This window comes from Pseudomonas sp. GW821-FHT09C10 (assembly GCF_059418085.1).
Map to the genome: position 1 here is coordinate 1 of NZ_JBWKPE010000004.1, position 55713 is coordinate 55713.

The 55713-nt window shown below is 61.1% G+C and carries 53 protein-coding genes (1 of these 53 only partly in view); 17 read left to right on the forward strand and 36 right to left on the reverse strand.

Annotated elements, in window-relative coordinates; all coding sequences use genetic code 11:
* Positions 1-70 precede the first annotated feature (70 nt).
* Both AC07OT_RS09275 and ilvA read right to left on the reverse strand, forming a co-directional pair.
* The gene (locus tag AC07OT_RS09275; protein ID WP_115485548.1) at positions 71-487 is read right to left on the reverse strand and encodes a DUF2269 family protein; all 417 of its coding nucleotides are present in this window, start codon (positions 485-487) and stop codon (positions 71-73) included.
* A 41-nt stretch (positions 488-528) separates the two neighbouring features.
* Entirely contained in the window at positions 529-2043 is a 1515-nt protein-coding gene (gene ilvA / locus AC07OT_RS09280; RefSeq protein ID WP_495107936.1) for a threonine ammonia-lyase, biosynthetic, read from the reverse strand.
* A gap of 136 nt (positions 2044-2179) precedes the next feature.
* On the opposite strand from ilvA, the gene rpiA reads away from it, so the two are divergent.
* Positions 2180-2851, forward strand: a complete 672-nt coding sequence (gene rpiA, locus AC07OT_RS09285; protein ID WP_027608421.1) for a ribose-5-phosphate isomerase RpiA — start codon at positions 2180-2182, stop codon at positions 2849-2851.
* Positions 2852-2869: 18 nt separating this feature from the next.
* Here the strand turns inward: rpiA and AC07OT_RS09290 are convergent, their stop codons facing one another.
* The 4 genes from AC07OT_RS09290 to AC07OT_RS09305 all read right to left on the reverse strand — a co-directional run bounded on the left by AC07OT_RS09290 (position 2870) and on the right by AC07OT_RS09305 (position 7084).
* Positions 2870-3784 carry an SdiA-regulated domain-containing protein gene (locus AC07OT_RS09290; RefSeq protein WP_495107937.1) on the reverse strand — a complete coding sequence of 305 codons (915 nt, stop codon included), beginning with the start codon at positions 3782-3784 and terminating at the stop codon, positions 2870-2872.
* 121 nt (positions 3785-3905) lie between these two features.
* Positions 3906-4832 carry an SdiA-regulated domain-containing protein gene (locus AC07OT_RS09295; RefSeq protein ID WP_495107938.1) on the reverse strand — a complete coding sequence of 309 codons (927 nt, stop codon included), beginning with the start codon at positions 4830-4832 and terminating at the stop codon, positions 3906-3908.
* A gap of 169 nt (positions 4833-5001) precedes the next feature.
* A complete protein-coding gene (locus AC07OT_RS09300; protein ID WP_027608418.1) occupies positions 5002-5667 on the reverse strand; it encodes a fumarylacetoacetate hydrolase family protein in 666 nt (221 codons plus the stop codon).
* A 22-nt stretch (positions 5668-5689) separates the two neighbouring features.
* Entirely contained in the window at positions 5690-7084 is a 1395-nt protein-coding gene (locus tag AC07OT_RS09305; RefSeq protein ID WP_092355745.1) for an FAD-binding oxidoreductase, read from the reverse strand.
* Between the two features lie 205 nt (positions 7085-7289).
* Here AC07OT_RS09305 and serA point away from each other — a divergent pair, with 205 nt between their 5' ends.
* Positions 7290-8519 (forward strand): phosphoglycerate dehydrogenase, encoded by a 1230-nt coding sequence (gene serA / locus AC07OT_RS09310; protein WP_027608416.1) that lies wholly within the window; start codon positions 7290-7292, stop codon positions 8517-8519.
* A 68-nt stretch (positions 8520-8587) separates the two neighbouring features.
* On the opposite strand, the gene AC07OT_RS09315 is transcribed toward serA, so the two are convergent.
* The gene (locus AC07OT_RS09315) at positions 8588-9028 is read right to left on the reverse strand and encodes a DUF4399 domain-containing protein (protein ID WP_027608415.1); all 441 of its coding nucleotides are present in this window, start codon (positions 9026-9028) and stop codon (positions 8588-8590) included.
* Between the two features lie 134 nt (positions 9029-9162).
* Here AC07OT_RS09315 and AC07OT_RS09320 point away from each other — a divergent pair, with 134 nt between their 5' ends.
* The gene (locus AC07OT_RS09320) at positions 9163-9687 is read left to right on the forward strand and encodes a transporter substrate-binding domain-containing protein (protein WP_141156252.1); all 525 of its coding nucleotides are present in this window, start codon (positions 9163-9165) and stop codon (positions 9685-9687) included.
* On the opposite strand, the gene AC07OT_RS09325 is transcribed toward AC07OT_RS09320, so the two are convergent.
* Together AC07OT_RS09325 and AC07OT_RS09330 are read right to left on the reverse strand one after the other, a co-directional pair.
* Positions 9638-10120 (reverse strand): 2-thiouracil desulfurase family protein, encoded by a 483-nt coding sequence (locus AC07OT_RS09325; protein ID WP_027608414.1) that lies wholly within the window; start codon positions 10118-10120, stop codon positions 9638-9640. The genes AC07OT_RS09320 and AC07OT_RS09325 overlap by 50 nt on opposite strands.
* 2 nt (positions 10121-10122) lie before the next feature.
* Positions 10123-10755, reverse strand: coding sequence for a 2OG-Fe(II) oxygenase (locus AC07OT_RS09330; protein WP_065924356.1), 633 nt, complete (start codon positions 10753-10755; stop codon positions 10123-10125).
* 131 nt (positions 10756-10886) lie between these two features.
* Here AC07OT_RS09330 and AC07OT_RS09335 point away from each other — a divergent pair, with 131 nt between their 5' ends.
* Complete coding sequence (locus AC07OT_RS09335) at positions 10887-11639, forward strand: DUF2059 domain-containing protein (RefSeq protein ID WP_495107939.1); 753 nt, start codon at positions 10887-10889, stop codon at positions 11637-11639.
* Between the two features lie 106 nt (positions 11640-11745).
* Here AC07OT_RS09335 and bipL read toward each other — a convergent pair whose 3' ends face one another.
* Entirely contained in the window at positions 11746-12687 is a 942-nt protein-coding gene (bipL, locus tag AC07OT_RS09340; RefSeq protein WP_495107940.1) for a phospholipase BipL, read from the reverse strand.
* A 99-nt stretch (positions 12688-12786) separates the two neighbouring features.
* Here bipL and AC07OT_RS09345 point away from each other — a divergent pair, with 99 nt between their 5' ends.
* The gene (locus AC07OT_RS09345; RefSeq protein ID WP_065938071.1) at positions 12787-13362 is read left to right on the forward strand and encodes a DUF6436 domain-containing protein; all 576 of its coding nucleotides are present in this window, start codon (positions 12787-12789) and stop codon (positions 13360-13362) included.
* Between the two features lie 31 nt (positions 13363-13393).
* A complete protein-coding gene (locus tag AC07OT_RS09350) occupies positions 13394-15748 on the forward strand; it encodes a penicillin acylase family protein (RefSeq protein WP_495107941.1) in 2355 nt (784 codons plus the stop codon).
* Between the two features lie 33 nt (positions 15749-15781).
* On the opposite strand, the gene AC07OT_RS09355 is transcribed toward AC07OT_RS09350, so the two are convergent.
* Positions 15782-16747: a GlxA family transcriptional regulator gene (locus tag AC07OT_RS09355; protein ID WP_495107942.1), complete on the reverse strand. Its 966-nt coding sequence runs from the start codon at positions 16745-16747 to the stop codon at positions 15782-15784.
* Between the two features lie 202 nt (positions 16748-16949).
* Between AC07OT_RS09355 and AC07OT_RS09360 the strand changes: the two genes are divergently transcribed.
* A complete protein-coding gene (locus AC07OT_RS09360) occupies positions 16950-17588 on the forward strand; it encodes an HD domain-containing protein (protein ID WP_495107943.1) in 639 nt (212 codons plus the stop codon).
* A gap of 126 nt (positions 17589-17714) precedes the next feature.
* Here AC07OT_RS09360 and AC07OT_RS09365 read toward each other — a convergent pair whose 3' ends face one another.
* The 7 genes from AC07OT_RS09365 to AC07OT_RS09395 form a co-directional block, all read right to left on the reverse strand.
* On the reverse strand, positions 17715-18599 hold the full coding sequence (locus tag AC07OT_RS09365; protein ID WP_015886412.1) for an ABC transporter permease subunit: 885 nt from the start codon (positions 18597-18599) through the stop codon (positions 17715-17717).
* Positions 18596-19516 (reverse strand): ABC transporter permease subunit, encoded by a 921-nt coding sequence (locus tag AC07OT_RS09370; RefSeq protein WP_027608406.1) that lies wholly within the window; start codon positions 19514-19516, stop codon positions 18596-18598. The genes AC07OT_RS09365 and AC07OT_RS09370 overlap by 4 nt, the downstream gene beginning before the upstream one ends.
* Positions 19513-20655 carry an ABC transporter ATP-binding protein gene (locus AC07OT_RS09375; protein ID WP_027608405.1) on the reverse strand — a complete coding sequence of 381 codons (1143 nt, stop codon included), beginning with the start codon at positions 20653-20655 and terminating at the stop codon, positions 19513-19515. Before AC07OT_RS09375 ends, AC07OT_RS09370 begins: the two co-directional genes overlap by 4 nt.
* A 66-nt stretch (positions 20656-20721) precedes the next feature.
* On the reverse strand, positions 20722-21816 hold the full coding sequence (locus tag AC07OT_RS09380) for a polyamine ABC transporter substrate-binding protein (RefSeq protein WP_027608404.1): 1095 nt from the start codon (positions 21814-21816) through the stop codon (positions 20722-20724).
* Between the two features lie 154 nt (positions 21817-21970).
* Positions 21971-23065 carry a polyamine ABC transporter substrate-binding protein gene (locus AC07OT_RS09385; RefSeq protein WP_065938252.1) on the reverse strand — a complete coding sequence of 365 codons (1095 nt, stop codon included), beginning with the start codon at positions 23063-23065 and terminating at the stop codon, positions 21971-21973.
* Positions 23066-23246: 181 nt separating this feature from the next.
* Positions 23247-24611, reverse strand: a complete 1365-nt coding sequence (locus AC07OT_RS09390) for an aspartate aminotransferase family protein (protein WP_495107944.1) — start codon at positions 24609-24611, stop codon at positions 23247-23249.
* 58 nt (positions 24612-24669) lie between these two features.
* The gene (locus tag AC07OT_RS09395; RefSeq protein ID WP_003176780.1) at positions 24670-26028 is read right to left on the reverse strand and encodes a glutamine synthetase family protein; all 1359 of its coding nucleotides are present in this window, start codon (positions 26026-26028) and stop codon (positions 24670-24672) included.
* Between the two features lie 597 nt (positions 26029-26625).
* Between AC07OT_RS09395 and AC07OT_RS09400 the strand changes: the two genes are divergently transcribed.
* Together AC07OT_RS09400 and AC07OT_RS09405 are read left to right on the forward strand one after the other, a co-directional pair.
* Positions 26626-28002 (forward strand): glutamine synthetase family protein, encoded by a 1377-nt coding sequence (locus AC07OT_RS09400; RefSeq protein ID WP_003213894.1) that lies wholly within the window; start codon positions 26626-26628, stop codon positions 28000-28002.
* A gap of 215 nt (positions 28003-28217) precedes the next feature.
* Positions 28218-28847 (forward strand): TetR/AcrR family transcriptional regulator, encoded by a 630-nt coding sequence (locus tag AC07OT_RS09405; protein ID WP_495107945.1) that lies wholly within the window; start codon positions 28218-28220, stop codon positions 28845-28847.
* A gap of 136 nt (positions 28848-28983) precedes the next feature.
* Here the strand turns inward: AC07OT_RS09405 and AC07OT_RS09410 are convergent, their stop codons facing one another.
* From AC07OT_RS09410 to argE, 10 genes are all read right to left on the reverse strand, one after another.
* On the reverse strand, positions 28984-29199 hold the full coding sequence (locus tag AC07OT_RS09410; RefSeq protein WP_003176783.1) for a TOBE domain-containing protein: 216 nt from the start codon (positions 29197-29199) through the stop codon (positions 28984-28986).
* Positions 29200-29227: 28 nt separating this feature from the next.
* A complete protein-coding gene (ssuB, locus tag AC07OT_RS09415; protein WP_495107946.1) occupies positions 29228-30034 on the reverse strand; it encodes an aliphatic sulfonates ABC transporter ATP-binding protein in 807 nt (268 codons plus the stop codon).
* Positions 30031-30819, reverse strand: a complete 789-nt coding sequence (gene ssuC, locus AC07OT_RS09420; RefSeq protein ID WP_027608399.1) for an aliphatic sulfonate ABC transporter permease SsuC — start codon at positions 30817-30819, stop codon at positions 30031-30033. Before ssuC ends, ssuB begins: the two co-directional genes overlap by 4 nt.
* Positions 30820-30828: 9 nt before the next feature.
* Entirely contained in the window at positions 30829-31977 is a 1149-nt protein-coding gene (gene ssuD / locus AC07OT_RS09425; RefSeq protein WP_027608398.1) for an FMNH2-dependent alkanesulfonate monooxygenase, read from the reverse strand.
* Positions 31978-32002: 25 nt separating this feature from the next.
* Positions 32003-32971 (reverse strand): sulfonate ABC transporter substrate-binding protein, encoded by a 969-nt coding sequence (locus tag AC07OT_RS09430; RefSeq protein WP_495107947.1) that lies wholly within the window; start codon positions 32969-32971, stop codon positions 32003-32005.
* 99 nt (positions 32972-33070) lie between these two features.
* Entirely contained in the window at positions 33071-33664 is a 594-nt protein-coding gene (gene ssuE, locus AC07OT_RS09435; protein WP_027608396.1) for an NADPH-dependent FMN reductase, read from the reverse strand.
* 304 nt (positions 33665-33968) lie between these two features.
* Positions 33969-34607, reverse strand: coding sequence for a peroxiredoxin (locus AC07OT_RS09440; protein ID WP_027608395.1), 639 nt, complete (start codon positions 34605-34607; stop codon positions 33969-33971).
* A 291-nt stretch (positions 34608-34898) separates the two neighbouring features.
* Positions 34899-36305 (reverse strand): OprD family porin, encoded by a 1407-nt coding sequence (locus AC07OT_RS09445; protein ID WP_495107948.1) that lies wholly within the window; start codon positions 36303-36305, stop codon positions 34899-34901.
* A gap of 596 nt (positions 36306-36901) precedes the next feature.
* Positions 36902-38203 (reverse strand): amino-acid N-acetyltransferase, encoded by a 1302-nt coding sequence (gene argA / locus AC07OT_RS09450; protein ID WP_027608393.1) that lies wholly within the window; start codon positions 38201-38203, stop codon positions 36902-36904.
* A gap of 133 nt (positions 38204-38336) precedes the next feature.
* Complete coding sequence (argE, locus tag AC07OT_RS09455; protein WP_495107949.1) at positions 38337-39485, reverse strand: acetylornithine deacetylase; 1149 nt, start codon at positions 39483-39485, stop codon at positions 38337-38339.
* A gap of 158 nt (positions 39486-39643) precedes the next feature.
* Here argE and AC07OT_RS09460 point away from each other — a divergent pair, with 158 nt between their 5' ends.
* The gene (locus tag AC07OT_RS09460) at positions 39644-41011 is read left to right on the forward strand and encodes a CYTH domain-containing protein (RefSeq protein WP_495107950.1); all 1368 of its coding nucleotides are present in this window, start codon (positions 39644-39646) and stop codon (positions 41009-41011) included.
* Positions 41012-41051: 40 nt separating this feature from the next.
* On the opposite strand, the gene AC07OT_RS09465 is transcribed toward AC07OT_RS09460, so the two are convergent.
* Complete coding sequence (locus AC07OT_RS09465; protein ID WP_010207358.1) at positions 41052-41522, reverse strand: Lrp/AsnC family transcriptional regulator; 471 nt, start codon at positions 41520-41522, stop codon at positions 41052-41054.
* Positions 41523-41649: 127 nt separating this feature from the next.
* Between AC07OT_RS09465 and AC07OT_RS09470 the strand changes: the two genes are divergently transcribed.
* The 7 genes from AC07OT_RS09470 to AC07OT_RS09500 all read left to right on the forward strand — a co-directional run bounded on the left by AC07OT_RS09470 (position 41650) and on the right by AC07OT_RS09500 (position 47733).
* Positions 41650-41988, forward strand: a complete 339-nt coding sequence (locus AC07OT_RS09470) for an ACT-like domain-containing protein (protein WP_027608390.1) — start codon at positions 41650-41652, stop codon at positions 41986-41988.
* Positions 41989-42071: 83 nt separating this feature from the next.
* Positions 42072-43751, forward strand: coding sequence for a GspE/PulE family protein (locus tag AC07OT_RS09475; protein ID WP_495107951.1), 1680 nt, complete (start codon positions 42072-42074; stop codon positions 43749-43751).
* Between the two features lie 77 nt (positions 43752-43828).
* Positions 43829-44749 (forward strand): SPFH domain-containing protein, encoded by a 921-nt coding sequence (locus AC07OT_RS09480; protein WP_027608388.1) that lies wholly within the window; start codon positions 43829-43831, stop codon positions 44747-44749.
* A 10-nt stretch (positions 44750-44759) separates the two neighbouring features.
* On the forward strand, positions 44760-45206 hold the full coding sequence (locus AC07OT_RS09485; RefSeq protein ID WP_408013278.1) for an NfeD family protein: 447 nt from the start codon (positions 44760-44762) through the stop codon (positions 45204-45206).
* 69 nt (positions 45207-45275) lie between these two features.
* Positions 45276-45593, forward strand: a complete 318-nt coding sequence (locus AC07OT_RS09490) for a DUF2388 domain-containing protein (protein ID WP_027608386.1) — start codon at positions 45276-45278, stop codon at positions 45591-45593.
* 172 nt (positions 45594-45765) lie between these two features.
* Entirely contained in the window at positions 45766-46431 is a 666-nt protein-coding gene (locus AC07OT_RS09495; RefSeq protein WP_168209002.1) for an outer membrane protein, read from the forward strand.
* 159 nt (positions 46432-46590) lie between these two features.
* Positions 46591-47733 carry a DegT/DnrJ/EryC1/StrS family aminotransferase gene (locus AC07OT_RS09500; protein ID WP_027608384.1) on the forward strand — a complete coding sequence of 381 codons (1143 nt, stop codon included), beginning with the start codon at positions 46591-46593 and terminating at the stop codon, positions 47731-47733.
* A 65-nt stretch (positions 47734-47798) separates the two neighbouring features.
* Here the strand turns inward: AC07OT_RS09500 and gcvH are convergent, their stop codons facing one another.
* From gcvH to pepP, 7 genes are all read right to left on the reverse strand, one after another.
* Entirely contained in the window at positions 47799-48182 is a 384-nt protein-coding gene (gcvH, locus tag AC07OT_RS09505) for a glycine cleavage system protein GcvH (RefSeq protein WP_408013276.1), read from the reverse strand.
* Positions 48183-48234: 52 nt separating this feature from the next.
* The gene (gene gcvT / locus AC07OT_RS09510) at positions 48235-49317 is read right to left on the reverse strand and encodes a glycine cleavage system aminomethyltransferase GcvT (protein WP_495107952.1); all 1083 of its coding nucleotides are present in this window, start codon (positions 49315-49317) and stop codon (positions 48235-48237) included.
* Between the two features lie 156 nt (positions 49318-49473).
* Entirely contained in the window at positions 49474-51090 is a 1617-nt protein-coding gene (locus tag AC07OT_RS09515; RefSeq protein WP_495107953.1) for an ABC transporter permease, read from the reverse strand.
* Positions 51091-51253: 163 nt separating this feature from the next.
* Positions 51254-52258 (reverse strand): extracellular solute-binding protein, encoded by a 1005-nt coding sequence (locus tag AC07OT_RS09520; protein WP_053127831.1) that lies wholly within the window; start codon positions 52256-52258, stop codon positions 51254-51256.
* Between the two features lie 95 nt (positions 52259-52353).
* Positions 52354-53571: a 2-octaprenyl-3-methyl-6-methoxy-1,4-benzoquinol hydroxylase gene (locus AC07OT_RS09525; protein WP_495108096.1), complete on the reverse strand. Its 1218-nt coding sequence runs from the start codon at positions 53569-53571 to the stop codon at positions 52354-52356.
* Positions 53572-53632: 61 nt separating this feature from the next.
* Entirely contained in the window at positions 53633-54820 is a 1188-nt protein-coding gene (gene ubiH, locus AC07OT_RS09530) for a 2-octaprenyl-6-methoxyphenyl hydroxylase (RefSeq protein ID WP_495107954.1), read from the reverse strand.
* A protein-coding gene (gene pepP / locus AC07OT_RS09535; protein WP_108573421.1) for a Xaa-Pro aminopeptidase crosses the window boundary here: on the reverse strand, positions 54817-55713 show its 3' portion. Its footprint extends 426 nt past the window's final position; 897 of the gene's 1323 nt are visible here — the last part of the coding sequence; its start codon lies beyond the right edge, outside the window; it ends in the stop codon at positions 54817-54819. The genes ubiH and pepP overlap by 4 nt, the downstream gene beginning before the upstream one ends.

Genomic DNA, 55713 nt, shown 5'->3' on the forward strand with positions numbered 1-55713 from the left:
GCATTTTTCCTGATGAGACCGGTTGGCAGGTTTTGGGGCTGCTTCGCAGCCCAGCGCGGGGCAAGCCCGCTCACCACAACGGCTTGGCGCCCATGAGCCCGGCAATCGCCACAAACCCCACCAGGCTTACCACCGCCAGCACCAGGGTGAAATTCAGGCTGCCGCCCTCGCCTTTGCGCAGCCGGTTAAGCCGTGCCACCAGCCAGAACCAGGCCAGCGCGGCCACGGTATAGAGGATGCTGGAACCGAGGATCCAGGTCTGCCCCAGCGGCCAGCCGACCAGGTGCACCAGCCACCAGCCGGTAAACGGCATGCTGACCATGCAAACGCCCATCAGTAACCACACGAACGCCCACGGGCGCTGCACGGTCACGGCCGGGCCGGCGCTGCGCTTGCGCCAGGCCAGCAGCGCCAGGCCGAGGCCGCTGAGCAGCAGCAACACCGTGGCGGCGATGTGGATAACTTTGAGGGTGGTCAGGGTTTCCATATGTCGTTTTCCTTAAAGGCCGCCCCAATCAGCGTAGTCGCTCAACCGAGAAACAGTTTGTAGGCCGGGTTATCGCTTTCATCCCAATACGGGTAGCCAATAGCCTCTAGGGCTGCCGGGACCAGGTGACGCTCGCTCGCCGGCACTTGCAGGCCAGCAACCACACGGCCGTCAGCGGCACCGTGGTTGCGATAGTGGAACATCGAGATGTTCCAGCGCCCGCCCAATTTGTTAAGAAAGTTGAACAGCGCCCCCGGACGCTCTGGGAATTCGAAGCGAAACACCACTTCATCACTGACCTGGGCCGCATGCCCGCCGACCATATGGCGGATGTGCAACTTGGCCAGTTCGTTCTCGGTCAGGTCCAGCACCGGGAAACCCTGGCCGGTGAGGCTGGCGATCAGCGCACTGCGCGGGTCGTTTTCCGGGTGGGTCTGCACGCCGACAAAGATGTGCGCTTCGCTGCCGGAGTGGTAGCGGTAGTTGAATTCGGTGATCTGGCGCTTGCCCACCGCCTCGCAGAACGCCTTGAAGCTGCCCGGCTTCTCGGGGATGGTCACGGCGATGATGGCTTCGCGGCCTTCACCCAGCTCGGCGCGCTCGGCCACATGGCGCAGGCGGTCGAAGTTGACGTTGGCGCCGGAGTCGATGGCCACCAGGGTTTGCCCGCTGATGCCACGGGTCTCCACGTATTTCTTGATCCCCGCCACACCCAGCGCGCCGGCCGGCTCGGTGATGGAACGGGTGTCGTCGTAGATGTCCTTGATCGCCGCACAGATTTCATCGGTGCTGACGGTGATCACTTCATCCACATAGTGTTTGCAGATGTCGAAGGTGTGCTGGCCGATCTGCGCCACCGCCACGCCATCGGCAAAAATGCCCACGGTGGGCAGCACCACACGCTCGCCGGCAGCCATGGCAGCTTGCAGGCAGTTGGAGTCGTCCGGTTCGACGCCGATGATCCTGATCTCCGGGCGCAGGTATTTCACGTACGCCGCAATGCCCGCGATCAGCCCGCCGCCGCCCACCGGTACGAAAATCGCGTCCAGGGGCCCCGGGTGCTGGCGCAGGATCTCCATCGCCACGGTGCCCTGCCCGGCTATGGTGTGCGGATCATCGTAGGGGTGAATGTAGACGTAGCCTTTTTCGTCGACCAGTTTCAGCGAGTAGGCCAGGGCTTCCGGGAAGGAATCGCCGTGCAGCACCACTTTGCCGCCACGGGAGCGCACACCTTCGACCTTGATCTCCGGAGTGGTCTTGGGCATCACGATCGTGGCCTTGACCCCCAGCACTTTGGCCGCCAGGGCCAGGCCCTGGGCATGGTTGCCCGCCGAGGCCGTGACCACGCCGCGCGCACGCTCTTCAGCCGTCAATTGAGTCAGCTTGTTGTACGCGCCGCGAATCTTGAACGAGAACACCGGCTGCAGGTCTTCACGCTTGAGCCAGACCTTGTTGCCCAACCGCTCGGAGAGCTGGCGGGCGGTCTGCAACGGGGTTTCTACGGCAACGTCATAGACGCGCGAGGTGAGGATCTTTTTGACGTACTGTTCAAGCATCGGCGGAAATCACTGGGCGGGTTGGGCAGGGCCAAGGAGTCTAACCCAGCGTTTGGCCGGGCGACCACACGAATCCGGAGGTTTTGTTGGGTTATACTCGCGCCCCTCTTTACTCCCCGCCCGTTCCGGAGCCCGCATGACCCAGGATCAACTCAAACAGGCAGTGGCCCAGGCCGCCGTCGATTTAATCCTTCCTAAACTCGACGACAAGAGCATCGTCGGTGTCGGCACCGGCTCCACCGCCAACTGCTTTATCGATGCGCTGGCCCGGCACAAAGGCGCGTTCGACGGCGCCGTGGCCAGCTCCGAAGCCACCGCCGCGCGCCTCAAGGGCCATGGCATTCCGGTGTACGAGCTCAACACCGTGAGCGACCTGGAGTTCTACGTCGACGGCGCCGATGAAAGCGACGAACACCTGAACCTGATCAAGGGCGGCGGTGCAGCCCTGACCCGCGAGAAAATCGTCGCGGCGGTGGCCAAGACCTTTATCTGCATCGCCGACGCCAGCAAGCTGGTACCGGTGCTCGGCGCGTTCCCGCTGCCGGTGGAAGTCATCCCGATGGCCCGCAGCCACGTGGCTCGCGAGCTGGTGAAGCTGGGTGGCGATCCGGTGTACCGCGAAGGCGTGTTGACCGACAACGGCAACATCATCCTCGACGTGTTCAATATGCAGATCACCAACCCAGTGGAGCTTGAGACCCAGATCAACGCCATCGTCGGCGTGGTCACCAACGGCCTGTTCGCGGCGCGTCCGGCGGATGTGCTGCTGCTGGGCACTTCCGAAGGCGTGAAAACCCTTAAAGCCTGATGCAAAACCCAATGTGTCTCAGAGATTGGGTTTCTTGAACACGTAGAACAGGTTCGGCTCGCTGACCAGGTACAACGTACCCTCGTCATCCATGGCGATTCCTTCGGCCTGGGGCACCCGTTTTTTCAGGCCATGGCGCCCATTGAGCAGAGACAGGCTGCTCAATGGGCGACCGTCGATGTCCAGCTCCAACACCAGGAACGACTCATCCGACAGCGCCAGCAGATGGCCGCTGCGCTCGTCGTATTGCAGGCTCGACAGGTCGCGCACAAACAACCCGGCATCGCGCTTGGGGTTGTTGATCACGTGCACCGAGTAGGTTTTTTCCGGTTTGAAATGGGGAAAACCGTGGACCTCGTAGATCAGCATCGGGTCGCGCTCCTTGGCCACGAACAGGCGCTTGCCCACCGAGTCATAGGCCAACCCCTCAAACCCCTTGTTGCCCCCGACATGCAGGCCCAGGGTCATCTGTTCCGCATCGGCGGCGTCAAGGAACTGGGTATCGTCGTCCACATGCACCTTGATCAGCCGCTGCTGGCGTTCGTCGGTGATGACATAGATGTTATCGCTGATAAATTCCACCGCCTCGGCATCACCAAACCCCACCAACGGGATGCGTCGCAGGATCTTGCCCTCAAGGGACAGTTCGATCAGCTCGGCATTTTTATTGGTGACGGTAAACAGGCTCTTGCGTACCGGATCGTAGGTGAGGGCTGAGACATCGTCGTCGAGCCCTTCGATAACCTGGGCCTCAAGGGTCACTCGGTAATCCGCCAGGCCGATGGAGCGCTCGTCCGCCGGCTGACGCCAGGCCTGCCAGTTGAACCAGGCGCGCTCGAACAGGCGAAAGTGCTGCGCAACAGCCCCGGCGCTGACCAGGGCGATCAACGCGAGCATCAAGAGAATGGGTTTGGGGCGGGCAAATCGACGCATCAGGCGGTGCTCAAAGTCAAAAGTGGCGAATGAATATCACGCCTGTCTGAATTTAAACTTAAACGCACCCTGGTGTCTGGCGAATGCCGCTAATAGAGAAATATCCGACGTGATTCGTCTGTTATTTCTGCTTTTCGAAACGATAGAACAGGTTTGGCTCACTGACCATGTAGAGCGTGCCGTCCTCATCCATCGTTACCCCCTCCGCACGGGGGATGGTGCTCTTGAGGCCGTTGAAACCACCGAGCAGGGTCATGAAGCTGACTTGTTCACCCTTCTCATCCAACTCCAGCAACAAATGGGAGTCGGCCGATAACACCAGCAGATGGCCGGTGCGCGGGTCGATGGCCAGGGCCGAAAGGTTGCGCATGTCCAGCTCTTTGCTGGCCAGTTTCTGTTTATCGCCGACCAGGGTCTGGCTGCCGTCGCTTTTCCAGGTGAACAACGCTGGCGGCCGCTCTTCACCCAGCACAAATTGCTGATTGCGCTTGTCCCAGGTAAGCCCCTCGAACGCTTTGTTCTGGTCCTTGGACGGGCCCAGGTCATAGCTCGGGAAGTCGGCCTTGTTCAATTGCTGGGTGGCAGCGTCGATCTTGACGATGGTCAGGTTGTGCTGGCGTTCGTCGACCACGGCCATCAGGCCATTTTCCATCACGGTCACGCCTTCCGGGTTGTCCCAGCCATTGAGCGGCATCTTGCGCAATACGTCGCCTTGCAGGCTCAGCTCGACCAGGAACGGGTTTTTACCCATGACGGAAAACAGGGTTTTGGTCTGCGGGTTATAGGAGACGTCCGAGGCTTCGTCTTTCTCCATGCCCGGCAAAACCTTGGCGTCGATGACAACGTGATAGTCAGGCAACCACACACTTTCGCTGCGTTCGGCGGGCGTTTCAAAGCCCTCCAACAGCCACAGCACGCCGCGATCGTCCCAATGCATGGCCCAGGAAATGCCATACACGATGGCACCCGCCAGAAATAGCCAGGAATACCAGCGCAAGGCAAAGCGAGAGCGCGGCTTGGGTGTGGCGGAAGGCAGGGACACGGCCATGGGGTGCTTTTCCGGAAAGTCAGCGGTGGTGATAGCACAGGATCAATGGACCCGCGCGCAGGAGGCTGAGGATTATCCGGATGGGGTGTGAAAAAAATGCAAAAGCCGATGCACGAGATGGACTCGGACCCAATGTGGAAGGGGGCAAGCCCCCTCACACATCGGGTGCTTATCGAACGCTGCTTTCGAAACGATTCACGCCGGTCAATTCCAACACCAGGTCATCACCCACATTCAACGGGCCCACGCCGGCTGGGGTGCCGGTGAGGATCACATCGCCAGCCTGCAGCGAGAAGCAGCCGGCCATGTACTGGATCATCGGCACGATCGGGTTGAGCATGCTCGCGCTGTTGCCGTCCTGGCGCACTTCGCCATTGATGGTCAGGCGAATGCCAATATCGGTCACGTCCGCGAAGGTGCTGCCGACCACGAACGGCGCAATCACCGCCGCGCCGTCGAAGGACTTGGCGATTTCCCACGGCAGGCCCTTGGCCTTCAGCTCGGATTGTTTGTCGCGCAGGGTCAGATCCAGGGCCGGGGCGAAGCCGGAGATGGCGTCCAGCACTTCTTCACGGCTGGGCTTGTTCGACAGCGGCTTGCCGATCAGCACCGCGATTTCCGCCTCGTAGTGCACCGAACCGCGCTCGGTCGGAATGCTGAAACCGCCTTCCAGCGGGACGACGCAACTGCCCGGCTTGATGAACAGCAACGGCTCGGTCGGCACCGGGTTGTCCAGTTCCTTGGCATGTTCGGCGTAGTTACGCCCAATACACACCACTTTACCGACAGGAAAGTGGATATTGGTGCCGTCGACATACTTGTGCTGGTAGCTCATGAAACGACTCCTTCGGGGGCGGTTAAACAGCGAAGATCTTGCCAGGGTTCATGATCCCGTTCGGGTCGAACACCGCCTTCACTGCTTTCATGTATTCGATCTCAACCGGCGAGCGGCTGTAGGTCAGGTAATCGCGCTTGGTCATGCCCACGCCGTGTTCGGCGGAGATCGAACCGTTGTACTTCTGAACGGTTTCGAACACCCACTTGTTCACCGTGGCGCACTTGGCGAAGAACTCATCCTTGCTCAGGTTTTCCGGCTTGAGGATGTTCAGGTGCAGGTTGCCGTCGCCGATATGGCCAAACCAGACGATTTCGAAGTCCGGGTAGTGTTCACCGACGATCGCATCAATTTCCTTCAAGAACCCTGGTACTTTGGAGACGGTGACCGAAATATCGTTCTTGTACGGCGTCCAGTGGGAAATGGTCTCGGAGATGTACTCGCGCAGTTTCCACAGGTTGTGCAACTGGGTTTCGCTCTGGCTCATCACGCCGTCCAGCACCCAGCCCTGCTCGACGCAGTGCTCGAAGGTCTCCAGCGCGTGGTTGGCAACTTCTTCGGTGGTGGCTTCGAATTCCAGCAGCGCGTAGAACGGGCACTCGGTTTCGAACGGCGCCGGCACATCACCACGGCCGAGGACTTTGGCCAAGGCCTTGTCGGAGAAGAACTCGAAGGCGGTCAGGTCCAGCTTGCCCTGGAAGGCGTGCAGCACCGGCATGATCGAGTCGAAATCGGTGGTGCCGAGCACCATCGCGGTGAGGTTTTTCGGCGCACGGTCCAGGCGCATGGTGGCTTCGACCACAAAGCCCAGGGTGCCTTCGGCGCCGATAAACAGTTGGCGCATGTCGTAGCCGGTGGCGTTCTTGATCAGGTCGCGGTTCAGCTCCAGCACATCGCCCTTGCCGGTGACGACTTTCATGCCGGCCACCCAGTTGCGAGTCATACCGTAGCGAATGACCTTGATCCCGCCGGCATTGGTGCCGATATTGCCGCCGATCTGGCTGGAACCGGACGATGCGAAGTCCACCGGGTAGTACAGGCCATTTTCTTCGGCGACGTTCTGCAATTGCTTGGTCACCACGCCCGGCTGGCACACCGCGGTGCGGTCGGTGAGGTTCACGTCGAGGATCTGGTTCATATAGTCGAACGAGACGACCACTTCGCCATTGGCCGCCACGGCAGCAGCCGACAGGCCGGTGCGACCACCGGATGGCACCAGCGCCACCTTGTGCGCATTGGCCCAACGGACAATGGCCTGTACCTGCTCGGTGGTCTTGGGGAACACGATGGCGGTCGGCGCGGGCGCGAAGTGCTTGGTCCAATCCTTGCCGTAAGCCTCCAGGGAGTCGGCGTCGGTCAGCACTTTGCCGGGCTCAACCAGGGTCTTTAGCTCATCAATCAGGGCAGGATGGGTCATCGACAGAACTCTCGAACAATTCATGGTCATCCTGAGAACGCTTCACGTCGCAGGAATAGGTGTTTAGCGGGGCGCGTATGCTAGCATACCGCCCCCGCAGGACAGAGCCCAAGGGCGTTTCTGCGGTGACGGCTTTCCTGCCGTCCGGGTCAGCTTAAGCGATCCGATTCCCTGCCATTTTTCTCCGGGATACAGGTTTACGCAGATGAGCAAGACTTCTCTCGATAAGAGCAAGATCAAGTTCCTTCTTCTGGAAGGCGTCCACCCATCGGCCGTCGACGTACTGAAGGCCGCCGGGTACTCCAGCATTGAGTACATCACCAGTTCTCTGCCGGAAGCCCAGCTCAAGGAAAAGATCGCCGACGCGCACTTTATCGGCATTCGCTCCCGTACTCAGCTGACCGAAGAGATCTTCGATCACGCCAAGAAACTCGTGGCGGTCGGCTGTTTCTGCATCGGCACCAACCAGGTCGACCTCGACGCAGCGCGCGAGCGCGGCATTGCAGTGTTCAACGCCCCGTACTCCAACACCCGTTCCGTCGCGGAGCTGGTGCTGGCCGAGGCCATCCTGCTGTTGCGCGGTATCCCTGAGAAGAACGCTTCCTGCCACCGTGGCGGCTGGATCAAGAGCGCGGCCAACTCCTTCGAAATCCGGGGCAAGAAGCTGGGTATCGTCGGTTACGGCTCGATCGGCACGCAACTGTCGGTACTGGCCGAAGGCCTCGGCATGCAGGTGTTCTTCTACGACACCCTGACCAAGCTGCCATTGGGCAACGCCACCCAGGTGTCGAGCCTGACCGAGCTGCTGGGCATGTCCGACATCGTCACCCTGCACGTTCCGGAAACCGCAGAGACCCAGTGGATGATCGGCGAGAAGGAAATCCGCGCCATCAAGAAAGGCGGCATCCTGATCAACGCTGCACGGGGCACCGTGGTCGAGCTGGACGCCCTGGCCGACGCGATCAAGGACAAGCACCTGATCGGCGCCGCAATCGACGTGTTCCCGGTGGAGCCACGCTCCAACGACGACATCTTCGAAAGCCCGCTGCGTGGCCTGGACAACGTGATCCTGACCCCGCACATCGGTGGTTCCACTGCTGAAGCCCAGGCCAACATCGGCCTGGAAGTGTCGGAGAAGCTGGTCAAGTACAGCGACAACGGTACCTCGGTCTCGTCCGTCAACTTCCCGGAAGTGGCCCTGCCGGCTCACCCTGGCAAGCACCGCCTGCTGCACATCCACCAGAACATCCCGGGCGTGATGATGGAGATCAACAAGGTCTTCGCGGAAAACGGCATCAACATCTCCGGTCAGTTCCTGCAGACCAACGAGAAGGTCGGCTACGTGGTGATCGACGTCGACGCCGAGTACTCGGACCTGGCGCAAGAGAAGCTGCAGCACATCAACGGCACTATCCGTAGCCGCGTGTTGTTCTAACGCTGCAAACGCTGCATAAAAAAATGGGAGACCCGCAGGGGCCTCCCATTTTTTTGTCTGAACAAATCTTACTTGACGTTAACCGTGATCACTTTCGAGGCTACAGTGGGCTCGAATTGGCGATGCACGTTGTCGCCTGCGACCAGTTGCAGGGTGTGCTTGCCTGGAGCCAGGGTCAGTTCGGTTTCAGTCTGCGCCTTACCGAAGTGAATCGACGTGGCGGTGGCTGGGATGGCCTCATCAGCCTTCAGCGACTGTACATCCTGGTCTACCAGCAGATGATGGTGGCCGGCGTTTGGTACTTGCTTGTCGATCGGCTCAAGATCCAGGCCCTTGACGCCGAATTTGACGGTGAAGGTTTTGTCGACGGTCGCGCCATCCTTGGGCGAGACGATAAACACCTCAGCTCCCTTGGGCGCGGGGGTACGCGGAACATCGGCGGCATTCGCCAACATCGAGGCACCCAGCAGCAGGCTGGCAATGGTTGCACGGGACAATAGGGCTTTCATTCGCTTCTCCAGTTTTTCCATGAAATCTGTAGGGTTCTGACAACTTCGCGACAAATTGCTGTCCAAGGCACTCACCACCATAGCAAAGCGATGCTGAACGGCGCCTCGCACATTCGAATTCTTTAGGAGTGACCATGCGCTTTTCGCCTGGCCTGTTACTGTTGCTGCCCCTGCTGAGCCCCCTGGCTCATGCCGAACTGATCGACGATGTAAACGATCGCGGCGAACTCCGCATCGCCCTTGAAGCCAACACACCACCGTACAATTTCAAGGAAGGCGACAAACTCACCGGCTTTGAAGTCGAGCTGGGTGAATTGCTGGCCAAGGAAATGGACGTGCGCCCTTCGTTTATCACCACCGACGACGCCGACATGCTGCCGGGGGTCTCAACCGGCAAATACGATGTAGCCATCAACCATGTCGCTATGACTGCCGAGCTTAAGGATCAGTTCGATTTCAGCGAGGCTTATCACGACAAGCCTGAGCTGGCGATCCCGTTCCAGAAGGGCAACCCGGCCTTCAAGACCAGCCTGGACGGGGCGCTGAAGCGGGTGAAGGACGATGGCCGATTAAAGGCACTGTCCCATAAGTGGTTAGAGGACCAGGCCCCTACAGGCGCGCCAACGCCAGTGCCGCCGCAGGCAACTCCAGCTCACTGAACACCTGCACGCCATGGCGCTTGAGCAGCGCCGCCGTTACGCCCTCGCCACTGACCTTTACACCGGTGAAAGTGCCGTCATAGGTCAGCAGGTTGCCGCAGGACGGGCTATTGGCCTTGAGAATGGCGATGCGGATGTGATGGCGCTGCACCAACGCCAAGGCTTGCCGAGCGCCGTCGAGGAAGGCGGCGCTGAAGTCTTCGCCCTCGGCCGTCAGCACCTGGGCGCGGCCTTCCCAGACATCGATGCCCTGCCCACCTGGAATCTCGGCGGAGGGCCTGGGCGTCGGCAGACCGCCCGACACTTCCGGGCAGATCGCAACCACGCGCCCTTCAGCCTGCCACGCCGCCAGTTGATCGAACGGGCCGCTGGCCCCACCGTCGTAGCGCACCTTGTGGCCAAGCAGGCAGCGGCTGATCAGAATCTTCTGCATGGTTAGAACGGCTCGTTACCGCGCCGACGGAACCACCCGGTGAGGGACAACCGCTCGCGCGTAGCCGGCATGACTTCGTGGGGCACCTCGCCCGACAGGAACACCACCAGGCATCCACCGCTGGGCACCACGTCGTATTCGACGCCGTCCTTGAGGTACATGCGCAACTGGCCACCGTGCTCGGGCAACCAGGCGTCGTTCAAGTAGATCACCGCCGAGACCATGCGCCGATCATCGTCACGGAACCGGTCCAGGTGCCTGAGGTAAAACGCGCCGGGGGGATACATCGCGAAGTGGCTTTCGAAATCCTCAAGGCCGAGGAACAAACCACGGTTCATCGCCAGGCGCAGCGTGTCCATCAACGCCATATAGCTGTCGCAGACCGCCGCGTCGCCCTCCTCCAGCCACTGGATATGGTCGCCGCGAATACCCTCGCGAATCTCCTGGGCCGGCCCGCGCCCCACTGCCGCCGGGGCCAGTTCACCCTCGGCCGCACGTTTACGGCACTCAGCCGCCAGTTCCAGGGTCAGAGCCTGGGGCAGGAAGCCGTTCTGCTGCGACCAGCCTTTTTCGGCCAGGTCATCGACGATGCGTTGCAGCAGGGGGTGATCAAGGGGTATTTGCATGGCGCGCATAGTATCCATACGCCTGTGAATCCGACAGAGCCGCCGAGCGTCTGAATACACTTTAGTCAGCTGACTGATAGGACTTCTCGACAAATCCTACGCCCGACACGGACAATAGTGGCCGACTGACAGGAGTCCATATGCGTCGTTTGTTTTTTTCCTTGCTGATGTTCTGCGTTTTGCCCGCCTGGGCAGACGGCCATGACCAGTTGTACAAGGTCGCCGGCTGGGCCGAACAACGTGCGCATTTCAATGACGCCCTCAGTGCTGCCCAGCAACGCTACCGTAACAGCCTGCCGCCGGCGGTGTACCAGGCGCTGGTGGACAACAGCAACAAGCGCTTTGCCGCCCAGGCCATGGACCAGCGCGCCGAAGCCCAGTTACGCAAGCACCTGGCGGACCCTGCGCCGGCCCTGGCGTTTTTCCAATCGCCCCTGGGCCGCAAGGTCGTTGCAGCCGAGTTACTGGCCACGCGCCGCGACCAGTTGGCAAAAAACGCCCAAGGCCTGCCGCACATCGAGGCTGACGCCACCCGCAGCCTGATCATCGGCCACCTGGCCCAGGCCCTGCCCGCCCGCGAAGCCGGGGCGGAGGTCAGCCTGGCGATCGCCGGCGTGGCCGCCGACAGCTTGAGCCAGATGATCCCCGGCCTGCTGGGTGGCGGCCAGGCCCAAGGCATGTTGAATGGCCAGCGCGAGCGGCTGATGCAACAGATTGGCAATGACCTGAACAACACTCTGCTGTACGTCTATCGGGATCTGTCCGACCCGGAGCTGGAGCAGTTCGCGACGTTTGCGGAGTCACCGGAAGGTAAGGCGTATTACCAGGCGGCGCTGGCGGCGATTCGCGCAGGTCTGGCAGTCGGCCAGAGCACCTCAAGCCTGGCGCAGTAGAACATGTGGGAGGGGGCTTGCCCCCGATGGCAGTGGGTCAGCTACAGATAAGCTGACTGATACACCGCTATCGGGGGCAAGCCCCCTCCCACATTTTATTACCGTGTTATTTGAGATGGTCCGTCAAATACCGGAAGTACTCTTCGCGAATCTGCGGAATCTCATTCGCCAAGTGATGCCGGCCGCGCGGCAGCATCAACACCTCGGGCTGGTCGAACTTGCTCCGCAGCACCTGCAAGTTGTGCTGCCAATCCACCGTCATGTCTTCCTCACCCTGCACAATCACCGGCCGCCGAGGGCTGCGTGGCGCGGCTTCGATGCGTTTGATCCAGCGCGCCAGGGCGCCTACCCAGGCGGTGGGCAGTTGCCGGGGTTGCAGCGGGTCGGCCTCCAGGAACGGCTTGAACGCCGGGTCGTGAGTGTTCTCGCTGAAGCGCCGGGCGATGCCTTTGACGAACGGGCGCAACAGGTAATAGCTGACCTGCGACCATCCCCACGCACGCGGCCGCACCAGCGGTGAGAGCAGGAAGGTCTTGCCTTGCGCCGGACTGGTAGCGCCATGGTTGAGCAAGTGATCCACCACCACCGCGCCGCCGGTGCTTTGCCCGAACAAGTGCCAGGGCTGCGGCAATTGCAGCGCTTGGGCCTGGCCGAACAGTGCCTGCACCACATCCTGGTACACGGCAAAATCATCGATGCTGGCGCGCGCGCCGCTGGACAAGCCATGGCCCGGCAAATCGCAGGCGATCACCACAAAGCCCTGGTCCAAGGCCCAGTCCACCACGTGGCGATACAGGCCCATATGGTCGTAGAAGCCGTGGAACATAAACATCGTCGCCACCGGCACGGGCGGCCACCACACCTGGGCGACCACCTCGAACCCAGCCACCTCGAAACGCCCCAGCCGACTCACCGTCGGCACTTTGCGTGCACTCAGGTCCAGTCCGTAGAAACGCTGGTAGACCCGCGCTTCGGCTGAAAGCGGTTGCGCATCCACCAGGGGCCGCAGGCTTTCGCGAAGGTGATCAGGGTCAAAGGTCACAGGCATAAAGGGTTCCAGACTTGCGGCGAAGATGAATATCGAACTGCGATATTCATCTGTCAGGACAAGCATGGCAAGCTACGCGACCTGCGAGGATAGATCCGAATGCGACAGCCTTACCGTAACGCCCTGTTCGCCAGCCTGATCCTGATCATCTGCGCCGGCGTGCTGTGGACAGCGTATGACTGGTTCCAGGGCCGCTACCTGCGTGCCTTCAGCGAACACACCGCGGTATTCTCCGGCGACCCTCTGCGCCTGCCCGCCGAACTCAGCGGCCCCGGGCCGATCCGCCTGGTGCATTTCTGGGATCCGGCGTGCCCGTGTAATGTCGGCAACCAGCAGCACCTGGGCGAGTTGATCGAGCAATACGCGCCCCAGGGCGTCGAGTTCTATGCCCTGCAAAAAGCCGGCAGCCACGGCCAGTTGCCCGATAACCTGCGCAAGATGAAAACCCTCACCGCCCTGCCCGGCGCCGACCAGGTGCCGGCCAGCCCGGCCGTGGGCATCTGGGACCGCACCGGCAAGCTCGCGTATTTCGGGCCCTACAGCGAAGGGCTGACGTGTAACGCCAGTAACAGTTTTATCGAGCCGATCCTGAAAGCCCTTGAAGCCGGCCGAGACGTGAACGCCACGCACACCCTGGCGGTGGGCTGCTATTGTTCGTGGTCGAAAGATGAGTAGCCCGCCACCCCACTCTTGGTAAGGAATGTTCATGAAGCGCGTCCTGCAGGTTCTTGCGGTTCTGCTGGTACTGATCGGCCTCGGTGCGGGCTGGTACGTCTACAGCAAGCAACCCACCCGCCAGGGCACGGTTGAACTGGCCAACCTGCAAGGCTCGGTCACCGTGCGCTACGACGACCGTGGCGTGCCGCATATTCGCGCCGAGAACGAGACCGACCTGTATCGCGCCCTGGGCTACGTGCATGCCCAGGACCGCCTGTTCCAGATGGAGATCATGCGCCGCCTGGCCCGTGGCGAGTTGGCCGAGGTACTCGGGCCGAAGCTGCTGGAGACCGACAAGTTGTTCCGCAGCCTGCGCATTCGCGACCGCGCCGCCACCTACGTGGCGCAGCAGGACCATGAGTCGGCGCACTGGAAGGCCCTGCAAGCCTATCTGGACGGGATCAACCAGTATCAGGACAGCCACGCCCGCCCGATGGAGTTCGACGTGCTGGGCATCCCCAGGCGCGCGTTTACCGCCGAGGACACCATCAGCGTCGCCGGGTACATGGCCTACAGCTTTGCCGCTGCGTTTCGTACCGAGCCCTTGCTGACTTACGTCCGCGACCAACTGGGCAGAGACTACCTGAACGTCTTCGACCTCGACTGGCAACCCAAGGGCGCCCTCAACCTGGCCGACAGTGACTGGAAAACCCTCGGCGCCCTCGCCGCCCTGAATGAGCAGGGCCCGGCCGACAACGGCTTGCCGCAGTTCGAGGGCAGCAACGCCTGGGCCATCAGTGGCAGTCGCACCAAGAGCGGCAAACCGCTGCTGGCGGGTGACCCGCATATTCGCTTCTCGGTGCCGTCGGTGTGGTACGAGGCGCAGCTGTCGGCGCCGGGCTTCGAGCTGTATGGCTATCACAACGCGCTGGTACCCGTAGCGTTCCTGGGGCACAACCTGGATTTCGGCTGGAGCCTGACCATGTTCCAGAACGACGACCTCGACCTGATCGCCGAGAAGGTCAACCCGGACAACCCCAACCAGGTCTGGTACCACGGCCAGTGGGTCGACATGACCCGCAGCGAGCAACAGATCGCCGTCAAAGGCCAGGCACCGGTCAGCCTCACCCTGCGCCAGTCGCCCCACGGTCCGATCGTCAATGACGTGCTCGGCGACAGCGGCGGCAAGACGCCGATTGCCATGTGGTGGGCGTTCCTCGACACCCAGAACCCGATCCTCGAAGGTTTCTACCAGCTCAACCGCGCCGACACGTTGGCCAAGGCCCGTACGGCGGCGTCAAAGGTGTCCGCACCGGGGCTGAATATCGTGTGGGCCAATGCCAGGGGCGATATCGGCTGGTGGGCGGCGGCCCAGTTGCCGATTCGCCCGGCAGGTGCCAACCCTGGGTTTATCCTCGACGGCAGCACCGCCGAGGCCGACAAGCTGGGCTTCTACCCCTTCAGCGCCAACCCCCAGGAAGAAAACCCGGCGCGTGGCTATGTGGTCTCGGCCAATGCCCAGCCGGGATCGCCCACCGGCATGCAAATCCCCGGTTATTACAACCTCGCCGACAGGGGCCAGCAGTTGAACGCGCAGTTGAGCGACAAGAGCGTGAAGTGGGATGTGACCAACAGCCAGGCCCTGCAACTGGGCACCACCACCGCCTTCGGCCCGCGCCTGCTGGCGCCGCTGTTGCCGGTGCTGCGCGAAGTGGTCACGGACCCGGCGCAGTTGAAGCTGGTGGAACAGCTGGCCGGCTGGAAGGGTGACTACCCGCTGGATTCCACCAGCGCCACGCTGTTCAACCAGTTCCTGTTCAACCTCGCCGACGCGGCCTTCCACCCGAAGCTGGGTGACGGGATGTTCAAGACCCTGCTCACCACCCGCGTGATCGACGCCGCCCTGCCCCGCCTGGCTGCCGACCCGGCCTCGCCCTGGTGGGACGGCAAGCGCGCCGACACCGTCAAACGGGCCTGGGACAACAGCCTCGCGCACCTCAAGGCCACCTTCGGCGATGACCCGACGCAATGGCAGTGGGGCAAGGCCCATACCCTGACCCACGGCCATCCGCTGGGCTCGCAGAAACCTTTGGACCTGATCGTCAACGTCGGCCCGTTCCCGGCCCCCGGCACCCACGAAGTGCCGAACAACCAGTCGGCCGTCATCGGCCCCGCGCCCTGGCCGGTGACCTACGGCCCGTCCACCCGGCGCCTGATCGACTTTGCCGACGTGGCCCACGCCCTCACCATCAATCCGGTGGGGCAAAGCGGCGTGCCGTTCGACAAGCACTATGGCGACCAGGCCGAGACCTATATCGAAGGGGGTTATGAGCAGGCGCATTTCAGTGATGAGGAAGTCACGGCCAATACCCGCGGCACGCTGAAACTGCTGCCGGCGCGATAGCCCCTTGGAAATCGGTCAACCTGTGGAAGGGGCTTAGACCGGTGCCGCAAAATTGAGCCGGAACTGTTGCGGCGTCACACCCAGCCGGCGGTTGAACACGCTGCGCATGTGCTGGGCATCGCGAAACCCGCATTGATAGGCCACGGTTTTCAGCGGCGCATGCGTGCTTTCGAGCATCACCCGCGCGGCATCCACCCGCGCCCGTTCGACAAACTCCGCTGGCGTAATCCGCGCCTCACGGGCAAACACCCGGGAGAAGTTGCGCGCGCTCATGTTGGCGGCCTTGGCCAGGTCGGCGATGGTCAGGTCGCCCGTCAGGTTCGCCAATACGTATAACTGCACCAACGCCACCGCCGAGGTGGTTTCGGCGTGGGGCGTGAGGAACGGGCTGAACTGCGACTGCCCGCCCGAGCGCTGGGTGAACACCACCAGGCGCTTGGCCACGCTCAACGCCACTTCCGGGCCGTGGTCCTGGGCCAGCAGGTACAGCGACAGATCGATGCCTGCGGTGACGCCCGCCGAGGTGTAGAGATTGCCATCCTGTACGTAGAGGCGGTCGGCTTCGACCTGCGCGCGCGGGCACAAACGCGCCAGGCCTGCCGCATCATTCCAATGGGTCGTGACGGTTTTTCCATCCAGCAACCCGGCGCGCGCCAGCATGAAGGCGCCGTTGCAGATCGAACCAAAGCGCTGCGCCCGGGCGGTTGCGCCACGCAGCCAATCATCGAACGGCGCGCCGAAATCTTCGAAGGGCAATTGCGGGCCGCCGGCAACCAGCAGCAGGTCATAGGCCTGCAGGGCTTCGCTGTAATGCCGGTGGGCTTGCAATGCCAAACCGTTGGAGGCGGCCATGGTGCCATGGGCAAGCCCGATGACCTCGATCCGGTAGTGATCCTGAGGCGGCAGAAATCGGTTGGCTTCGCAGAACACATCCATGGGGCCGCTCACATCCAGTGACTGGACGCCGGGGAAGATCAGGATGGCGACGGTTTTGTGCATGCTCACAGACACCTTTTTCAGCTGAATAAAATGCAAAACCCGTGGGATTTTCCCAGGCTTCGAGAGTGATATCGCCGGCTACACCCTAGCTGATTTTGCCTTGGCACGATGTCGCGGCAGATTGGCCGGGATCGCACCCTCGTGACCATGGCCGCTTAGCGGGCACGCGACCAGACTGGAGGCTTTCCAGAGGAGAACCACCATGACCACCATCGCCGGTATCAAGATCCCGGACAGCGCCCTGGCCAGGGCCACCACCGACTACATCCGCGACATCGAATCCGACCTGCTCTACCACCACTCCCGCCGGGTGTTCCTGTTCGGCGCATTGAGCGGTGAGCGCAAGCAACTGACCTACAACCCGGAACTGCTCTACGTCGGCGCCATGTTCCATGACCTGGGCCTGGTGGCAGGCCATCGCAGTGATGACCAGCGCTTCGAAGTGGACGGCGCCAACGCCGCCGCGGCCTTCCTCAAGCCTTACGGGCTGAGCGACGACGATATCGAACAGGTGTGGCTGTCTATCGCCCTGCACACCACGCCGGGCGTGCCGCAGCACCTGCGCCCGACCGTGGCACTGGTGACCGCCGGTGTGGAAATGGACGTGCTGGGCATGGACTACGCCGCGTTCAGCAGCGTGCAGCGCGAAGCCGTGGTGCATGCGCATCCACGCGGTGAAGGGTTCAAGGAGTGCATCATCTGCGCGTTTGCCGACGGCTTGCGCCATCGCCCGCAGACCACGTTCGGCAACGTGAAGACCGATGTGCTGGTGGATCAGGAACCGGGGTTCAAGCCGATGAATTTTGTCGAGGTGATTCGCAAGTCGCCGTGGGCTGCATAGCCAATCTGGAATGCGGTCAAAACTGTGGGGCTTGCCCCCGATTGCTGAGTGTCAGTCACTGCATCTATTGACTGACCCACCGCCATCGGGAGCAAGCCCCCTCCCACATTTGGACCCTGCAGGCCTTTAGACCGGCGCTGGAGCCCGACGCTTGTCCGGCTGCTGCCAGCCATCGGCGGCGGCTTCTTCAATCGCCTGCTGGATCGCTTTCTTGCGCATCTCTTCGGCACGTCGGCTGAAGAACCACACCAGGAAGGTCACCAGCGACACTGCCAGCAGAATCAGGCTGGCCACGGCGTTGATTTCGGGTTTAACCCCCAGGCGTACCGCCGAGAACACTTCCATCGGCAACGTCGTCGAACCCGGCCCCGAGACGAAGCTGGCCAGTACCAGGTCATCCAGGGACAGTGCGAACGACATCATGCCGCCCGCCGCCAGCGACGGCGCGATCATCGGGATGGTGATCAGGAAGAACACCTTCCACGGCCGCGCCCCCAGGTCCATCGCCGCTTCTTCGATCGACAGGTCCAGCTCACGCAGGCGCGCCGATACCACCACCGCCACATAAGCGGCACAGAACGTGGTGTGGGCGATCCAGATGGTGACGATGCCACGCTCCTGGGGCCAGCCGATCATCTGCGCCATGGCCACGAACAGCAGCAGCAGCGACAGACCGGTGATCACTTCCGGCATCACCAACGGCGCGGTCACCAGGCCGCCGAACAGCGTGCGGCCCTTGAACTGGCTGATGCGCGTGAGCACAAACGCCGCCAACGTACCCAGGGCCACGGCGGCCACCGCCGTGTAGCAGGCGATTTCCAGGGAACGTGCCACCGAGCCCATCAACTGGGTATTGTCCAACAGGCCCACGTACCACTTGATCGACCAACCGCCCCACACCGTCACCAGCTTGGATTCGTTGAACGAGTAGATCACCAGGATCAGCATCGGCAGGTAGATGAACAACAACCCCGCCACCAGCATGAAGCTTGAGAAACTGACGCGCTTCATATCTTGCCCTCCATCTCTTTGGCTTGGCTGCGGTTAAACAGAATGATGGGCACGATCAGGATCGCCAGCATCACCACCGCCAGGGCAGACGCCACCGGCCAGTCACGGTTGTTGAAGAATTCTTGCCACAACACTTTACCGATCATCAGGGTTTCCGGGCCGCCGAGCAGTTCCGGGATCACGAACTCGCCCACCACCGGGATAAACACCAGCATGCAGCCGGCGATGATGCCGTTCTTGGACAGCGGCACGGTGATTTTCCAGAAGCTGTTGAAGGTGCTCGAACCCAGGTCCGATGCGGCTTCCAGCAGGCTCTGGTCATGCTTCACCAGGTTGGCGTACAGCGGCAGGATCATGAACGGCAGGTACGAATAGACCACGCCGATATACACCGCGATGTTGGTGTTGAGGATCTGCAGCGGTTCGTTGATCAACCCCATGGACATCAGGAAGCCATTGAGCAGGCCGTTGTTGCTGAGGATGCCCATCCACGCATACACGCGGATCAGGATCGCGGTCCAGGTCGGCATCATGATCAGCAGCACCAGCACGGTCTGCATCTCTTTGCGCGCGGTGGCAATGGCATAGGCCATCGGGTAGCCGATCAGCAGGCACAGCAGCGTGCTGAAGAACGCCATCTTCAGCGAGCCCAGGTACGCCGCGATGTACAGCTCATCACCTGCCAGCAGACTGTAGTTGGCCAGGTTCAGCACCACCTGCAGCTTCTGCTCGACGTAGGTGTAGATCTCGGTGTACGGCGGAATCGCCACGTCGGCTTCGGCGAAGCTGATTTTCAGGACGATGAAAAACGGCAGGGCGAAAAACAGGAACAGCCACAGGAACGGAATCCCGATGACCACCTGCTTGCCGCTGGGGACGATGCGGTGCAAGCGCCGCTTGAGCTTCTTCATGTTCATGTGCGCAGTACCACGCCGCTATCGTCTTCCCACCACACGTACACCTGGTCACCCCAGGTTGGGCGCTGGCCACGGCGTTCGGCGTTGGCGACGAAGGACTGCACCAGCTTGCCGCTGGGCAGCTCGACGTAGAACACCGAGTGGCCGCCCAGGTAAGCGATGTCGTGCACCTTGCCGCTGGACCAGTTGTGCTCGCAGGTCGGCATTTCGGTGGTGACCAGCAGTTTTTCCGGGCGGATGGCATAGGTCACCGACTTGTCTTCCACCGAGGTGGCGATGCCGTAGCCCACGTAGATGTCGCGGTCCAGGTCCGGGCACTTGAGCACCGCGTGACCTTCGGCGTCATCCACCACCTGGGTGTCGAAGATGTTGACGTTACCGATGAATTCGCACACCAGGCGGCTGGTCGGCGTCTCGTAGATGTCGATCGGGCTGCCGATCTGGGCGATCCAGCCCAGGTGCATGATCGCGATGCGCTCGGCCATGGTCATGGCCTCTTCCTGGTCGTGCGTCACCATCACGCAGGTCACGCCGACGCGCTCGATGATCTCCACCAGTTCCAGCTGCATCTGCGAGCGCAGCTTCTTGTCGAGGGCGCCCATGGGCTCATCGAGCAGCAGCAGTTTCGGGCGCTTGGCCAGTGAGCGGGCCAGCGCCACCCGCTGACGCTGGCCACCGGACAACTGGTGCGGCTTGCGCTTGGCGTACTGGCTCATCTGGACCAGCTTGAGCATTTCAGCCACGCGGGCATCGACTTCGGCCTTGGGGATCTTGTCCTGTTGCAGGCCGAACGCGATGTTCTGCGCCACGGTCATGTGGGGGAACAAGGCGTAGGACTGGAACATCATGTTGATCGGCCGCTCGTAGGGCGGCATATCGGTGATGTCCACGCCGTCGAGGTAAATCCGACCTTCTGTCGGGCGCTCGAAGCCTGCGAGCATGCGCAGCAGGGTGGACTTGCCCGAACCCGAACCGCCGAGCAAGGCGAAGATCTCGCCTTTCTTGATTTCCAGGGACACATCGTCCACGGCAATCGTCTCGTCGAACTTCTTCGTGACCCGGTCGATTTTGACCAGCACCTTTTTCGGTGTCTGGTCGCCCTCGAGGGCTTTCTTATAGGCGCCGGAGGCAACTGCCATTTACGAAACTCCCAAAAAAAAGAGTGCAGTTCGCCCGAGGCGGGCGAACCTTGGATAGTTTGAGCCTTACTTGCCCGTCTTGACCTTGGTCCAGCTACGGGTCATTAAACGTTGCACTTTCGGGGGTAGCTCGAAGTTGACGAATGTCCGGTCGAGAACCGCCTGCGGTGGGTAAACCGCTTCGTCGGTGCGTATCGATTGCTCCATCAGTTTGTCCGCCCCTGGGTTAGGGTTGGCGTAACCGACGGTGTCACTGACCTGGGCGATCACCTCAGATTGCAGTAAATAGTTGATGAAGGCGTGGGCTTCCTTGATGTTGGTGGCGTCCTTGGGGATCGCCAGCACGTCAAACCACAGGTTGCCGCCTTCCTTCGGAATTGCGTAGGCGATGTTCACGCCTTTGCCCGCTTCGCTTGCGCGAGCCTTGGCCTGGAACACATCGCCGGAGAACCCGGCGGCCACGCAGATGTTGCCGTTGGCCAGGTCGGAGATGTATTTGGAAGAATGGAAGTAGGTCACGTAGGGCCGCACTTTGAGCAGCTTTTCCTCGGCCTTCTTGTAGTCTTCAGGGTTGGTGCTGTTAGGGTCCAGGCCCATATAGTTGAGCACCGCCGGCAGCATTTCATCCGCCGAGTCCATGAACGACACACCACAGGTGGCCAGCTTCTTCATGTTTTCCGGTTCGAACAGCACGGCCCAGGAGTCGATCTTGTCGACACCCAGCACTTCCTTCACTTTGTCGACGTTGTAACCGATGCCGTTGGTACCCCACAGGTACGGCACGGCGTACTGGTTGCCCGGGTCGTTCTTCTCCAGGCGCTTGAGCAGCACAGGGTCCAGGTTGGCGTAATGAGTCAGCAGCGACTTATCGAGTTTCTGGAACGCCCCGGCCTTGATCTGCTTGCCGAGGAAGTGGTTGGACGGCACTACCACGTCATAGCCGGTACGCCCGGCCAGTAACTTGCCTTCCAGGGTTTCGTTGGAATCAAACACGTCATACACGGGTTTGATGCCGGTGGCCTTTTCGAAGTTGGCCAGGGTGTCGGGACCGATGTAATCCGACCAGTTATAAATATGCACGGTCGGTGCGGCCTGCACGCTGACAGCCAGCGTGAGACCTGCACCTACCAGCAAGGCTTGGCGAAACAAAGAAATTGGCAAGTGGAGGTCCTCTTAAATAGTTGGGCCCAAAGTTGTTGCCCGGCAACAAAACCGGCGCGCAACTTACCCTCGATAAACCGATCCGGCAAAACTTTCTGTCATTTATTTGTTTCATTAACCACCGCGGGGCGCGCGGTGGTTAATGAAGGCCGGTTTATTTACCGGATTTGATCTTGGTCCAGCTGCGTGTCATTTCACGCTGGGTCGCAGCCGGCAAGTCCGCAATGGCGTAGAGCTTGGCTTGCACATCCGCTGGTGGGTAGATGCCCGGGTCGCTGGTGATGTCTTTGTCGACCAGTGCGGTGGCCTTCTCGTTACCGTTCGGGAAACGCACGCTGTTGGTGATCGAAGCCATGACTTCCGGCTTGAGCAGGTAGTTCATGAACTTATAGGCGGCGTCGACGTTTTCGGCATCTTTAGGGATGGCGACCATGTCGAAGAAGCTACCGGCACCTTCTTTCGGAATGTCGTAGGCCACCTTGACCTTGCCACCGGCTTCAGCCGCGCGGGACTTGGCCTGCTGGATGTCCCCCGAGTAACCCACGGCTACGCAGATGTTGCCGTTGGCCAGGTCGGAGATGTACTTGGACGAGTGGAAGTAGCCAATCGAAGGACGGATTTTCAGGAACAGGTCTTCGGCTTGCTTGAGGTCGGCCTTCTTCTGGCTGTCGGTTGGCAGGCCCAGGTAATGCAGCGCGACCGGCAGCATTTCGGTCGGCGAGTCGAGGAAGCTCACGCCGCAGCTTTTGAGCTTGGCGATGTTTTCCGGCTTGAGCAGCACGTCCCACGAATCGATCTTGTCCACGCCCAGCGCGGCCTTGACCTTGTCCGGGTTGTAGCCGATGCCGATCGAACCCCACATGTACGGGAAAGCGTGCTTGTTGTCCGGGTCGCTGACCGACACGGCTTTAAGCAGGGAGGTGTTCAGGTTGCCGTAGTTGGGCAGCTTGGACTTGTCCAGCTCCTGGTAGACACCGGCCTTGATCTGCTTGGCGAGGAAGTTGTTCGAAGGTACGACGATGTCGTAGCCGGACTTGCCTGCCAGCAACTTGGCTTCGAGTGTCTCGTTGCTGTCAAAAACGTCGTACACCACTTTAATGCCCGACTCTTTTTCAAAGTTGGCGATGGTGTCCGGTGCAATGTAGTCGGACCAGTTGTAGACGTGCAGCACTTTATCGTCGGCCTGGACCGCGCCCGCCATTGCGCCCATCAGGGACAAGGCGAGGAGGGTCTTGCCAGCGTTCTTCAAACCTAATGCCTTCATTTGGTGATGCTCCAATTTTTCTTTTTTGGGCCACGTTCTTTTATGTTCAGCGACCCTTCCAGAGGGCAGCAAAACAGGGCGACAGTCTGGCAAGTTCAGGGGCCGGCTTTCAACCAAAGCCCCTGCATTTATAACTGCCCGGTGCGCTGCGCACTGAGCCTAGCACTTAGCCCTGCAATGCCGCCAAAGTCAGGTCCAGGCACTGACGAGCCTTGGTCACCAGCTCGTCGATTTCAGCCTTGCTGATCACCAGAGGCGGCGAAATGATCATGGTGTCGCCCACGGCGCGCATGATCAGGCCATTCTCGAAGCAGAAGGTTCGGCAGATCATGCCGACACCCCGGCCCTCGTAACGCTTGCGCGTCGCCTTGTCCTGAACCAGCTCAATTGCACCAAGCATGCCGACACCGCGCACTTCACCCACCAACGGGTGATCCGCCAACTCCCGCAGACGTTTCTGCAAATACGGTGCCGTTTCGTCGTGAACGCGGTTAACGATTGTTTCATCGCGCATGATGCGGATGTTTTCCAGGGCCACGGCCGCCGCCACCGGGTGACCGGAGTAGGTGAAGCCGTGGTTGAAATCACCGCCTTCGTTGAGCACGGCCACCACGTCGTCGCGCACGATCAGGCCGCCCATGGGGATGTAGCCCGAGGTCAGGCCCTTGGCGATGGTCATCATGTGGGGCTTGAGGTCGTAGAAATCGCTACCGAACCACTCACCGGTACGGCCGAAACCGCAGATCACTTCGTCGGCCACAAACAGGATGTCGTACTTGGCGAGGATTTCCTTGATGCGCGGCCAGTAGCTGTCCGGCGGCACGATCACACCACCGGCGCCCTGGATCGGCTCGGCAATAAAAGCACCGACATTGTCCACGCCCAGCTCGAGGATCTTCTCTTCCAGTTGGTTGGCGGCCCAGATCCCGAACTCTTCGGGGCTCATGTCGCCGCCTTCGCCGAACCAGTACGGCTGGGCGATATGGACGATGCCCGGGATCGGCAAGTCGCCCTGCTCATGCATATAGGTCATGCCGCCCAGGCTGGCGCCAGCCACGGTGGAGCCGTGGTAGCCATTCTTGCGGCTGATGATGGTTTTCTTGTTCGGCTGGCCCTTGATCGCCCAATAGTGGCGGACCATGCGCAACATGGTGTCGTTGCCTTCGGAGCCGGAACCGGTGAAGAACACGTGGTTCATGCCGGCAGGCGCGATGTCGGCAATCGCCTTGGCCAGCTCCAGCACCGGCGGGTGAGCGGTCTGGAAGAACAGGTTGTAGTACGGCAGTTCTTTCATCTGCCTGGCGGCGGCGTCGGCCAGTTCATCGCGACCGTAACCGATCGCCACGCACCACAGGCCGGCCATGCCGTCGAGGATCTTGTTGCCTTCGCTGTCCCACAGGTACACGCCGTGGGCTTTGGTGATGATCCGTGGGCCTTTCTCTTTCAATTGCTTGAAGTCGCTGAACGGCGCCAGGTGGTGATCACTGCTCAAGGCTTGCCATTCACGGGTTTGCGGGTTGTTGCTGGACATACCAATCTCCTAGACTTTTCAGTGAAGGGCGCACGGGTTGCCCCGTGCGCCCGGCGCATCAGACGGCGAAGAGCAGGAATTCCCGCTCCCACGAACTGATCACGCGCTTGAAGTTTTCATGCTCGGCCCGCTTGACCGCGACGTAGCCTGTGATGAATTTCTGACCCAGGTATTTCTCGATGGTCTTGCTGTTTTCCATGCGTTCCAGGGCGTCTTCGATGGTCAACGGCAGGCGCAGGTTGCGGCGCTCGTAACCACGCCCCACCACCGGGGCGCTCGGGTTATGGCCTTCGACCATGCCGATGTAGCCACACAGCAGGCTGGCGGCAATCGCCAGGTACGGGTTGGCGTCGGCGCCCGGCAGGCGGTTTTCGACGCGACGGTTCTGCGGGCCGGCATCCGGCACGCGCAGGCCGACGGTGCGGTTTTCTTCGCCCCACTCCACGTTCACCGGCGCCGAGGTGTCGGGCAGGAAGCGGCGGAACGAGTTCACGTTGGGGGCAAACAGCGGCAGCAATTCAGGGATGAACTTCTGCAGGCCGCCAATGTGGTTGAGGAACAGTTGGCTCATGGTCCCGTCTTCATTGGAGAAGACGTTCTTGCCGGTGGCGATGTCGATGATGCTCTGGTGCAGGTGCATGGCGCTGCCGGGCTCGCCGGTCATCGGCTTGGCCATGAAGGTGGCCGCCACGTCGTGCTTGAGCGCGGCTTCACGCATGGTGCGCTTGAACACCAGGATCTGGTCGGCCAGGGACAGGGCATCGCCGTGACGGAAGTTGATTTCCATCTGCGCCGTGCCGTCTTCATGGATCAGGGTGTCGAGGTCCAGCTCCTGCAGCTCGCACCAGTCGTAGACGTCTTCGAACAGCGGGTCGAATTCGTTGGCGGCTTCTATAGAGAAGGACTGGCGGCCGGTCTCCGGGCGCCCGGACCGACCGATCGGCGGTTGCAGCGGGAAGTCCGGGTCTTCGCAGCGCTTGGTCAGGTAGAACTCCATCTCCGGCGCCACGATGGGCTGCCAGCCTTTGTCGGCGTAGAGCTTGAGGACTTTCTTGAGCACGTTGCGCGGCGACAGCTCGATCGGGTTGCCTTGCTTGTCGTAGGTGTCGTGGATCACCTGGGCGGTCGGCTCGATGGCCCAGGGCACCAGGAACACCGCGTTCTGGTCGGGGCGGCAGATCATGTCGATGTCTGCCGGGTCGAGCAATTCGTAATAGATGTCGTCTTCGACATAGTCGCCGGTCACGGTCTGCAACAGAACGCTCTCGGGCAGGCGCATGCCTTTTTCGGCGATGAACTTGTTGGTCGGCGAGATCTTGCCCCGGGTGATACCGGTCAGGTCGCCAATCATGCATTCGACTTCTGTGATCTTGTGGTCTTTCAACCAATCGGTGAGCTGGTCGAGGTTGTTACTCATAAATGCCTCTGGGCTGGGTTTCCTGGCATCCATTAAAGGCCAGGCGTTGGTTGACGCAGCATCCGCGTCGTTTTTTCGTTCAGGGTAGGAGCTTACCTGCCATTTGCTGCAGCGTTGCATTCCTCAAGCCAAAGTCGTGCAGAATCATGAGCGGCCGCGCAGAGGGGAGCCGGTAACTGGCAGTCGAGGAGGCAAAAAAGAGAGCGGATGGGCCGTCAAGAATATTGGCCGGTGCGTGGGCATTCACGCGGGACGAACGGACTGCGGACAAAGCCTGGCTGAAGCAGGCTGAGACGCCGATTGGCGGCAGGCGAGACATGAAGCACCCCGGTATTATTGCTGTTATGGGTTTGAATCGAGCTTAGCCTTGTTCATTTTTTTACACAACACCCCCGTAAAAAATACAACACGGCCCGCTCAAGCCTGCGAGTCCCAAGCCGGTCAAACCGAAAAAACCGCCCCAAAAAGCCCCAAAAGTGCGGTCACGGCGCTTTTTTAGGGCAAAAAAGGCCTCGCTTGACTTCGGCATGCCGTTCGGGTTGACTGAAACCAGAAAAGATCAATGATTGATATTTTTAACAACAAAGGTGTTGCATCATGTCGGTACCCCCGCGTGCCGTTCAGCTTAACGAAGCGAACGCGTTCCTTAAGGATCATCCTGAGGTTCTGTACGTAGACCTTCTAATTGCGGATATGAATGGTGTGGTGCGCGGTAAGCGCATCGAACGCACCAGCCTCCACAAGGTTTACGAGAAGGGCATTAACCTGCCTGCCTCTTTATTTGCCCTGGATATCAATGGCTCGACGGTGGAAAGCACCGGCCTGGGCCTGGACATCGGTGATGCTGACCGAATCTGTTATCCGATCCCTGACACCCTGTGCAATGAACCCTGGCAAAAGCGCCCTACCGCGCAACTGCTGATGACCATGCACGAACTTGAAGGTGAACCTTTCTTCGCCGATCCGCGCGAAGTGCTCCGCCAAGTTGTAAGCAAGTTTGACGACCTTGGTCTGACCATCTGCGCCGCCTTCGAGCTTGAGTTCTACCTGATCGACCAGGAGAACGTGAACGGCCGCCCACAACCGCCCCGCTCGCCGATCTCCGGCAAACGCCCGCACTCGACACAGGTCTACCTGATCGACGACCTCGACGAATACGTCGATTGCCTCCAGGACATCCTGGAAGGTGCCAAAGAGCAAGGCATCCCGGCCGACGCCATCGTCAAGGAAAGTGCCCCGGCGCAGTTCGAAGTGAACCTGCACCACGTGGCCGACCCGATCAAGGCCTGCGACTACGCAGTGCTGCTCAAGCGCCTGATCAAGAACATCGCCTACGACCATGAGATGGACACCACCTTCATGGCCAAGCCTTACCCAGGCCAGGCAGGCAACGGTTTGCACGTACACATCTCGATCCTGGACAAGGACGGCAAGAACATCTTTGCCAGCGAGGATCCCGAGCAGAACGCCGCATTGCGTCACGCGATCGGCGGTGTGCTCGAGACCCTACCCGCCCAAATGGCGTTCCTGTGCCCTAACGTCAACTCCTACCGTCGTTTCGGCGCACAGTTCTACGTGCCGAACTCGCCGTGCTGGGGCCTGGACAACCGCACCGTGGCGATTCGCGTACCGACCGGCTCGTCCGACGCCGTACGTATCGAACACCGTGTGGCCGGTGCCGACGCCAACCCTTACCTGCTGATGGCTTCGGTCCTGGCAGGCGTGCACCACGGTCTGACCAACAAGATCGAGCCGGGCGCCCCCGTGGAAGGCAACAGCTACGAGCAGAACGAACAGAGCCTGCCGAACAACCTGCGCGATGCCCTGCGCGAGTTGGACGACAGCGAGGTGATGGCCAAGTACATCGATCCTAAATACATCGATATCTTCGTGGCCTGTAAGGAAAGTGAGCTGGAAGAGTTCGAACACTCCATCTCCGACCTTGAGTACAACTGGTACCTGCATACCGTCTAAACGACGGCTGCATTGACTGTGGTGAGCGGGCTTGCCCCGCGCTGGGCTGCGTAGCAGCCCCAAACACAGACGCCGAGTTCTTTCTGAAGGAACTCGGCGTTTTTTATGGGGGCCGCTTCGCCGCCCAGCGCGGGGCAAGCCCGCTCACCCCAACAAGCGGTATGGATCATCCCCAGGCTCTGCGTACAATGCCCGCTGCCCTGTAGGAGACTTCCATGCCCACCCTCCCCGCCGCCCCTCGCAAACCCCGCGCCCGCAGCCAGGCACGGATCGACGCGATTCTCGATGCCGCCCGCACCTTGCTGGCCGCCGAAGGCGTGGCGAGTTTGTCGATATACAGCGTGGCCGAGCGCGCGCAGATTCCGCCGTCGTCGGTGTATCACTTTTTCGCCAGTGTGCCGGCGCTGCTGGAGGCACTGACCGCCGATATACATGCAGCCTTCCGCTGCGCCATCCAGGCCCCCATCGAGCATGATTCACTCAAGCATTGGCGCGACCTGTCCTACATCGTCGAACAGCGCATGCTGACCATCTACAGCAACGACGCCGCCGCGCGCCAGTTGATCCTGGCCCAGCACGGGCTGACCGAAGTGACCCAGGCGGACCGTCAGCATGATCTGGAGCTGGGGGATTTGATGCTGGAAGTGTTCGACCGCCACTTTGAAGTGCCGAGCTTGCCAACCGATGTGGATGTGTTTGCGCTGGCGTTGGAATTGAGTGATCGCGTGTATGCGCGCTCGGTGCATCAGCATGGGCTGATTACGCCGCGTATGGCGGAGGAAGGGATGCGGGTGTTTGATGCGTATGTGGGGCTGTATTTGCCGGCGTATCTGCCTAAGCGCTGAGTTTTGTGCTGGCCGGACTGGCCTCATCGGGGGCAAGCCCCCTCCCACAGTTTGATTTGTGAACACATTCAGAATGTGGGAGGGGCGGTGCGACGATTCGACTTGCCCCCGATGACGGCCTCAAGAACGACGCAAATCACAACTTGGCAATCGACACCTCGGTGGATTTCACAAAGGCAATCACTTCGCTGCCAATCACCAGCTCCAGCTCTTTGACCGAGCGGGTGGTGATCACGGACGTGACGATACCGGACGCGGTCTGCACGTCGATTTCCGACAGCACGTCGCCGACGACGATTTCCTTGATGGTGCCTTTGAACTGGTTACGCACGTTGATGGCTTTAATAGTCATGGTGTACTTCCTTCGTAGGACAAGTGAGTTATTGAGCCCAACGCAATTGCGTAGGCAGCGGTGAAACAGGTTCGGGTTCCGGCGGCGTGCCGGGCAACGACAGCACACGGTTAAGTACTTGCGCTTCCAGTGCGGCCAGGCGATGTGAGCCTCGGGCCCGTGGGCGCGGCAGATCGACCATCAGGTCGAGGCCGATTTCGCCGTCTTCGATCAGGATCACCCGGTCGGCAATGGCCACGGCTTCGCTGACGTCATGGGTCACCAGCAACACGGTGAAGCCGTGTTTTTGCCAGAGGTTTTCGATCAGTTGCTGCATCTCGATACGGGTCAGGGCGTCCAGGGCGCCCAGCGGTTCGTCGAGCAGCAACAGGCGCGGCTGGTGAATCAAGGCGCGGGCCAGGGCCACACGCTGCTTCTGGCCACCGGACAAGGCCGCCGGCCACTCATTGGCACGCTCGGCCAGGCCGACCGCTTCCAGGGCTTCCAAGGCTCTAGGGCGCCAGTTGCCTTTGAGGCCCAGGCCGACGTTGTCGATGATCTTTTTCCACGGCAGCAGGCGCGCTTCCTGGAACATCAAGCGCGTGTCTTCAATCGCCTCGCTCAGCGGCGCCGAACCGGCCAGCAGCTCGCCGCCGCTGGCTTTGTCCAGGCCGGCCAACAGGCGCAGCAACGTACTTTTACCGCAGCCACTGCGACCGACCACGGCCACGAACTGGCCCGCCGGAATGTGCAGGTCGATTTCCTTGAGCACTTCCCGCGCGCCGAAGGCCTTGCGCAATTTGCGCACCGCCAGGGGAATCCCCTTCAGCAGGCGCGGAGGTTGTTGAGCCGTCATGCCGCACCTCCTTTATTGACTTGATACGCCGGGTGCCAGCGCAGCCATACACGCTCCAGACCGCGAGCGGCAAGGTCGGCCAGCTTGCCGAGGATGGCGTACATCACGATGGCCAACACCACCACGTCGGTTTGCAGGAATTCGCGGGCGTTCATCGCCAGGTAACCAATGCCGGAGCTGGCAGAGATGGTTTCCGCCACGATCAGCGTCAGCCACATAAAGCCCAGGGCAAAGCGCACACCCACCAGGATCGACGGCAGCGCACCCGGCAGGATCACTTGCCAGAACAGGCTGAAACCGGACAAGCCGTAGCTGCGCGACATTTCCACCAGCGCCGGGTCGACGTTGCGGATGCCGTGGTAAGTGTTGAGGTAGATCGGAAACAGCGTGCCGAGGGCCACGAGGAAAATCTTCGCGGTCTCGTCGATGCCGAACCACAGGATCACCAGCGGAATCAGCGCCAGGTGCGGCACGTTGCGGATCATCTGCACCGAGCTGTCCAGCAGGCGTTCGCCCCACGTCGACAGGCCGGTGATAAACCCCAGCGCCAGGCCGATGCTGCCACCGATCACAAAGCCCAGGCCGGCACGCCAGCCACTGATAGCCAGGTGCGTCCAGATTTCGCCGCTGCGCACCAGGTTGACCCCAGCCTCAATCACCGCGCTGGGCGCCGGCAGGATGCGTGTCGACAACCAACCCGCCGACACCGACAACTGCCACACCGCCAGCAATAGAATCGGCAGCACCCAGGGCGCCACGCGATGGCTCAATTTTTCCAGGTTCATGGCGCCGCCTCAGCTCTGTGACGCAGCTTTGGGAAGGATGTCGTTGGCGACCATTTCGCCGAACGGGCTTACGTAACCGGCGCTTTTCGGCAGCTCGGGACGTTCGATATCCAGGTGCGGGAACAGCAGCTCGGCGACCCGATACGATTCTTCCAGGTGTGGATAACCGGAGAAGATAAAGGTGTCGATGCCCAGCGCTGCGTACTCCTTGACCCGCTCCGCAACCGTCGGGCCATCGCCCACCAGCGCGGTGCCCGCACCGCCACGCACCAGGCCGACGCCGGCCCACAGGTTGGGGCTGACTTCCAGGTTGTCGCGGTTACCGCCATGCAAGGCCGCCATGCGCTGCTGGCCGACGGAATCGAAGCGCGCCAGGGAAGCCTGGGCACGGGCGATGGTGTCGTCGTCGAGATGGGAGATCAGTTTGTCGGCGGCTTTCCAGGCTTCTTCGTTGGTTTCGCGCACGATCACATGCAGACGAATGCCGAAGCGCACGGTGCGCCCGAGTTTCGCCGCCTTGGCCCGCACCTGCTCGATCTTCTCGGCGACGGCGGCCGGTGGCTCGCCCCAGGTCAGCACCATCTCCACCTGTTCGGCGGCCAGGTCCTGGGCCGCTTCGGAGGATCCGCCGAAGTACAGCGGCGGGCGCGGTTGCTGGATCGGCGGGTAGAGCAACTTGGCGCCTTTGACGCTGATGTGCTCGCCGTCGTAATCCACGGTTTCACCTTCCAGCACACGACGCCAGATGCGGGTGAATTCCACCGAAGCCTGATAGCGCTCCTCGTGACTGAGGAACAAGCCATCGCCGGCCAGCTCTTCCGGGTCACCACCGGTCACCAGGTTGAACAACGCACGGCCACCGGACAGGCGGTCCAGGGTCGCGGCCTGGCGCGCCGCCACCGTCGGGGAAATGATCCCGGGGCGCAGCGCGACAAGGAATTTCAAACGCTGGGTCACCGGGATCAGCGAGGCGGCCACCAACCACGAGTCTTCGCAGGAACGACCAGTGGGGATCAGCACCCCGCCGAATCCCAGGCGGTCAGCTGCCTGGGCCACTTGCTGCAGATAACCGTGATCAACGGCGCGAGCGCCTTCGGCGGTGCCAAGGTAATGGCCGTCGCCGTGGGTAGGCAGGAACCAGAAAATAGTGAGGCTCATGGAGTTGTCTCCTGAAGAAATCGGATTACGGTGCTTTAGCCACGGCAGCCGGTGGCGTCCAGATCACGTCCTTGATGCTCAAGGGCTTGGGGATCAATTTGAGTTGGTAGAAGCTGTCGGCGATTTTCTGCTGGGCCGCCACCACTTCCGGGGTCAGGAACAGCGCACCGTAGCCCTGGCGTTTCACCGAGGTCAGGGTGATGTCGGCCGGCAGGCCCAGCAGCGGCGCGACTTGCTCGGTCACTTCCTGGGGGTTGGCCTTGGACCACTCGCCCACCGCGCGCACTTCTTCGATCAGCGCCTTGACCACTTCCGGATGCTTTTCGGCGTACGGCTTGGTGGCCAGGTAGAACTGGTGGTTGTCGGCGATGCCGGTGCCGTCACGCAAGGTACGCGCTTGCAGTTGTTTCTCGGCGGCGGCCTGGTACGGGTCCCAGATCACCCACGCATCCACGCTGCCACGCTCGAAGGCGGCACGGGCATCGGCGGGCGGCAGGAACACGGTCTGCACGTCGGTGTATTTCAGGCCGGCGTCTTCCAGGGCACGCACCAGCAGGTAGTGCACGTTGGAGCCTTTGTTGAGCACGACTTTCTTGCCCTTGAGCTCGGCCACCGATTTGATCGTCGAGTCTTTCGGCACCAGGATCGCTTCACTGGTGGGCGCCGGCGGCTCGTAGGCCACGTAGAGCAGGTCGGCACCGGCGGCCTGGGCGAAGACCGGCGGGGTTTCGCCGGTGACACCGAAGTCGATGGAACCCACGTTCAGGCCTTCGAGCAGTTGCGGACCGCCGGGAAACTCGGTCCATTGCACCTGCACACCTTGGGCGGCCAGGCGTTTTTCCAGGGTGCCCTTGGCCTTGAGCAGCACCAGGGTGCCGTATTTCTGGTAACCGATCCGCAGGGTCTCGGCGGCTTGAACCTGAACAATGGCGCCGAAGGACACAGCCGCAGCAAACAGTGCGACCAGACCACGACGCAAGATGACAGTGCGCATGGCGCTCTCTCCAAATAGTGCGATGAGGGGGTTGGCTGCACCTGCTTGGCCGTTGGCGGCTGAGTAAGGTGAGTACATCTATATAGCGGTGAGGCTGACTTAAATGCTCCAGCGAGCACTCAACAAACGTTCATTCAACACATGCGGGTCCAGCGGTTTCGGACGACGGGCCATGGCGCCGTAAAGCGTCTCCAGGGCCTCGTGCAAACGGTGTTCGAGGACCGGTACCAGTTGCGCCTGGGCACTGCCTTCGCCGTAGGCGATCTGGCTGTCTTCGGCAAAGATGCCGTGGAGCAGCTCCTGGGCTTTGAGGGCCGACAATACCGGCTTCAAGGCGTAATCCACCGCCAGCATGTGAGCGATGCTGCCGCCGGTCGCCATCGGCAGCACAACCTTGTGGGCCAGGGCGCGCTCCGGCAGCAGGTCGAGCACGGTTTTCAACGCCCCGGAGAACGACGCCTTGTACACCGGCGTGGCGATCACCAGGCCATCCGCGTTAGCCACCTGTTGCAGCAGGTCGATGACCTTGGGGCTGTCGAAGCGTGCATGCAGCAAGTCTTCAGCCGGGAAGTCCCGTATCTGGTAACTCACCACTTCAACGCCTTTGTCTTGCAACCACTGACGGGTTTTTTCCAGCAAGACCCCGGAGCGGGAACGCTGGCTGGGACTGCCTCCAAGTGTTACGACCAACATGCAGGAATTCCTTGAGCAAGTGCCGGCGGTTCGCTGTGTGGCGATGGCGCCAAGATGGAACAGACCTTATCAGCAGATTTATATATCTATAAATCTTATTTTTTCATTTGTTTATTCTTTAAATGCATATGAGATTTGTAGGTCCCCAGGCGAAAAAAAAGGCCGTAGAAACGGCCTGAAAACCCCTGCTGTGATTCAGTTTAAAAGGCGGTGCATTGACCGACGCCATCGGGGGCAAGCCCCCTCCCACAGGGGAATACCGTCAGCTGTGGGAGTGGGCTTGTCTCCGATGACGATATCCGCGTCAACGATTGGGTTGTGGAGTAAGCCGCAGGTAGGGCTTCACCGCCCGATAGCCCTTCGGAAAGCGCTTCTTGATCTCTTCCTCATCCTTGAGCGACGGCACGATCACCACTTCATCACCGTCCTGCCAGTTGGCGGGGGTGGCGACTTTGTAGTTGTCGGTCAGTTGCAGCGAGTCGATGACCCGCAGGATTTCGTGGAAGTTACGGCCGGTGCTGGCCGGGTAGGTGATGGTCAGGCGGATCTTCTTGTTCGGGTCGATCACGAACAAGGAACGCACGGTGAGGGTGTCACTGGCATTCGGGTGGATCAGGTCGTAGAGGTCCGAAACCTTGCGGTCGGCGTCAGCCAGGATCGGGAAGTTGACGACGGTGGCCTGGGTTTCGTTGATGTCTTCGATCCACTTGTGGTGCGAATCCACCGGGTCCACCGACAGGGCGATGGCCTTGACGCCGCGCTTGGCGAACTCGTCCTTGAGCTTGGCGGTGAAGCCCAGCTCCGTGGTGCACACCGGGGTGAAGTCCGCCGGGTGGGAAAACAACACACCCCAGCTGTCGCCCAGCCATTCGTGGAAACGAATCTTGCCGGCGCTGGAATCCTGTTCGAAGTCGGGGGCGATATCGCCCAGTCTTAGGCTCATGGTGTGGCTCCTGGTGAGTGCTTATGGAGCCCACTGTGCATGGATTACGGATTATTTAAAAAGAATAAATATCGATTTATCTAGACGATAAAGGAATATTAAAAATCTGTTCATTGGACGCGGGAAAGGGCGAGGCGCAACATCGTTTCCAAGGTTCGAGAAGGCCTAGAGACGCTGTACAAAGAGGGGTTCAGGAAGGGCTTGCGGGGGTTTAGCCCGACTTGAAAGGCAAGACACCTTGCCCGGCGTGCGCCGGGCAAGGTTTTACGGTCTTACAACAGCTTCACGCGACTAGAACAGTGGCAGCGAGTAGCTGACGATCAGGCGGTTTTCGTCCTGATTACGCTGGCCAGCGATGTCGTTGCGCCACGTGGCGTTTTTCCAAGCCACGCCAACGTTCTTCAGCGGGCCTTCTGGTACGACGTAGGCAACAGTGATGTCACGTTCCCACTCGTTCGCGCCGTTGGAGTTTACAGTCCGTTGCGGTGTGGTAGCGCCGACGGCGCCACGGGTGTCGATGTTGTCACCACGCAGGTAAACCACACCAGCGGTCAACCCGGGTACGCCAACCTTGGCGAAGTCGTAAGCGTAGCGAGCCTGCCAAGTACGTTCGCCAGCGCGGGCAAACTTGGAGATCTGCGAGTCAGTGGTCAGGTAAGCCGACGAACCGTCGCCTTGGTTCAACCATGGGAAGTCACTGTCGCCGTTGCTGACCTGGTAACCACCACCGAAGGTGTGACCCGCCACCGAGTACAGGAACAGACCGCTGTACAGGTTGTTGTCGACTTTACCTTTGGTGATGTTGTTACCTGCGGCGTTAGTGCCGTAGTCACCGCTGGTGAAGTAGTTGGCGTCGTTGCTGTTGTTACCATCAGCACGGCTGTTGAAGTAGCGCAGGTCGGTTTTCAACACGCCAGGACCGATGGCCCAGTTGTGCAGCAGGCCCAGGAAGTGTTGCTTGTAGAACTGATCCAGGTTGCCGTAGTAGTACTGGGCAGTCAGGTCTTTGGTGATTTTGTAGTCACCACCCGCGTAGTAGAACTTGTTGCTGTCGCGACCAGAGGCCGTACGACCGTTGGCACCTGCGATGGACAGGTTTTCAACGTTGCTGGAGTTACGACCTTTGGCCTTTTCGATCTGGCCGGCAACCAGTGTCAGGTCCTTGATGTCGCCAGAAGTGATCTGGCCACCTTGGAAAGTCTGTGGCAGCAAACGACCGTCGTTGGTCACGATAACTGGCAACTTAGGTTGCAGCGTGCCCAATTTCAGTTCGGTCTGGGAGATCTTGGCTTTGGCGGTCAGGCCCAGGCTGGAGTAGTTATCAACTGCTTCGCCGTTGGACTTGCTCGGGAAAACCGTGCCGCCGTAAGAACCGTAGTTGGTAGCAGTCTTGCCGCTGGCGCCGTTGGTACCGCCGCCCGAATCCAGACGCACGCCCAGCAGGCCGATGGCGTCAATACCGAAGCCCACGGTGCCTTGGGTGTAACCGGAGATGAAACGCAGGTCGAATGCCTGGCCCCATTCTTCTTGCTTGTTCTGCGCGCCGGCCGCTTTAGTAGCGTCGTCACGGTTATCAGTGTTGATGTAGAAGTTACGCAGACCCAGTGTGGCCTTGCTGTCTTCGATGAAACCGGCAGCGCCTGCTTGCTGAGCGATTACGCCCAAAGCTACAGACAGTGCCAAGGTGGACTTCTTCATGTACCGCTCCTCTCGTTTCTAATTTTTGTATTTCTTTGGTCTCGGGTCTGACGCCCTCGATCCACAGATGCGCGATTAGCACCGGATAGTGACTGACAAGTCAATCGTAACCTTGTGTGTCTACTACCTTCGTCTAACCACCGTTGATTTGGTCCCTGCAGGGTAATGAGTTTTTCATACACCCAAAAAGAATTATTTCATTCTTTTTCATACGATTCAGGAATAAGACTTTCCGTGACGCGGACAGGCCAGCATAGACCACCCGCCACACTAGCTAATTCCTAAAGGGTATTTGTTAGAGCTTTTTTAGATCGATTAGTGTGGCCGCGCTGTTGCATACGTCACCCACGATCAAAAAGGCGACGCCATCATGGCCAAAGGCACATCCTCCCGTCAATTTGTTACAGTTTTTGTGTCACTAATCGTTTCTTTTGCTGTCCAAGCCGCCCATTCGACGATTCAGCTATTAGCGAGCTTCCACACTCTATCCATAGCCGCCCACCTGTTATCGGCGTCAGATCAAGAATGCTTAAACTTTAGTCGTGCGTGACGGCAGGCTCTTGCACGAGCCTGCCCGGTGACTTGGGGGTAGGGTTCTACAAGGCCTTCTCGAAAATCTTCGAGTTGCGCTGATAGTTGTACAGCGAGGCCCGTGCCGATGGCAGGCGATCCACGCTGCTCGGCACAAAGCCGCGCTCACGGAACCAGTGGGCAGTCCGCGTGGTAAGCACGAACAGCGTCTTCAACCCCTGGGCCCGCGCGCGGGTTTCGATACGCTCCAGCAGCTCATCACCCCGCCCGCCATGGCGGTACTCCGGGTTCACCGCCAGGCAAGCCAGTTCACCCGCGTCCGAATCGGCGATCTGATACAACGCCGCACACGCGATGATCATGCCTTCGCGCTCCACCACGCTGAACTGCTCGATCTCACGCTCGAGCACTTCCCGCGAACGGCGCACCAGGATGCCCTGTTCTTCCAGCGGGCTGATCAGGTCGAGCAAGCCGCCGACGTCTTCAATCGCCGCCTCGCGCACCCGTTCGAATTGCTCCTGGGCCACCAACGTGCCGCCGCCATCGCGGGTGAACAGTTCGGTGAGCAAGGCGCCGTCTTCGGCGTAGCTGACGATGTGGCTGCGCCCTACCCCGCCGCGACAGGCCTCGGCAGCCGCATCGAGCAATTCGGACTGGTAGTTGCTGCTGCCCAGGCGCTGCAGGTGTGCCGGTACTTGTTGCGGGCGCAATTCGCGGACCAGGCGGCCATTTTCATCGATCAGGCCGAGATCAGCGCCGAACAGCAGCAGTTTGTCCGCCCCCAGGTCGATGGCGGCGCGGGTGGCGACGTCTTCGCAGGCCAGGTTGAAGATCTCCCCCGTAGGCGAATAGCCCAGGGGCGACAGCAGCACAATGGAGCGCTCATCCAGCAGGCGATTGATGCCCTTGCGGTCGACCCGGCGCACTTCGCCGGTGTGGTGGTAATCCACGCCTTCAAGCACACCGATAGGCCGTGCCGTCACCAGGTTGCCGCTGGCCACCCGCAGGCGCGAGCCCTGCATCGGCGACGAGGCCATGTCCATCGACAAGCGCGCTTCGATGGCGATACGCAGGTGGCCGACCGCGTCGATCACACACTCCAGCGTCGCGGCATCGGTGATGCGCATGCCTTCATGGTAAGTCGGGACCAGGCCGCGCGCTTCAAGGCGCGCTTCGATCTGTGGGCGCGAACCATGCACCAGCACCAGACGCACGCCCAGGCTGTGGAGCAGCACCAGGTCGTGGACGATATTGCCGAAGTTCGGATGATCCACGCCGTCGCCGGGCAACATGACCACAAAGGTGCAGTCGCGGTGGGCGTTGATGTAGGGCGAAGCGTGACGAAGCCAATTAACGTAGTCGGGCATGGAACCTGGGCCTGTAATAAAAAGCAGCCGAAAAAGGATGAGTCGTGAAAACGCACAGCGGGCTGATGGTTATCGTCGGAACAGGCTTGGCGACACGCTCGCTCTCCTTATGTACGAATGGACAGGGGTTAATTTACGCAGGTTTCAGGCAGTAATGTTCGATCAGTTCCCGCAATAGACGCACTGTAGGCGTCAAGCGTGACATTTCGAGGTATTCGCCCGGTTGGTGGGCACAGGCGATGTCGCCAGGGCCGAGCACCAGGGTTTCACAACCAAGGCGCTGAAGATAAGGCGCTTCGGTGCCGAACGCTACTGCTTCGGCACGATGCCCGGTCAATCGTTCCGCGACCCGCACCAACTCGGCGTCTTCGACCTGCTCGAACGGCGGCACTGCGGGGAATAACGGCGCGTAGTCGATCTTGACCTTATGGCGCTCGGCCAGCGGTTCGAGCTTTTGCCGGATCGCCGCACGCAGCACTGCGGGGTCCATGCCCGGCAAGGGCCGCAGGTCGAATTCCAGGGAGCATTGGCCACAGATGCGGTTGGGGTTGTCGCCACCATGGATACAGCCGAAGTTCATGGTCGGTTGCGGCACGCTGAATTGCGGGTTGCGGTACTCGCGCTGCCAGGCCAGGCGCAGGCCGCGCAGCTCGCCGATGGCGTCATGCATGGCTTCCAGGGCGCTGTGGCCCAGGCCTGGGTCCGACGAATGGCCGCTTTGGCCGAGAATGTCGATGCGCTCCATCATCACGCCTTTGTGCAGGCGGATCGGCTTGAGGCCGGTCGGTTCACCGATTACCGCCGCCCGGCCCAGGGGGCGCCCGGCTTCGGCCAATGCTCGGGCACCGGACATGGAGCTTTCTTCATCGCAGGTGGCGAGGATCAGCAACGGCTGCTTGAACGGTTGGTCCAGCAGCGGCAACACCGCCTCAATCGCCAGCGCGAAAAAACCCTTCATGTCGCAACTGCCCAATCCTACCCAGCGGCCGTCGACTTCCGTCAGCTTGAGCGGATCGGTCTTCCACAACGCAGCGTCATAAGGAACGGTGTCGCTATGGCCGGCCAATACCAGGCCCCCGGGGCCGGTGCCAAAGCTGGCCAGCAGGTTGAATTTGCCGGGGCTGACCGGCTGGATGTCGATGGAGAACCCCAGGTCGCCCAACCAACCGGCGAGTAAATCGATCACCGGGCGGTTGGTCTGGTCGAGAGACGCCTGGGTGCAACTCACCGAAGGCGCGGCAATCAGCGCGGCGAACTGCTCTTTCATGGACGGCAACGGCATACACGGTCTCCCTACTTCCCGGATGAGCCCCACTATAGAGGCATCTGCACGAGACAATAAACCGTTGCGGCGCGTTGCCGGGCTCAGTCCTGTACACTGCACGACCTTGGCAGCCACTCTTTTCCCCGGCTGCGCTCCCGATCCTGGATTTTCCGGCCATGCAGAAAGAAACCGAAATCAAGCTCCGCGTCAGCCGCGAAACACTCGCCGCGCTGCGTGAGCACCCGCTACTGAAAAAACGCAACAAAAGTGGCTGGGAACGCCGTGAGTTGATGAACCAGTACTTCGACACCCCCGAGCGTGACCTGGCCCAGGCCAAAGTCGCCCTGCGCCTGCGCAAGGACGGTGACGAGATTATCCAGACCCTCAAGACCCGTGGCCAAAGCGTCGCCGGCCTGTCGGAACGCAATGAGTACAACTGGGACCTGCCCAAGGCCAAGCTCGACGTGAAGAAACTCGACGGCGACTGCTGGCCCGAGCAACTGGCTGAGCTGGACAAAAAGACCCTCAAGCCGATCTTCACCACCGACTTCGTGCGCGAGCGCGCCGAAATCGCCTGGGGCCGTGGCAAGGCCAAGGTGGTGATCGAAGCCGCCCTGGACCTGGGCCATGTGGTCGTGGGTAAGCAGAAAGAAGAAATCTGCGAGCTGGAACTCGAACTGCGCGAAGGCGAACCGGCTGCCCTGCTGGAGTTGGCCGCCGAACTGGCCGCCACCCTCGCGCTGATGCCGTGTGACATCAGCAAAGCCGAGCGCGGCTACCGCCTGTACGACGCCAGCAGCTACTCCCTGAGCCTGCCGGCGCCGCAGATCCACGCCGAAATGCCGCTGGACGACGCCTTCGCCGCAATCATGTGGCACCTGCTCGGCAGCAGCCAGCGCCTGGCCGAGCAATACCGCTTCAATGGCCACTGGCGCCTGCTGCAGGACTGGGTCGACAACCTCGGCGAACTGCGCGCCCTGATCGGCAGCCTCGGCCAGGCCGCACCGCGTCAATCCACCAGCGAACTGCGCAGCGCACTCGATGCACTGCTGGAAGACTGGCGCCCGCTGGTCCAGGCCGGTGACGACGACGAAGACATCCGCAAAGCCGCACCCGAGCAGTTTGCCGAAGAATTGGACGACGTGCGCTGGGGCTTGTTCTCGCTGAACATGTCACGCTGGCTGATGGCCCGCACCTGGACTGCCGACCGCAACGTGCGCGGCAACCGCCAGGGCGCCGCGCAAATCACCAACTGGCTGCCGCGCCTGCTGGCCGACGATGCCGTCGCCCTGCAACTGCCGCGCTACCAGCAGCAACCGGAAGACCTGGCCGAGCAACTGCCGCGCATCGAACGCATCCAGGCCTGGCTGCACCACGCGCGTAACGTGTTGGACATTGCGGAACTGGATCGTTTGTACGGCGAGCTGAACAAGCTGGCGCAACTGGCCAACCAGCCGATCACCGACGAGTCGCTGGATGCGCGCATGCATCAGGCGATTGCGGTGTATCAGAACCGTGCCTGGAAGACCCTGCTGCGCCTGTAATATCGCCATCGGGGCCTAGCCCCCGATGAGGCCGATCCTGTCAGCGCAATACTGGCAGGCTGGTGGTCGACTTGATCTCGGACAGCGCCACGATCGAGTTGACCTCCTGAATCCCCGGCACCATCGATAACTTCTCGAAGAAAAACCGCTCGTACGCCTCAATGTCCGACGTCACGATGCGCAGCAGAAAATCCACCGCCCCCATCAGCACATAGCACTCCAGCACTTCCGGAAACCCACGAATCGCGTCGGTGAACTCGGTGAAGTTGGATCGGCCGTGGGCGTTGAGTTTGACCTCGGCAAAGATCTGCGTATTCAGGCCGATCTTCTTGCGATCCAGCAGAGTGACCTGGCCGCGAATCACTCCTTCCTCCTTGAGCCGCTGGATGCGTCGCCAGCACGGCGACTGGGACAGGCCGACCTGTTCGGCGATCTGCGCGCTGGACAGCGAGGCGTCCTCTTGCAGCAGGGCCAGGATGCGGCGGTCGTAGGCGTCCAATTCGCTGTGCATAAAAATACCTTGAAGGCTGTCTTTTCTGAATTGAACGATTCGATTAATCGCAAATCATGCCCATCTTAGATAAGAAATCTCCCGAAGCGAATGTAAAAATTTCTCCAGTCGAATCTGGAGAGTCAGCATGCATGCCGTCGAAACCACCCACCCTCTGACCCGCGTCGATGCGTGGGCTGCCAGCAGCACCCATTGCCAGGCGCATTACCGGATCGTCGCCGAGGCGGAGCCCGATGTGTTGTGTCGGGTACTCAACTATTTTGCGTTGCAGTTCCTGACACCGAGCCAGGTCAACGTGAGCCGCCAGGAAGACCTGCTGAACATCGATATCGTGATGGATAGCCTGAGCTGGCATCGCGCCCAAGTGATCGCCGAAAAGATTCGAAACCTGATCAGCGTGTGCACGCTGCATGTATGGCGCGCTGATTCCGTGGGGCCTGCGGCCGTGGCGGCAGCAGCTCGGTAAAGGCCTGCAACATACGCTGGGAGGAAGATATCCGGCGGCTGGCTAGCCTGAAATGTCGTCCGAGGCTACCCAGGAACACCTTCATGTCTGCTGATCACCGATTGGAACTGCATCAGTTGCTCCCGGCGCTGGTCGAGGGAGGGCTGATTGCTCCCGACATCGCGCAGCGCATATCGGCGCTGCCCGCCGGCAATGCCCAGCACCCGTTGGAGTGCATCGCCGCCCATGGGCCTTCCCTGGAAACCCTGACCCAGTGGCTTGCCCAACATGTGGGGCAACCTTATTGGCGTATCGACCCGCTGAAGATCGATGTCGCAACGGTGGTGCCGCTGATGTCCCACGCGTTTGCCCAACGCCACGCCATCCTTGCGGTAGCCGTGGACGCACAGACCGTCACCGTTGCCAGCGCCCAGCCCCATGTCACCAGCTGGGAATCGGGACTGGCACAAGTGCTCCAGCGCTCGATCAGGCGCGTGGTTGCCAACCCCCAAGACATTCAGCGTTGTATCAGCGAATTCTACCGGCTGGCGAAGTCCGTCAGCGGTGCGGATCAAAAGGTGGCGGGGACTGGCAACGTCGAGTTGCTCAACCTCGGCGCCAGCGACCAGGAGCCGGACGCCAACGACGCGCATATCGTCAATATCGTCGACTGGCTGTTGCAATACGCGTTCGCCCAGCGGGCCAGTGATATTCATATCGAGCCGTGCCGTGAACAAGGCCGCGTGCGCTTTCGCATTGATGGCCTGTTGCACGACGTCTATCAATTTCCTCCCCAGGTGACGATGGCGGTGGTCAGCCGCCTGAAAAGCCTCGGGCGGATGAACGTGGCGGAAAAACGCAAACCCCAGGATGGTCGGGTCAAGACCAAAAGCCCTGCCGGCACAGAAGTCGAGTTGCGGCTGTCGACCCTTCCCACCGCCTTTGGCGAAAAGCTGGTGATGCGGATTTTCGATCCGCAGGTGCTGCTCAAGGACTTTGACGAGCTGGGTTTGTCGGCCGAAGACCAGCAGCGATGGCACGACATGACGCGCCACACCAACGGCATCATCCTGGTCACGGGGCCTACCGGTTCAGGCAAGACCAGCACCCTCTACACCACGCTCAAACACTTGGCGACCCGAGAGGTCAATCTTTGCACCGTGGAAGACCCGATCGAGATGGTCGAGCCGGCGTTTAACCAAATGCAGGTACAGCCCAATATCGACCTGACGTTCGCCAGCGGCATCCGAGCCCTGCTTCGCCAGGACCCGGACATCATCATGATCGGCGAGATCCGCGACCAGGAAACCGCCGAGATGGCGATCCAGGCCGCATTGACCGGGCATTTGGTGCTCTCGACGCTGCACACCAACGATGCGCCCAGCGCCATCAGCCGCTTGCAGGAACTGGGCATTGCTCATTATTTGATCAAGGCCACCTTATTGGGCGTAATGGCGCAGCGCTTGGTGCGCTTGCTGTGCCCTCATTGCAAGCGGGTGGCGGGCGATGCTCACGAAGCGGTAGGGTGTGCGGAATGTCGAAACAGCGGGTTTCGCGGGCGCGCCGGGGTGTACGAGCTCATGGTGCTGAATGACTCGCTCAAGGCGCTGATCACACCAGGCGCCGACGCGCAGTCCCTGCGCAGGGAGGCGGTGGCGCAAGGCATGTGCGGCCTGCGCATGGCCGGCGTGGGTAAAGTCAAGGCGGGGCTGACCACGATGGCCGAGGTATTGCGAGTGACGCCAGGGGATTCGGTAACAAATGCGTTGATTACCCCGGGCTGAAACCGTTCTTATCGGTGACAAGACCGTTACAATCCGCCGAACTTCGTTTAACTGACACCACCAGATAGGGAATCGCTATGCAGATCGGAACCGTACTGCTTCTTTTCGTGGGTTTGGCTATCGCCATCCTGTTCATGGGCTTCAAGGTGGTACCCCAGGGCTATCAGTGGACCGTCGAGCGCTTCGGCCGTTACACCAACACCCTCAAGCCGGGCCTGAACATCATCATCCCGGTCATGGACCGCATCGGCCGCAAGATCAACGTGATGGAAAGCGTGCTGGATATCCCGCCCCAGGAAGTCATCACCGCCGACAACGCCACCGTGCAGATCGACGCCGTGTGCTTCTTCCAGGTGGTCAATACCGCCCAGGCCGCCTACGAGGTCAACAACCTCGAACACGCTATCCGCAACCTGCTGCAAACCAATATCCGCACGGTACTCGGCTCCATGGAGCTGGATGCCATGCTCAGCCAGCGCGACGGCATCAACGAAAAACTGCTGCGCACCGTCGATGAAGCCACGGCGCCGTGGGGCATCAAGATCACCCGGATCGAAATCAAGGACATCAGCCCGCCCGCCGACCTGATGGCCGCCATGTCCGGCCAGATGAAAGCCGAACGGATCAAGCGTGCACAGATCCTGGAAGCCGAAGGCCTGCGGGCATCGGCGATCCTGACGGCCGAAGGCAAGAAGCAGGCACAGATTCTTGAAGCCGAAGGTGGGCGCCAGGCCGCGTTCCTGGAGTCTGAAGCCCGTGAGCGTCAGGCAGAGGCTGAGGCCCGCGCGACCCAGGTCGTGTCCGAAGCAATCGCCACCGGTAACGTGCAGGCCATCAACTACTTCGTCGCGCAGAAATACATCGATGCCCTTGGCAAATTGGCGTCGGCCAATAACAGCAAAGTGATCCTGATGCCGCTGGAAGCCAGCCAGGTGATCGGCGCTGTCGGCGGCATCGGCGAAATCGTCAAGGCAACCTTCGATAACAAGAAAGCCTGAGGCGATCGCCATGTGGGATTTCCTTCAGCATCTTTCGTTCTGGGATTGGCTCGCACTGGGTACGGTGCTATTGATTCTTGAGGTCTTCGGCGCCGGTGGCTACCTGCTGTGGATGGGCATAGCTGCGGCAGCCGTGGGCGTGATCAAGTTTCTTGTGCCGCCGCTCGGGCTGGAGTGGCAACTGCTGCTGTTCGCTGTGCTGTCGATATTGACAGCGGTGTACTGGTGGAAACGCCAGCGCAGCAGTGCCAAAGCCAGCGACCAGCCGGGGCTCAACGAGCGTGGTTCGGAGTTGGTCGGTCGCGTGTTCGTGGTGCATCAGGCGATTGTGGAGGGTCGGGGCAAGGTAAAAGTCGGTGATGGTGTATGGATGGTGGCCGGCCCTGACAGCCCTGTCGGCGCTCAAGTGCGTGTGGTGGGCCTGGATGGCGTGATCTTGAAGGTAGAAACTGTTTAGTCAGTGATGGAACTCGGTTGGGCTAACTACAATCAAACGGTACAGATCACCCACCCGGAGTCACCCATCATGCGTCTTAAATATGCTGTCGCTACCCTCGCTGTGCTTTCCCTTCCTGTCGGTTCAGCCATGGCCGACAGTTTCTGGCGCAATGTCATCTCGTCGGGCGCCACGACCGGCTCGACCTACCTGACCTTCAAGGACCACAAGCTGGTGGTTGCCGCACAAGACGACGCAGGCAGCTTCGTTGCCAGCGACGGCGGTATCCGCGGCCCGTACCTGGAAGCCGCCATGCAGAAAGTCCGCGCCGACAACCCTGGCCTGCAGGCCACGGATATGGAGCTGGCTAACGCTATCCTGGCGAAAAACGCTATCGCCGCCGAGTAAAACCGCCGGTTAAAACAGCCGCTCCCTGGGAGCGGCTTTTTTGTGCCACTTTTCTTCCTACAGCAAAGACTGTTGAGTTGACGATTGAACAGGAGAAATCCTCTACTTCACTGCTCTCCACCGACGACAAGCTATCGATTCCATCCTTCCCTCAGTGAATGAATCGATAACCATGCGAAAACTCTCTTCCTTTGTGTTCCTCACCGCTATTGCAACGCCTTATGCACAGGCAGATGCCTGGTACGGCTCGGCAAAGTTCAACAGTGCACGCCAGAATCTATCCAGCGCACTGTTGACCAGCCCGCGCGTCACCGAACGAGTGGAGGCGCCTGATAGCACTAAAACATTCACCGGATCCTACTCGGTAGGTTATGCCTTCACCGATGGCTGGCGCGCAGAAGGGGAATACACCCGCTCCGGCAACTCGACCTTCGACTCCTTCTGGTCGCCTTTCAATGCCAACGTCAACCGTCTTGAAGTGGACAGCCAGCGCTTGATGGTCAATGGCTATAAAAACATACCGCTCACTCATTGGCTGTCGTTCTACGGCATGGCGGGGGTGGGCGTCGCGCAAATTGATGCCGAGGGTTATCAGAGCAATGACACCCGCCGCTTTGCCAGCCACCGCCAATATAATTTTACCTACAGCGTAGGCTTGGGCCTGGATGCCAAGGTCAACGACCGCATCACCTTTGGCACAGGTTGGCGTTACGTGGACATGGGCCGTATCGAGACCGGCTACAACACCTTCTCCAACCGGATAAACGCTCGTGATGAACAGCTCAAGGGCAAGCTCAGGGAGCAGAACGTATTCTTTGAAACCCGCGTTTCCTTCTGACCGGCAACAGGGCATGCCACCGTTCAAGCGGCATGTCCGTGTCCGTGGCATGACGATTCATTCACAGGCGACAGGCTATATTCAGTCTAACCGTGCCACCATGCCGGGACTGAACCCTCGCTTACTCATCGCCAATCTGAAACGGATGCCTTCGTCGTCATGAGCCAACAGCCCTTTCTGCCGTTCTCCAAACCCACCATCGATGAAGCCACCATCTCGGCGGTCGGCGATGTACTGCGCTCGGGCTGGATCACCAGCGGACCGAAAGTGCAGGCGTTCGAGGCGCAGCTGTCGGAATACTTTGGCGGCCGGCCAGTGCGCACCTTCAACTCAGGCACTTGCACCATGGAGATCGCCTTGCGCATCGCCGGTATCGGGCCCGGCGATGAAGTCATCACCACACCGATCTCCTGGGTCGCAACAGCCAACGTGATCCTGGAAGTAGGCGCCACGCCGGTATTCGCCGACATCGACCCGGTCACGCGCAATATCGACCTGGCCCAGGTGGAAGCCGCAATCACCCCGCGCACCAAGGCGATCATCCCGGTGTACCTGGCCGGCCTGCCCCTGGACATGCCGATGCTGTACGCACTGGCCAACAAGTACAACCTGCGCATCGTCGAAGACGCCGCCCAGGCCCTGGGTTCCAGTTGGGATGGCGAACGCATCGGTTCCACCGGGGATTTTGTATCGTTCAGCTTCCAGGCCAACAAGAACATCACCTCTTCCGAGGGCGGTTGCCTGGTGTTGAACAATGCCGAAGAAGCCCGCCTGGCGGAAAAATACCGCCTGCAGGGCGTCACCCGCACCGGCTTCGACGGCCTGGACGTGGATGTACTGGGCGGCAAGTTCAACATGACCGACATCGCTGCAGCTATCGGCCTGGGGCAGTTTGCCCACATCGAGAAGATCACCGCCCATCGCCAGCATCTGGCCCGGCACTACTTCAAATGTTTCGGTAGTGATTTCGAAGAAAAGTACGGCGCGCAACTGCCGCCGGCTGACTTCGAAAACAGCAACTGGCACCTGTTCCAGTTGGTGCTGCCGGAGCGTCAGGACGGGCTGCCCGCCCGCGCCACCTTCATGGAGAAAATGCAGGCACAGGGTGTTGGCATTGGCTATCACTACCCACCGATTCACCTGCTGAGCCTTTATCGGGCACAGGGGTTCAAGGAAGGTATGTTCCCGGTAGCGGAAAAGGTTGGACGTTTGATCGTGTCGTTGCCGATGTTCACGGCGATGACAGAGGCAGATGTGGAGCGGTCGGTGGCGGCGGTAAAGGCAGTCTTGAAGGCGGACTGAACACTCACGGCTCACGACGATTGAATGTGGGAGGGAGCTTGCTCCCTCCCACATGGGTCTTGCGGTTATTCGCCGATGGCGGCTTTGTAGCCAGCAGCATCCAGCAGTTTTTCCAGATCAGCCGGGTTGCTTGGCTTGAGCTTGAAGATCCACGCGCCGTAAGGGTCGGAGTTCAGCAGCTCAGGGCTGCCACCCAGCTCTTCGTTGACGGCAATCACTTCACCGGCAACCGGGGCGTAGATATCCGAAGCAGCCTTCACCGACTCAACCACACCCGCCTGGCCTCCGGCTTCAAACGTAGCGCCGACTTCGGCCAACTCAACAAACACCACATCACCCAAAGCTTCCTGAGCATGGTCGGAGATCCCGACGGTCACCGTACCGTCAGCTTCCAGACGGGCCCATTCGTGACTTTCGGCAAAACGCAGGTCGGCAGGGATATCGCTCATAGTCTGTGTCCTCAAGAAGAAATGTCAGCAGCCATTGGCCTGCCGGAAATAGTTAGATCAAGGTTTTGCCATGGCGCACGAAGGTCGGTTTGACCACTCGAACCGGGTACCACTTGCCGCGGATTTCCACTTCGGCCCGATCGGCAGTCGCCGTCGGTACACGCGCCAGGGCAATGGATTTGCTCAGCGTAGGTGAGAAACTACCACTGGTGATCTCCCCTTCGCCAACATTGGCGATGCGAACCACCTGGTGAGCGCGTAAAACCCCACGCTCTTCCAGTACCAGCCCGACCAGTTTGAACTGCACACCGGCGGCCAACTCTGCTTCCAGCGCCGCTCGCCCGATGAAATTGCGCTCGGCAGGTTCCCAGGCAATGCTCCAGGCCATGTTGGCCGCCAGGGGCGAAACGTCCTGGTGAATATCCTGGCCGTACAGGTTCATGCCGGCTTCCAGCCGCAGGGTATCCCGCGCGCCGAGGCCAATGGGGGAAATACCCGCACCGACCAGATCGTTGAAAAACCCCGGCGCCTGATCGGCAGGCAGGACAATTTCCAGGCCGTCTTCGCCGGTGTAACCCGTGCGGGCGATAAACCAATCACCGTCGGCATGCCCTTCAAAGGGCTTGAGCTGGTGGATCAGGGTGCCGCGAGACTGGGTGACCAGCTCGGCAATCTTCTGCCGGGCATGGGGACCTTGAATGGCGAGCATGGCCAACTCGGGCCGCTCATGCAGGTGCACCTGATAGCTGCCAAGTTGCGCCTGGATCCAGGCCATGTCCTGGTCTCGGGTGGCGGCGTTGACCACCAGCCGGTATCCGGTCTCGGTGCGATAGACAATCATATCGTCCACCACGCCACCCTGCTCATTGAGCATGGCGCTGTACAACGCACGGCCACAGCCGTGCAAACGCTCGACATCATTGGCCAGCAGGTGCTGGAGCCAATCCTTGGCCTGGGGGCCGGTAATATCGATCACGGTCATATGAGATACATCGAACACCCCGCAGTCGCGCCGCACCTGATGGTGCTCCTCAACTTGCGAGCCGTAGTGCAAAGGCATATCCCAACCGCCAAAATCGACCATTTTCGCGCCGAGGGCGAGATGCAGGTCATACAGAGGCGTACGCTGTCCCATGGGTTTCTCCTTCCGGGCTTGGCGAAGGTGCGCAGCGCCGTTGCCCGTGCCGGACACCTTGAATGACAAGGCCTGCAGCCACGTACAGCGACTCGATCCGAAGGACGGACCGCACCGAATGCCGCGCATTGTAGCCGCAAGCCGTAGGACTGGCACCTAACCGATTGGTCGGGCGGAGCGTCGGATCAGCCCGATGACCGGCAGCAGCCCCACCAGCACCAGCGTCAAGGCCGGCAGAGAAGCCCGCGCCCACTCGCCTTCGCTGGTCATTTCAAAGATCCGCACCGCCAGGGTGTCCCAGCCGAACGGGCGCATCAGTAGGGTTGCGGGCATTTCCTTGAGCACGTCGACGAACACCAGCAGTGCTGCACTCAGGGTGCCGGGCAGCAACAGCGGCAGATACACTTTGCAAAACAGTCGCGGCCCACCCACGCCCAAACTGCGTGCAGCTTCCGGCAACGAGGGCCGGATGCGCGCCAGGCTGTTTTCCAGCGGCCCGTAGGCCACGGCCAGAAAGCGCACCAGATACGCCAGCACCAGCGCCGACAGACTGCCCAGCAACAATGGCTTGCCCGCCCCGCCGAGCCAGCCGGACAGCGGCACCACCAGTTCACGGTCCAGGTAACTGAACGCCAGCATGATCGACACCGCCAGCACCGAGCCCGGCAAGGCATAGCCGACATTGGCCAGGCTGATACCGGAGCGAATCGCCCGGGTCGGCGCCAGGCGGTTGGCGAAGGCCAGTACCAGCGCCACGCTGACCGTGATCAGCGCGGCAATGCCGCCCAGGTAAAGGGTGTGGACGATCAGCCCCGAATAGCGCTCATCCAGGTCGAACCGGCCGCGCTGCCAGAACCAGGCGACCAATTGCAGCATCGGGATGACAAAAGCACAGGCAAACACCAATCCACACCAGGCACTGGCCGCCGCCGCCTTGAACCCGCGCAAGTGGTACAGCGCCTTGCCCCGCGGCCGTTCATTGCTGGATCGACTGGCGCCCCGGGCACGCCGTTCGCCATACAGCACCAGCATCACCACCAACAGCAACAGGCTGGCCAGTTGGGCCGCGCTGGACAGGCTGAAAAAGCCGTACCAGGTCTTGTAGATCGCGGTCGTGAACGTATCGAAGTTGAACACCGACACTGCACCGAAATCCGCCAGGGTCTCCATCAGTGCCAACGCCACCCCGGCCCCTATTGCCGGTCGTGCCATGGGCAGGGCCACATGCCAGAATGCCCGCAAGGGCGACTGTCCCAGCACCCGCGCCGCCTCCATCAGGCCCTTGCCCTGGGCCAGGAATGCGCTGCGCGCCAGCAGGTACACATAGGGATAGAACACCAGCACCAGCACGATGATCACCCCACTGGTGGAGCGCACCCGTGGCAGGCGCAAGCCACTGCCGAACCATTCGCGCAGCAGAGTCTGCACGGGACCGGAGAAATCCAGCAGGCCGACAAACACGAAGGCCAGCACATAGGCGGGAATGGCAAAGGGCAGCATCAACGCCCAGTCGAGCCAGCGCCGACCAGGGAATTCGCAGAGGCTGGTGAGCCAGGCCAGGCTTACGCCCAACAGCGTTACCCCAACGCCGACACCCAGCACCAGGGCCAGGGTGTTACCCAACAGGCGGGGCATCTGGGTTTCCCAGAGGTGGGACCAGATTTGCGCGTCGATGCTTTGCCAGGACAGCAACAGCACGCTCAGCGGCAGCAGCACCAGGGCAGCGACGGTGAAGACCGGCAGGTACCAGCGGCGTTGAGCGGGGTGGGCCAAGGGTGGGTTCTCAATAATGAATATCTTCAAATCACCACAATCCAATGTGGGAGGGGGCTTGCCCCCGATGGCGGTGGATCAGTCCACGATGAGTAGACTGACACTCCGACATCGGGGGCAAGCCCCCTCCACATTTGGATCTGCGGCGTCCTACAAATTGTACTTAGTTCCAGCCCGCCCGATCCATCAGGCGAATGGCTTCAGCCTGGCGCTTGCCCGCCACTTCCACCGGCAATGTATCCGCCACGAACTTGCCCCAGGTCGCCACTTCAGCCGACGGCGGTACCGCCGGGTTGGCCGGGAATTCCTGGTTCACGTCGGCAAAGATCTTCTGCGCCTCAGGCGTGGTCATCCACTCCACCAATGCCTTGGCGGCTTCCGGGTGTGGCGCGTGTTTGGTCAAGCCGATGCCCGACAGGTTCACATGCACGCCACGGTCGCCCTGGTTCGGCCAGAACAGCTTCACCGCCAGGTCCGGCTTCTGCTTGTGCAGACGGCCGTAGTAGTAGGTATTGACGATACCCACGTCGCATTGCCCGGCGTTGATCGCCTCCAGCACGGCAATGTCATCCGAGAACACGTCGGTGGACAGGTTATTCACCCAGCCCTTGACGATTTCTTCGGTCTTCGCCGCACCGTGGGTTTCGATCAGGGTGGCCGTCAGCGATTGGTTGTAGACCTTTTTCGCCGTGCGCAGGCACAGGCGGCCTTCCCACTGTTTGTCGGCCAGGGCTTCGTAGGTGGTCAGGTCACCCGGTTTGACCCGGTCGGTGGAGTACGCGATGGTCCGCGCGCGCAGGCTCAAACCGGTCCAGGCATGCGCCGAAGAGCGGTATTGCAGGGGAATGTTCTTGTCGATTACCGGCGAGGTGAACGGTTGCAGAATGCCCATTTGCTCGGCCTGCCAGAGGTTGCCGGCATCCACGGTGAGCAGCAGGTCGGCGGTGGCGTTTTCGCCCTCGGCCTTGATGCGCTGCATCAGCGGCGCTTCCTTGTCGGTGATGAACTTCACCTGGACACCGGTCTTTTGGGTGTAGGCGTCGAACACCGGTTTGATCAGTTCGTCGATACGCGAGGAGTAGACCACCACTTCGTCGGCTGCCTGCACGGTGGTGCTGCCGATCAGGGTGAGTGCCAGGGCAGTCAGGAGGCGCTTGGGTGCCAACATGGGTGCGGTCTCTCATTTGCAAAATAAGCGCAAATGATAGGGACTCACATTTGGTAACGCTCGGCGGAGCCGTTACCAAATGTTGCACAAACCTGTCAGGGCTTGGCCAGGTCCGGCAGATCCCCGCTCAACCCGAGGGCCTGGCGCACAAACACGGCCTTGGCTTCGGGCATCTGGTCGACCATCTTCAACCCGGCATTACGCAACCAGCGCAGCGGCAGTTGATCGGCCTGGAACAAGCGCTCAAAGCCTTCCATCGCGGCCATCAGGGCCAGGTTATGGGGCATTCGTCGGCGCTCGTAACGGCTGAGCACCTTCACATCGGCCAGACGTTCACCGCGTTCGGTGGCCGACAACAACACTTCGGCCAGCACCGCCGCATCGAGGAAACCCAGGTTGACGCCCTGCCCGGCCAATGGGTGGATGACATGGGCGGCGTCGCCGATCAATGCCAGGCCCTCGGCCACATAGCGTTTGGCGTGGCGCTGGCGCAAGGGCACGCACACACGCGGATCGGCGCTGACCACGCTACCGAGGCGCCCTTCAAAGGCGCGCTCCAGTTCACGGCAGAAGCTTTCATCATCCAGCGCCATCAGGCGTTCGGATTCGGCCGGCGTAGTCGACCAGACGATCGAGCACCAATCTTGCTGCCCGTCCCGTTCCAGCGGCAAAAACGCCAGCGGGCCGGTGTCGGTAAAGCGTTGCCAGGCCGTGCGCTGGTGCGGCTGGCTGCTGCGCACGCTGGTAACGATGGCGTTATGCAGGTAGTCCCATTCACGGGTCGCGGTGCCGGTCAGGCGGCGCACGGCGGAGTTGGCGCCATCGGCGGCCACCACCAGCGGCGCGCGCAATTTTCGGCCATCGGCCAGGGTCAGCAGCCAGTCATCGCCGGAGCGGCGCATCTGCTCCAGGCGCGCATTCGCCAGCAGGCCCAGGTCGCAGTCGTGCAGACGTTCGAGCAAGGCATCCTGGACCACGCGGTTCTCGACGATATGCCCGAGCACTTCGGCATGCACACTGGCCGCCGAAAAGTGAATCTGCCCGGTGCCGCTGCCATCCCACACCTGCATCTCGCCGTACGGGCTGGCGCGTCGTTCAACGATGCCATCCCACACACCGAGGCGCTCGAGGATACGCTGGCTGGCCGCCGACAAGGCACTCACACGGGGCTCGAAGGCCGCCTCGTGGTCGAACGGCTTGACGCTCAGCGGGCTGCCGTCGAGCAGCAGCACTTGCAGGCCGCTGCCTTGCAACGCCAGCGCCAGGGCGCTTCCGACCATTCCGGCCCCGACAATCAGCACATCTGCGCGCATATCCATGCTTTAAGCCTGTCTTGCTGGCGGCTTGCACCGCACGTAAAAGGATTGATGAGTCTCACGCATCGGGACGCGTCCCCAGGCCCATGGCCTGACGGGCGAACCAACGCTTGGCCGGCGGCAACAGGTCCAGGCCCAGCAGGCCCATATTGCGGCCCAGGGCGACCAGCGGTTGCGCGCTGCCAAACAGCCGCGTGACCTGGTCGGAGAAACCCACGGTCAACTTCTGATCCATGCGCTGACGCTCGCGATAAGCCTGCAACGTCGCCAGATCGCCCGGCACCGCCGGCCCGGCCAGCAAGGCCTCGGCCAAGGCGTGCGCATCACGCAGGGACAGGTTGAACCCCTGCCCGGCAATCGGGTGCAGGCTGTGGGCGGCATTGCCGAGGATCGCCAGGTGCGAGCGCACTTGCTCTTCGGCTTCCACTAGGGTCAACGGATACAGATGACGGGCGCCGACTTGCTTGAGGGTGCCTAGGCGGTAGCCGAACACGCCCTGCAACTCGCTCAGGAAGCTGCGTTCATCGAGATTGGCCAGGCGCTGTGCGTCCATGCCGATACGGGTCCATACCAGTGCGCAACGGTTGTCCGGCAGCGGCAGCAGGGCCATCGGGCCTTCATCGGTGAAACGCTCGAACGCTTCGCCGTTGTGGGCTTCGCTCGGGGTGATGTTGGCGATCAGCGCGCTCTGGTTGTACGGGCGGGTTTTCACGCCAATGCCCAGTTGCTCGCGCAGGCCGGAGCGGCCGCCGTCGGCGAGCACCGCGAGGTCGCATTCCAGCACGGTTTCATCGTTGAGGGTCAGGCGGTAGCCATCGGGCAGCGGCTCCATGCGTGTGACTTCCGCCGGGCAGCGCCAACTCACCACGTCCTTATCCAGGCCTTGCCACAGGCATTGGCCGAGCCAGGCGTTTTCCACCACATAACCAAGGGCCGGCACGCCCTCCTCCATGGCGGACAGTCGCGCGGTGGAGAAGCGTCCACGGTCCGACACATGGATCTGCTTGATCGGCTCGGCGCGGCGCGAGATCTGCTGCCACAGGCCCAGTCGCTGATAAATCTGCCGGGCGCCGTAGGACAGCGCCGAAGACCGCGCATCGTAGCTCGGCTGGTAGCTGTCGCCGGGCGCGAAGGGTTCGATCAGCATGATCTTCCAGCCACGCGCCTTGGCCCCGGCCTGCAACGCCAGCGCCAGGCTCGCGCCTACCAGGCCGCCACCGATAATCGCCAGGTTGACCCGGCTCATCGGGCGGCCGCCATCAGGGCTTCGATTTCGGCGACGCCCTTGGGGGCGCCGCCGGTCAGGATTTCACAGCCTTGCTTGGTCACCACCACGTCGTCCTCGATACGTACGCCAATGCCACGCCATTTTTTTGCGACGGTCTGGTTATCCGGCGAGATATAAATGCCCGGTTCCACCGTCAGCGCCATGCCAACTTCCAGCACACGCCACTCGCCACCCACCTTGTACTCGCCGACGTCATGCACATCCATTCCCAGCCAATGGCCGGCGCGGTGCATATAGAAGGGTTTGTAGGCTTCACTGGCGATCAGTTCGTCGACGTCGCCCTTCAGCAACCCCAGCTTCACCAGCCCGGCAGTGATGACCTGCACCGTCGCCTCGTGGGCCTGGTTCCAATGCTTGTTCGGCGCGATCTCGGCAAAGGCGGCTTCCTGGGAAGCCAGCACGATTTCATAGATCGCCTTCTGTTCCGGCGAAAATTTGCCATTGACCGGCCAGGTGCGCGTGATGTCGCTGGCGTAACAGTCGATTTCGCAACCGGCATCGATCAGCACCAGGTCACCGTCCTTGAGCACGGCGTCATTCTGCTGGTAATGCAGGATGCAGCTGTTGCGCCCGGTGGCGACGATGGAGCCATAGGCCGGCATCTTCGCGCCGCCCTTGCGGAATTCGTAATCCAGCTCGGCTTCCAGGCTGAACTCGTGCAAGCCGGCGCGACTGGCCTGCATGGCCTTCACATGGGCCGCGCAGGAAATTCGCGCGGCCTCGCGCATCACCTTCACTTCTGCCGCCGATTTATACAGGCGCATGTCGTGGAGCAGATGATCCAGGGCAACAAACTCGTTCGGTGGCTGGGCGCCAAGGTGCGCTTTGGAGCGGATGACGTTGATCCACTC

Bases quoted from the DNA above. Each gene is read 5' to 3' on its own strand.
- AC07OT_RS09320 (WP_141156252.1), top strand. From the start codon at position 9,163: ATGCGCTTTTCGCCTGGCCTGTTACTGTTGCTGCCCCTGCTGAGCCCC.
- gcvT (WP_495107952.1), bottom strand. From the start codon at position 49,317: ATGGGACAGCGTACGCCTCTGTATGACCTGCATCTCGCCCTCGGCGCG.
- AC07OT_RS09330 (WP_065924356.1), bottom strand. From the start codon at position 10,755: ATGCGCGCCATGCAAATACCCCTTGATCACCCCCTGCTGCAACGCATC.
- AC07OT_RS09350 (WP_495107941.1), top strand. From the start codon at position 13,394: ATGAAGCGCGTCCTGCAGGTTCTTGCGGTTCTGCTGGTACTGATCGGC.
- AC07OT_RS09470 (WP_027608390.1), top strand. From the start codon at position 41,650: ATGCATGCCGTCGAAACCACCCACCCTCTGACCCGCGTCGATGCGTGG.
- AC07OT_RS09345 (WP_065938071.1), top strand. From the start codon at position 12,787: ATGCGACAGCCTTACCGTAACGCCCTGTTCGCCAGCCTGATCCTGATC.
- AC07OT_RS09430 (WP_495107947.1), bottom strand. From the start codon at position 32,971: ATGCGCACTGTCATCTTGCGTCGTGGTCTGGTCGCACTGTTTGCTGCG.
- AC07OT_RS09335 (WP_495107939.1), top strand. From the start codon at position 10,887: ATGCGTCGTTTGTTTTTTTCCTTGCTGATGTTCTGCGTTTTGCCCGCC.
- gcvH (WP_408013276.1), bottom strand. From the start codon at position 48,182: ATGAGCGATATCCCTGCCGACCTGCGTTTTGCCGAAAGTCACGAATGG.
- ssuC (WP_027608399.1), bottom strand. From the start codon at position 30,819: ATGAACCTGGAAAAATTGAGCCATCGCGTGGCGCCCTGGGTGCTGCCG.
- AC07OT_RS09365 (WP_015886412.1), bottom strand. From the start codon at position 18,599: ATGAAGCGCGTCAGTTTCTCAAGCTTCATGCTGGTGGCGGGGTTGTTG.
- bipL (WP_495107940.1), bottom strand. From the start codon at position 12,687: ATGCCTGTGACCTTTGACCCTGATCACCTTCGCGAAAGCCTGCGGCCC.
- argA (WP_027608393.1), bottom strand. From the start codon at position 38,203: ATGCCCGACTACGTTAATTGGCTTCGTCACGCTTCGCCCTACATCAAC.
- AC07OT_RS09445 (WP_495107948.1), bottom strand. From the start codon at position 36,305: ATGAAGAAGTCCACCTTGGCACTGTCTGTAGCTTTGGGCGTAATCGCT.
- AC07OT_RS09295 (WP_495107938.1), bottom strand. From the start codon at position 4,832: ATGGCCGTGTCCCTGCCTTCCGCCACACCCAAGCCGCGCTCTCGCTTT.
- ssuD (WP_027608398.1), bottom strand. From the start codon at position 31,977: ATGAGCCTCACTATTTTCTGGTTCCTGCCTACCCACGGCGACGGCCAT.
- AC07OT_RS09405 (WP_495107945.1), top strand. From the start codon at position 28,218: ATGCCCACCCTCCCCGCCGCCCCTCGCAAACCCCGCGCCCGCAGCCAG.
- AC07OT_RS09400 (WP_003213894.1), top strand. From the start codon at position 26,626: ATGTCGGTACCCCCGCGTGCCGTTCAGCTTAACGAAGCGAACGCGTTC.
- rpiA (WP_027608421.1), top strand. From the start codon at position 2,180: ATGACCCAGGATCAACTCAAACAGGCAGTGGCCCAGGCCGCCGTCGAT.
- AC07OT_RS09390 (WP_495107944.1), bottom strand. From the start codon at position 24,611: ATGTCCAGCAACAACCCGCAAACCCGTGAATGGCAAGCCTTGAGCAGT.
- AC07OT_RS09275 (WP_115485548.1), bottom strand. From the start codon at position 487: ATGGAAACCCTGACCACCCTCAAAGTTATCCACATCGCCGCCACGGTG.
- ssuE (WP_027608396.1), bottom strand. From the start codon at position 33,664: ATGTTGGTCGTAACACTTGGAGGCAGTCCCAGCCAGCGTTCCCGCTCC.
- AC07OT_RS09370 (WP_027608406.1), bottom strand. From the start codon at position 19,516: ATGAACATGAAGAAGCTCAAGCGGCGCTTGCACCGCATCGTCCCCAGC.
- AC07OT_RS09520 (WP_053127831.1), bottom strand. From the start codon at position 52,258: ATGTTGGCACCCAAGCGCCTCCTGACTGCCCTGGCACTCACCCTGATC.
- AC07OT_RS09485 (WP_408013278.1), top strand. From the start codon at position 44,760: ATGTGGGATTTCCTTCAGCATCTTTCGTTCTGGGATTGGCTCGCACTG.
- AC07OT_RS09460 (WP_495107950.1), top strand. From the start codon at position 39,644: ATGCAGAAAGAAACCGAAATCAAGCTCCGCGTCAGCCGCGAAACACTC.
- AC07OT_RS09440 (WP_027608395.1), bottom strand. From the start codon at position 34,607: ATGAGCCTAAGACTGGGCGATATCGCCCCCGACTTCGAACAGGATTCC.
- AC07OT_RS09490 (WP_027608386.1), top strand. From the start codon at position 45,276: ATGCGTCTTAAATATGCTGTCGCTACCCTCGCTGTGCTTTCCCTTCCT.
- AC07OT_RS09480 (WP_027608388.1), top strand. From the start codon at position 43,829: ATGCAGATCGGAACCGTACTGCTTCTTTTCGTGGGTTTGGCTATCGCC.
- ssuB (WP_495107946.1), bottom strand. From the start codon at position 30,034: ATGACGGCTCAACAACCTCCGCGCCTGCTGAAGGGGATTCCCCTGGCG.
- AC07OT_RS09500 (WP_027608384.1), top strand. From the start codon at position 46,591: ATGAGCCAACAGCCCTTTCTGCCGTTCTCCAAACCCACCATCGATGAA.
- ubiH (WP_495107954.1), bottom strand. From the start codon at position 54,820: ATGAGCCGGGTCAACCTGGCGATTATCGGTGGCGGCCTGGTAGGCGCG.
- AC07OT_RS09395 (WP_003176780.1), bottom strand. From the start codon at position 26,028: ATGAGTAACAACCTCGACCAGCTCACCGATTGGTTGAAAGACCACAAG.
- AC07OT_RS09290 (WP_495107937.1), bottom strand. From the start codon at position 3,784: ATGCGTCGATTTGCCCGCCCCAAACCCATTCTCTTGATGCTCGCGTTG.
- AC07OT_RS09410 (WP_003176783.1), bottom strand. From the start codon at position 29,199: ATGACTATTAAAGCCATCAACGTGCGTAACCAGTTCAAAGGCACCATC.
- AC07OT_RS09475 (WP_495107951.1), top strand. From the start codon at position 42,072: ATGTCTGCTGATCACCGATTGGAACTGCATCAGTTGCTCCCGGCGCTG.
- AC07OT_RS09305 (WP_092355745.1), bottom strand. From the start codon at position 7,084: ATGACCCATCCTGCCCTGATTGATGAGCTAAAGACCCTGGTTGAGCCC.
- serA (WP_027608416.1), top strand. From the start codon at position 7,290: ATGAGCAAGACTTCTCTCGATAAGAGCAAGATCAAGTTCCTTCTTCTG.
- AC07OT_RS09375 (WP_027608405.1), bottom strand. From the start codon at position 20,655: ATGGCAGTTGCCTCCGGCGCCTATAAGAAAGCCCTCGAGGGCGACCAG.
- AC07OT_RS09360 (WP_495107943.1), top strand. From the start codon at position 16,950: ATGACCACCATCGCCGGTATCAAGATCCCGGACAGCGCCCTGGCCAGG.
- AC07OT_RS09355 (WP_495107942.1), bottom strand. From the start codon at position 16,747: ATGCACAAAACCGTCGCCATCCTGATCTTCCCCGGCGTCCAGTCACTG.
- AC07OT_RS09315 (WP_027608415.1), bottom strand. From the start codon at position 9,028: ATGAAAGCCCTATTGTCCCGTGCAACCATTGCCAGCCTGCTGCTGGGT.
- AC07OT_RS09465 (WP_010207358.1), bottom strand. From the start codon at position 41,522: ATGCACAGCGAATTGGACGCCTACGACCGCCGCATCCTGGCCCTGCTG.
- AC07OT_RS09300 (WP_027608418.1), bottom strand. From the start codon at position 5,667: ATGAGCTACCAGCACAAGTATGTCGACGGCACCAATATCCACTTTCCT.
- ilvA (WP_495107936.1), bottom strand. From the start codon at position 2,043: ATGCTTGAACAGTACGTCAAAAAGATCCTCACCTCGCGCGTCTATGAC.
- argE (WP_495107949.1), bottom strand. From the start codon at position 39,485: ATGCCGTTGCCGTCCATGAAAGAGCAGTTCGCCGCGCTGATTGCCGCG.
- AC07OT_RS09525 (WP_495108096.1), bottom strand. From the start codon at position 53,571: ATGCGCGCAGATGTGCTGATTGTCGGGGCCGGAATGGTCGGAAGCGCC.
- AC07OT_RS09495 (WP_168209002.1), top strand. From the start codon at position 45,766: ATGCGAAAACTCTCTTCCTTTGTGTTCCTCACCGCTATTGCAACGCCT.
- AC07OT_RS09325 (WP_027608414.1), bottom strand. From the start codon at position 10,120: ATGCAGAAGATTCTGATCAGCCGCTGCCTGCTTGGCCACAAGGTGCGC.